Consider the following 55588-nt stretch of genomic DNA (forward strand, 5'->3'; position numbering starts at 1 on the left):
TTCTTGGGCAGCGGTCGCAGCTTCGGCTTCGGTGGTGGGGTGGTGCGGGTCGGCCGGGGTTTCGGGCTGGACGTCGGCTTCGGCGTGGATGTGGTGGAGGGTGGGGCGGCGACCTTCTCGGGAGTCTTACCCGAACCGCCGCAGCCGGCGACGAAAAGTACCAGGCCGAGGGCGAACGCCAGCACGGTGCGTGGACGCATCTGTCGCTCCCGGAGGGGTCGGGGTCAGACGGACTTTCCGACCGTAGTGGACGCCACCGCCAAGCGGGAGAGGGGGGCGTCAGCCCGCCGCCGACTGGTCGAGCGAGTCCCGGACGGCCACGGCCAGCGAGAGCGCCTCGGCCAGGTCGACCGGGCGGACCACCCCGGCCGGCAGCGAGTCCGCCCGCCAGCCCGGCCCGGCGGCCAGCACCAGCAGCGGCCGGCGGGGTACGGCCAGCAGCGCGGCGAGCTGGTGCGGGTCGGCGGTGGCGCGGGTGTGCGACCAGAGCACCACGGCCGCCGGCCCGGTCCGGTTGACCGCCTCGACCAGGGCGGCCACGGGCATCCGCGCGCCGAGCATGCGATAGCTCACACCGGCCTCGGCGAGCGCGGCGGCCAGCGCCTCCAACGGCAGGGAGTGTTGCTCCTCGTCGGCACAGGAGAGCAGGATCCGGGGCGGCCCGGCGGTCGGGTGTGCCCGGGCCACCGTGGCGAACGCCTCGGAGACGCACCGGGACACCAGGTGCTCCACCTCGATCAGCCCGGCGGTGGCCGCGTGCCGTTCCCCGATGCCGGCGAGCACCGGCCGCAGCAGCCCCTCCCAGGTCGCCACCACCCCGTCGGCGGCGACGGCGTCGGCGATGGTGCGGGTGATCGTCACCGAGTCCAGCCGCATGGCGGCCCGGGCCAGGCCACGCGCGACCGGCCCGGCCCGGCCGACCGGGATGGTGGTGCCGCCGCCGTCACGGACCGTCAGGTGACCGACCTTGGACCTGAGCCGTTCCGGCGGGCGTACGGTCGGCGCCTGCCGGGCCCACCGAGCCGCCTCGGCGGGTGCGACCCCCTCGGCGGTGAGCCGCCGCATGATCTCCAGGCGAGCGAGGTCGGCGGGCGTGTAGCGCCGGTGGTGGCCCGGCACGTGTTCGCTGGGACCGAGGCCGTAGCGCTGGTGCCAGGTACGCAGCGTGGTGACCGCCACGCCGAGCCGGCGCGCGACGGCCCCCGCGCTCAACGCCTCATCGGCCACCCGACCGCTCCGGTGCCTCGGTGGCCGGCGCGCCGGGCCGGAACGGGACGGCCGGGGCGGTCGGCACACCGGGCCGGGTCGGGTCGGCCGGGTGCAGCAGCCGATTCACCACGCCGCCCAGCCAGGGGGCGTACGTGCGGGGGTCGGCGTCGAGATCGGCCGCCACCGCCGCCGGATCGACCCAGCGCAGCTCGGCCACCTCGTCCGGGTCGGGTCGGGTGGGCAGGTCGGCGGGCACGTCGGCGCGCAGCACGTGGTCGTACTCGAACTCGACCCGACCGGTGGCCGGGTCCTCGGCGTAGTAGAGGTAGATCCCCACCTCGGCGAGGGCGAGCGGGCCGAGGCCGAGTTCTTCGGCGAGGCGGCGGTTGGCGGCCTCGACGAGCGACTGGCCGGGCAGCGGGTGCCCGCAGCAGGAGTTGGCCCAGCGCAGCGGGAACCGGGTCTTCACCGCGGCCCGCCGCTGGAGCAGCACCCGCCCGGCGGGGTCGACCAGGAGCACCGAGAAGGCCCGGTGCAGCCGGCCGGGCGGCTGGTGGGCGGTGGCCACGCTTGTCTCGCCGACGACCCGCCCACCATCGTCGACCAGCTCGACCAGGTGGTCCTCCCGCGCGGTCACGAACCCTCCCCGGTGATCCGGGCGGCGGCGAGCTTGCCGCTGATCAGCACCATCGGCACGCCCACGCCGGGTTGGGTGCCGGAGCCGACGAAGACCACGTTGCCCAGTGTGCGGTGCAGGTTCGACGGGCGGAACGGGCCGGTCTGGAAGAGGCTGTGCGCGGCGGCGAACGGGGTGCCGGCGGCCATGCCCTGCGCCGCCCAGTCGGCCGGGGTGACCGCGCGCAGCACCTCGATGCCGTCGCCGAAACCGACGTAGCCGCGTGTCTCCAGCGTGTGCACGAGATGGTCGGCGTAGCGCCGGGTGAGGTCACCGGGCCAGTCGAACGGGGCCCGGTCGAGGTTCGGCACCGGGGCCAGCACGTAGTAGGTGTGCTTCCCGGCCGGGGCCACCGACGGGTCGGTGCGGCTCGGGTTCGTCACCAGCAGCGACGGGTCGGTCATCAGCTCGCCTCGGCGGATCACCTCGTCGAACGTGCCCTTCCAGGCGCGTCCGAAGTGGATGTTGTGGTGAGCGATCTTGCCATAACCCTGCGTCGAACCGACGTGCAGCACCACGCAGGACGGCGAGTAGGTCAGCCGGCGCTGCCGGCTCTCCGGCAGCAACTCCCGGTAGGCGACCGGCAGGTCGGGGTTGAGCACCACCACGTCGGCGGGGACGAACTCACCGTCGGAGGTGATCACGCCGGTGGCCCGGCCGTGGGCGGTCTCCACCCGGGTCACCGTGGTGTCGTACCGGATCTGCACGCCGTGCTTCTCGGCCGCGCCGGCCATGCCGCGGGAGACCGCGTGGATGCCGCCGCGCGGGAAGCTCACGCCGGCCACCGAGTCGAGGTACGCGATGACGGTGTAGATGGCGAGCGCGTCGTGCGGCGACAGGCCGGCGTACATCGCCTGGAAGGAGAAGATCCGCTGGGTACGCGGGTCGCGGAAGAACTGGTTGATCTTTGTCTGGAGTCGCCGGAACGCGCCGTTGGCGAACAGCTTCAGCAGGTTGCCGGTGAGCAGGTCGGTCGGCGCGTCGAGGTTGCGCTCGATGAAGTCGGCCCGCTCCCACCGCCAGAGGTTGCGGGCGTAGTCGACGAAGCGCAGGTAGCCGTCCGCCTCGCGGGGGCCGCACACCCGGGAGATCTCGGCGGCCATCCGGGTGGTGTCGGTGATGACGTCGAGCGTCGACCCGTCCGGGTAGTAGGCGCGGTACGCCGGGTCGAGCGGGGTCAGGTCGAGCCAGTCGGTCAACTCCTCGCCGACCGCGCCGAGCGCCTCGGCGATCAGGTCGGGCATGGTGAGGACGGTCGGCCCGGTGTCGAACTCGTACCCGTCGACGCTGAGCCGTCCGGCGCGCCCACCCGGCACCGGCTCGCGTTCCAGCACGGTCACCTGCCGGCCGCTGCCCGCCAGGTGCAGCGCGCAGGCCAGCCCACCCAGCCCGGCGCCGACCACGACGACGCGGTCGGTCCGTCCGTCGACGGTGCGCATTCCGGCTCCGTTGGTCACGAGGTTGCTCATCAGGACCGCCGTTCGGTGGCTGCGGTGGCGAGACCGGTGAGCGCGGTGCGCGCCGTCTCGTCGATGGGTGCGGTGTCGAGCGCGGACAGCGCCTCGGCCACCCGTTCGGAGATCATCCGTTCCACCCGGGCGGCGGCGCCGGTGTCCCGCACCACGTCGGCCAGCCGGGTCAGCTCGCGCGCGCCGCCTACCGAACCGGCCCGGTCCAGGGCGCGGCGCTGGGCCGGGTCGGCGAGCTGCCGGGCCAGCATGAGCAGCGGGGTCGGCTTGCCGGTGCGCAGGTCGTCCCCGGCCGGCTTGCCGGTGGTGGCCGGGTCGCCGAAGACGCCGAGCAGGTCGTCCCGGAGTTGGAACGCCTCGCCGACGGCCAGCCCGTAGCGGGTGTACGCGGCGGTCAGCGGGCCGTCCGCGTCGGCGCCGGCCAGGCCGGCGCCGAAGAGCAGGGGGCGCTGGACGGTGTAGCTGGCGGTCTTGTAACGGGCCACCCGCAGCGCCCGGTCGACCGACCAGTTCGCCGCGTCGTGTTCGCCGAGCACGTCCAGGAACTGCCCGGCGACGGTCTCCACCCGCATCTGGTCGTAGCAGCGGCGCACGTCGAGCAGCCGGTCGGGCGGCACGGCGGCACGCCCCATGAGCCGGTCGGCCCAGACCATGCAGAGGTCGCCGACGAGCACGGCGACCGCCTCGCCGTACCGGTCGGGGTCGCCGGTGTGCCCGGCGGCCCGGTGCCGGGCGGCGGCGGCCCGGTGCGCGGTGGGTCGGCCGCGCCGGACGTCGGAGGCGTCCATCACGTCGTCGTGCACGAGCGCGAAGGTGTGCAGCAGTTCCAGCGCGGACAGGGCGGGCAGCACCGAGGACAGCGGCCCGTCGCCGCCGACCACCCCGCGCCAGCCCCAGTAGGCGAACGTCGGACGCACCCGCTTGCCGCCGGCGAGCACGGAGTCACGGGCGGTCGCGGCGAAACCGCCCATCGCCGCGTCGATCTCGGCGAGTGCGTCGACTTCCGCGGCCAGGAACGCCGCCAGGGTGTCGTCGACGCCGGTGACCAGGTCTTGGGTGAACGCGGCCAGGACGCCGTGGACCGGATCGTCAGTCGCTTCCGGCTGTGCCGGCGCGACGCGGAGCGCATTATCCGCAACTGCGTCGTTGGCCATGTGGAGGAGCGTACCCTAGGCTCACGAGTTGCGTCGATTTCTGCGTCGAAACCGAGGAGGGGCCGGTGGACACCGATCTCACCGCTGCCTATGACCGCTGTCGCGAGCTGCACCGGCGTCACGGCCGCACCTACTATCTCGCCACCCGGCTGCTCCCCGCATGGAAACGACGGCATGTGCACGCGCTGTACGGGTTCACCCGCTACGCGGACGAGATCGTCGACCGCACCGAGGACCTGCCGCCCGCCGAGCGCGCCGCCCGCCTGCGCGAGTGGTCCGACCGTTTCGTCGCCGGGCTGCACGGCGCGTCGGTCGACGACCCGCTGCTCCCCGCGGTGCTGCACACCATCGCCGTGTTCGACCTCGACCGCGACGACTTCGCGTCGTTCCTGCGCAGCATGGCGATGGACCTGACGGTCACGTCGTACCCGACCTACGACGACCTGCTCGACTACATGGAGGGCTCGGCCGCCGTCATCGGCACCATGATGCTGCCGATCCTGGGCAGCTCCGACCCGGCCGCCGCCCGGGAGCCGGCCCGGCAGCTCGGGTTCGCGTTCCAACTCACCAACTTCATCCGGGACGTCGCCGAGGACCTCGACCGGGGCCGGACCTACCTGCCCGACGAGGACCTGGCCAAGTTCGACCTGACCCGCGACGACCTGCTCGCCGCCCAGGCCGCCGGCCGCGCCACGCCGGCGATCCGCGAGCTGATCGAGTACGAGGTGACCCGGGCGCAGGCCCACTACCTCGCCGCCGCGCCGGGCATCCCGCTGCTCCACCCGGCCTCGCAGGCGTGCATGCGCACCGCGTACGCGCTCTACGGCGGAATCCTCGACGAGGTGGCCGGGCAGGGTTTCGACGTCTTCGTCCGCCGGGCCCTGGTGCCGCAGCGGCGGCGGCTGGCGGTGGCCGCGCGGGCGCTGCTCACACCCGCCGGCACGCCGGTGCGGGTGCCCGGCCCGGCGCCGGCGTCGGCCGTGGCCGGATGACCGAGCGTACGGCGGTCGTGCTCTTCACCCGCGACCTGCGGGTGCACGACCACCCGGCGCTGGCCGCGGCGGCCTCGGCGTTCGACCGGGTGGTGCCGCTGTACGTGCTCGACCCGACGCTCGCGAAGCTCTCGCCGAACCGCACCCGGTTCCTGCACCAGAGCCTGGCCGAGCTGCGCGAGACGCTCCGCCGACGCGGCGGCGACCTGGTGGTGCGGCGCGGCGACCCGGTGGCCGAGACCGTCAAGCTGGCCCGGAAGGTGGGCGCCGAGGGCATCGGGCTCTCCGCCGACGTGAGCCGCCACGCCCACCGCCGGGAACGCCGCCTGCGCGAAGAGTGCGACAGGCACCGGATGTTCCTGCGGCTCTTCCCCGGGCTGACGATCGTCGACCCGGGCGCGCTCCGGCCCACCGGCGGCGACCACTACCGGGTGTTCAGCCCCTACTTCCGCGCCTGGCAGGGGGTCACGCGCCGGGAGGAACTCGCCGCGCCGAAGCGGATCCGGCTCCCCGGGGACGTCGACCCGGGCCGGCTGCCGGAGCCGCCGAAGGGCGACAGCCCGGACGCCGCCGAGGGCGGGGAGAGCGTCGCCCGGCGTCGCCTCACCGCGTGGCTGCCCACCCTCGACCGCTACGACGACATCCACGACGACATGGCCGGCGACGACACCTCCCGGCTCAGCCCGTACCTCCGATGGGGTTGCGTCTCCCCGCTGGCGGTGGCCAACCGGGCCGGCGACCGCGACGGGCCGTTCGTCCGGCAGCTCTGCTGGCGCGACTTCTACCACCAGGTCGTCGCCGGTTTCCCGGGCCTGAGCACGACGGCGTACCGGCGGGGCGCCCGGGAGGACTGGCGGGACGACCCGGCCGCGCTGGCGGCCTGGACCGAGGGACGCACCGGGATGCCGATCGTGGACGCCGGCATGCGGCAACTGCGCACCGAGGGGTGGATGCACAACCGCGCCCGGCTGATCACCGCCGGCTACCTGACCAAGCACCTCGGGCTGGACTGGCGGCCCGGGCTGGAGGTCTTCTTCCGCTGGCTGCTCGACGGCGACCGGGTCAACAACTCGGGCAACTGGCAGTGGGTGGCCGGCACCGGCAACGACACCCGGCCGTACCGGGGCTTCAACCCGGTGCGGCAGGCCGAACGGTACGACCCCGACGGCGCGTACGTGCGGCGGTGGGTGCCGGAGCTGGAGTCGGTGGCCGGCAAGGCGGTGCACCAGCCGTGGCGGCTGCCCGACGAGGTACGCCGCACGCTCGACTACCCGCCCCCGCTGGACGTGCCCGGCGCCGACCCGGTCTGGATGCGCTGACCGCACCCGGTCACAGGCAGGAGTGCAACACCTCGGCCAGCTCGTCCACCCGGTCGTGCTCGGCCAGCCGGGCCGTCACGTACGCGAGGGTGTAGCCGCGCTCCGGGTCGGCCCAGGCGCTGCTGCCACCGATCCCGCCCATGCCCCAGCTTCCGTCCGGCTCCCACTGCATGCCGAGCGTCCAGTGCGCCGTCCGGTCCAGCACCAGGTCCGGGCCGGCGTACTGGACCCGGGTGGCCTCGGCGACCAGCTCCGGGCTCACCAGGCGTACCCCGTCGAGGGTGCCGCCGGCGAGCAGGCCCGCGTAGAACCGGGCCAGCGCCGACGCGGTGGCGTGCAGGTTCACCGCCGGAATCTCGGCGGCCCGCCAGCGGTCACCGTTCACCACCGCCACGTCCCGCCCACCCGGCGGATTGTCCAGCGCCCGCGCCCGCAGCGAGCCCGGCTCGCCGCGGGTACGGTCCGGCCAGGCCGGATCGCCGTACGACAGGTCGGCGCACCGCCGCCGGTCGACCGGACCCAGCCCGAACGCCAGGTCGAGGCGCCACGGGCCGGCGATCTCCTCGGCCAGGAAGCGCCCCACCGACCGCCCGTCCACCCGCCGGACCAGCTCGCCCACCAGGTGCCCGTACGTCCAGGCGTGCTCGCCCGCGACGGTGCCCGGCGTCCACTCCGGTTCGGCCGCGGCCAGGTCGGCGCAGAGCAGCCCCCAGTCGGTGATCGCCGCGGCCGGCCGGGGCACCGGGAAGGCGGGCAGGCCGGCGGTGTGGTCGAGCACCTGCCGCACGGTGGCCGGGGTGCGGAACTCCGGCCAGTAGGTGGTCACCGGCGCGTCCAGGTCGACCCGTCCCCGGTCGACCAGCAGCAGCAGGCAGAACGCCACCACCGGCTTGCCCACCGAGTAGACGTCGACCAGTGTGTCGGGCCGCCACGGCCGATCCGCCCCGACGACGGGCACGACCGTGCCGGGCGGGACCACGGCGCGGGTGCCACCCACCAGGTCCACCACCGGACCGCCGTCGCACCGGACGGAGAGCGCCGCGCCGGTCTCCCGGCCGGCGGCGAAGAGATCGTGGAAGGCGTCCCGGACCGGGGCGAAGCGCGCGTGCATCCGGTCACGGTAGGCGGTCGCGCGGTTGACCGGGACGGAATTCCGGCCCGGTCCGGTGGCCGCCGAGCGGTGCGGTGCGGAATGCTGGCGGAATGGCAGAGCCGGAACTGGTGGACGTGGTCGTGGTCGGGCTCGGGGTCGGCGGCGAGGAGGTGGCCGGGCGACTCGCCGAGGCCGGGCTCGACGTGGTCGGCATCGAGCGGGACCTGGTCGGTGGCGAATGCCCCTACTGGGGCTGCGTGCCGAGCAAGATGATGATCCGGGCGGCCAACGCGCTGGCCGAGGCGCACCGGGTCAACGAGCTGGCCGGGTCCGCGCAGGTGCGCCCCGACTGGGCGCCGGTGGCGAAGCGGATCCGCGAGGAGGCCACCGACACCTGGGACGACAGGGCGGCGGTGGACCGTTTCACCGGCAAGGGCGGCCGGTTCGTGCGCGGCAGCGGCCGGCTCGACGGCCCGAACCGGGTCCGCGTCGGAGACCAGGTCTTCGAAGCCCGCTTCGGGGTGGTCCTCGGCACCGGCACCCGGCCCTCGGTCCCGCCGATCGACGGGCTGGCCGACACGCCCTACTGGACCAACCACCAGGCCATCGAGGTCGAGGAGCTGCCCGGCACGCTGCTGGTGCTCGGCGGCGGCGCGATCGGCCTGGAGCTGGCCCAGGTGTTCGCCCGGTTCGGCGTCCGGGTCACCGTCGTCGAGGCGTCCGACCGGGTGCTCGCCGTCGAGGAGCCGGAGGCGTCCGCGCTCGCCGCCGAGGCGCTACGCGCCGACGGGGTGGAGATCCACACCGGGGTCAAGGCCGGCCGGGTCAGCCACGACGGTGACACCTTCACCATCCACGCCGACGGCGTCACGTTCACCGGCGAGAAGCTGCTCGTGGTGACCGGCCGCCGGGCGCACCTGGAGGAGTTGGGCCTGGACGCGGTCGGCGTGGACGCCGGGCAGCGCTACCTGCCGGTCAACGACCGGATGCACGTCACCGACGGCATCTGGGCGGTCGGCGACCTCACCGGCGAGGGCGCGTTCACCCACATCGCCATGTACCAGGCCGGCATCGTGGTGGCCGACGTGCTAGACCACATGCGGCGCGGCAAGGGCGGCCCGGACGCCAGCGGCACCGCGAGCGTGGTCGGCGGCGCGGCCGGCGTGGTCAGCGCGGTCGGCGGCGCGATGAGCGCGGGCGGACCGACGGCCGCCCCGGGCAGCGTCCCGGTCGCCGACTACCGGGCGTTGCCCCGGGTCACGTTCACCGACCCCGAGGTGGGTGCGGTCGGCCTGACCGAGCAGCAGGCCCGCGACCGGGGCGTCAACGTCCAGGTCGGCCACACCGACCTGACCTCGTCGACCCGGGGCTGGATCCACAAGACCGGCAACGCCGGCTTCATCAAGCTGGTCGCCGACGCCGACCAGGGCGTGCTCGTCGGCGCCACCTCGGCCGGCCCGGCCGGCGGCGAGGTGCTCTCCGCGCTTGTGGTGGCCGTGCACGCGGCGGTGCCGATCAGCCAGCTCCGGCACATGATCTACGCCTACCCGACGTTCCACCGGGCGATCGAGGACGCGCTGCGCAACCTGAAGTGAGCGGTCAGCCGGCCGGCGCGCCGTGCCGGCCGGCCCCGGCGGCGAACCGGCCGGCGCCGCGCACCCCGTCCACCGCCAGCGACTCCATGCCGTAGGCAAGCTCCACCGCGAACGCCTCCGGCTCGGGTCGGCCGGCGCCGCCGAGCACCGCCGCCCGGTCGTTGCGCAGGCAGGTCTGCGGATGCCGGGCGATCTCGGCGGCCAGCCGCTCGGCCTCCGCCCGGGCCGCGCCCGGCGCGACCAGCCGGTTGACCAGACCCATCGCGTACGCCTCGTCGGCCGGCACCGGACGCCCGGTGAGGATCAGGTCCATCGCCCGGCTCTCCCCGATCAGCCGGGGCAGCCGGACCGTCCCACCGTCGACAAGTGGCACGCCCCACCGCCGGCAGAACACCCCGAGCGTGGCGTCCGACTCGGCGACCCGCAGGTCGCACCAGAGCGCCAGCTCCAGACCGCCGGCCACGGCGTACCCGGAGATCGCGGCGACGACCGGCTTGGACAGCGACATCCGGGTGGGACCCATCGGGCCGTCGCCCTCGGCCTCGACCCGGTTGCCGCGCGGCGTGCCGATCGCCTTGAGGTCGGCGCCGGAGCAGAACGTGCCGCCCGCGCCCCAGAGCACGGCGACCGCCGCGTCCGGGTCGGCGTCGAACGCGCGGAACGCGTCGGCGAGCGCCCGGGCGGTCGGCCCGTCCACCGCGTTACGGGCCTCCGGCCGGTCCAGGATCACCGTGGTCACGCCACCCGCACGTTCGACGCGAACCCCCACCCCCCAAGCATGCCCGCCCCACCACCCACCGCGCCACCGGCGCGGCCCCGGCCCGGCCCGGCCCGGCGGAGCAGATTCACGGAAACAGTGCTCATCCCGTGTCGGATGAGCACTGTTTCCGTGAATCAGGCGGCCCGCTTCTATCCGGCGGCTTGTCGGCGTACTCCCGTTTCGTGGTCAGCGTTCCGCGAGGTCGAGGCGGACCAGGGGGAGGCGGGCGTCCACGTCGGCCGGCAGCGGGCCGTCGCCGGTCAGTTCGGGGATGCCGAGGGTACGGCCCAGCGCCGCGGCGGCCCGCCGGTGCCGCTGCCGGTAACGCGCCAGCCGTTGCCGGACCTCCTCGCCGGCCAACACCGTCGCCCGCGCCGGGACACCCCGGTCCGGGCCGGTCCACACCCGTACCGCCGGATCCGCGCGCACGTTGCGGAACCACTGCGAGCCCGGGCCGTAGCCGGAGGCGAGGAAAAGCGCGCCCGGCTCCCGGTCGACCACCTCCAGCACCACGTACCGGGGCAGGCCGGACCGGCGGCCACGGTGCTCCAGCATCATCAGCCGGCGGCCGAGGAACCGGCCGAGACCGTGCCGGTAGAGCGGGATCGGCGCGCGGGCGAGCCAGCGGGGGATGCGACGGCGGGCCATGCCGTCGACCGTACGCCGCTCGGTGGGCAGCTTTTTCCCCGGCGTCCGGTTTGGGTGCTCGCCGTCCGGGAAGTCGGACCAGGTGCGCGAACTACTGACGAAGCTCGAACAGGCATCCGGTCTCGACCGGGTGGGTGACCGGTGGCAGCGCGTCGTCCAGGGCACGCTGCGCTCGCACCGGGTCCGGGACGCGCTGCACGGCGTCTGGTTGGGACATCCGCTGCACCCCGCGATGGTGCAGGTGCCGGTCGGCGCGTGGATCTCCGCCGCCGTGGTGGACCTGCTGCCCGGCCAGCGTCGGGCCGCCACCGCCCTGGTCGGGCTCGGCACGGTCAGCGCGTTGCCGGCCGCGGTCGCCGGCTGGAACGACTGGGCCGCGCTCTCCCGCGACCAGCGCCGGGTCGGGCTGGTGCACGCCGGGGCCAACATCGTCGGCCTGACCCTCTACGCCGGCTCGCTCGCGGCCCGGCTCAACGGGCGGCACGGGCTCGGCCGGGCCCTCGCGTACCTGGGGCTGTCCGCGGCGAGCGGCGGCGCGTACCTGGGTGGACACCTCGCCTACAAGCAGGGGGCCCAGGTCAGTCAGAGCATCTCCGAGCTGCACCTGATCGGCGACGGCTGGCATTCGGTGGGCGACCTGAGCGACCTGCCGCAACGCGAACCGGTGACCCGGACGATCGACGACGTCTCGGTGCTCCTCTACCGGCACGGCGACGACGTCACCGTGATGCTCGAACGCTGCCCGCACCAGAGCGGCCCGCTCGGCGCGGGTGAGGTGCAGCAGATCGACGGCCACGCCTGCGTGGTCTGCCCGTGGCACGGCAGCGCGTTCCGGCTGGACAGCGGCGAGGTGGCGCGCGGTCCGGCCGCCAACGACCAGGTCGTGCTCCCCACCCGCGTGGTCTCCGGCCGGGTCGAGGCCCGCCTGCCCTGACCGGGGCCGGCTCAGTCCCGGCGGTGCCGCCCGTTGCCGAGCGCGCGCGCCGTCGCCGGCCGGCGACGCAGCCCGAGGACCGCGCCGATCTGTGCCCCCACGATGCTTGCCACCGCCAGCACCGCCGAGATGGCGAGCGGACGGTTGATGCCCTCCTCGGCCGTGGCCCGGGACGCCCCCGCCGCCATGGCCGGCGGCTGCCCCTCCGGCGCTTCCACGGTGGGCGTGGTGTCCTGCGCGGACGTGTCCGGCGCGGGACTCGGCGCCGTCGAGGACGTGCCGCCCTCGGCGGGCTTCGGCGCGGTCGCGGACGCGCCGCCCTCGGCCGGCTTCGCCGGTGCGGGCCGGGCCGGGCGCACCACGAGCCGACCGGCGGCGTGCCGCCGCGCGCCGTCGTCCACCGCGCCGCCGGGCAGCTCGATGAGCTGGCCGGGGCGGATCCGGTCCGGGTCGGCGAGCCGGTTCATCCGGGCCAGCTCCCGGTAGCGGTCGAAGTCGTCCAGGTAGCGGTCGGCGACCGCACCCAGGTAGTCACCCTTCGCCACCCGGTACACGGCCGGGCCGGTGGCGTCCGGCGCGGCCCGTGTCGGTGTGGCGAGGTGCGGCGCCGCGTACGCCGTGCTGACGGCCGGGGCGGCGACCGCCGGCTGCGGGGCGGTCAGCGCGGCGGCGCTCGCCGCGGCCGGGCTGGCCGCCAGGATCAGCGCCACCGAACCGACGAGCGCGGCGGCGGCCCGCTGCTGGCGACGCATCCCGGGCAGCTTCGGCGCGGGCCGGCGCACCGCCGATGCCAGCAGCTCCACCACCACGGAGAACGCGAACGTGGCCCACCCGAACCAGCCCACCACGGCGAGCGCCCGCAGGAAGAGCTGCCCGTCGTCGCGGCTTGTCAACGCCGTGCCCGCCTCGGCCAGCGTGGGCAGGTGGTCGGGCAGCGGGTTGCCGGCGAAGGCCAGCAGCGCGATCGGCCCGCCGGCCAGCACCCCGACGAGCACGACGAGCGCGCCGAGCCCGGTGAGGACCTGCCCGGCGCGGCGGACGGCGGAGCGTCCCGGTGCACCCATGGCGACCTTCCTTCCTACGGTCCGGTGAGCCCCCGAGCGGTGGCCTCACCGGTGACGGTGGCGGTCTTCTGCACGCCGAAGAGACCGAGCAGGTCCCGGCGGTAGGTGATCCGGACGCGTACCCGGATCTGGGTCTCGACGCCGACCACGGGGAAGTCGACCTCGTGGCCGGTCACGCCGCCGGCGGCCTTCAGGTAGTCGGCGACGGCCTTGCGGGCGGCGACCTGGTCGATCCGCTTCGGGCCGCCGTCGATGGCGCTCGCGCGGTCGATCATCTGGCCGCCGCTGCGGGCCGCCTCGGCGGCCAGGTTGTCGGCGCGTTGCAGCGTGCGCAGTTGCCCGGCGCCGTCGTAGGCGAGGCTGACGATCGCCAGCACGCCGGTCATCGCCACCGCCAGGAAGAGGCTCACCCGGCCGCTCTCCGCGCCGCGCCGCGTCATCCCCGGCTCCGGTAGGTGTCGAGCGGGGAGGTGAAGCGCGCCGAGACGGTCTTGCCGCCCGGCACCCCGGGCAGCCCGGGCGCGCGCATGTCCTCGAAGGAGACCGTGCAGGTCACCGTCACCGTGACGGTCGCCGGCACGCCGGCGGCGCTGCGGTACGCCCGGTTGAAGCTGGTCGACATGCCGGCCACCGAGCCGGTCAGGTCCAGCCTCGGCGGGGCGGTGCAGCGCAGCCCGGACCAGTTGAGCTGGTCATGGGCCGCCTGCTCGGCCGCTTTCCGGCCGTCGGCGGCGGTCCGGGCGAGCGAGGCGGCCCGGGCGGCGTCGTGCGCGGCGGACTCCACCGCCTCGTCGGCGACGGCGGTCCGGCCGACCACCCCGGCCAGCACCATCAGCCCGATGAAGGCGGGGGCGAGCACCGCCACCTCGATCGAGACGGAACCTCGGTCCCGGGGCACCGGCCTCACCCCGTCCAGCGTTCGGTGGGGCCGTGCGCGGTCTGCGCGACCTCGAAGTCGACGCCGGGGACGACCGACAGGGACCGCCCGCGCACCGTGCAGGTGACGTCGGTGGCGGTCGCCTCGCAGGTCGGGCCGGTCTTGTCCCAGCCGACGAGCCAGTCACCGGAGCGGCGCAGGAAGTCGGTGGCCCGGTCCCGCCCGGCGTCCGGCGCGGCGTCGTACGAGCGTTGGGCGTTCACCCCGGTCTGGGCCGCGTTGAGCGCGGTGGACCGGGCGACGAACCAGACGGCGACCTGGATCGAGCCGAAGAGCAGCACCAGGATCGCCGGCATCACCACGGCCAGTTCGACCGGGTTGGCACCCCGCTCGCGCCCGCCCGCGGCGAGGCGGGCGCGCAGCGTGGCGGCGATCCGCCCCGGGCCGCGCGGACCCGCCCGGCCGGCGGGTGCCGGCCGGTTCCGGACCGTACGGGCGGGGCGGGACGTCACTTGGGCTCCACCGGCGCCTCGTTGTCCGGGATGGCGTCCATCCAGTTGTTCGCTTTGGCCAGGGCGTATCCAGTGACCGCGATGGCCACCGCGACCAGGCCGAAGATGATGACGGCGGTCGGCACCGGGCTGTCGCCACGCTCGGCGCGGTGCCGCAGTTCGGCGAGGCGGCTCCGGACCGTCGCGTAGACGTAGGTGCTGAGGAGTTGCATGGCCTTCTCCTTCTCGGGGGTTGTCACAGGCGGGCGATGAACGGATAGACGGCGAAGCCGAGCAGGACGAAGACCAGCAGCGAACCGGGGATGTCCAACTTGCTGGTCACCCCCTCGGCGCGGGTCAGGTTGTCGGTGCGGATCTGGTCCCGCAGCGAGTCGGCGCGGGCGCGCAACGTCTCGTGCACCTGGGCGCCCTCGCTGCCGGAGGACCGCATGATGGCGCCCACGTCGCCCAGCTCCGGGATGCCGATCCGGTCGGCCAGCTCCTGCAACTCGTCCCACGGCGAGTGCATCTGGAGCTGGGCGAGCCGCAGCGCCTCCCGGATCCGGTCGAAGACCCAGCCGTCGCAGACCGTCGCCGCGCGTTCCAGCGACTGCACCGGGCCGTGCGCGGCGGAGAGCTGCAACGCCACCAGGTCGAGGTAGGTGCAGACGGCCTGCCGGAACTCGTCCCGGGCGGCGTCCGCCTTGCTCAGCACCGAGTGGTGCGCGAACAGGCCGGCGAGCAGCGCCATCCCGAGGCTGGCCAGCACCGGTACGACCACCGGCACGGACACGCCGCCCAGGAAGAGCACGGCCGAGACGACCGCCGGGGTGGCGAAACCGATGAGCGCGGAGAGCAGCACCGACAGGGCGTACTGCTCGGGGGTCCGGTCGAGCAGGGCGAGCTGCCGGGTCGGCGGGCGCAGCCAGCGGGCGAAGCCGCCGAGCCAGTCCGGCCCGGCGCCGGCCACCGGGGCCTGACCGGGCGGCTGGTGCAGCCGGCGCAGCGCCGGACCGAGCGCCGGGGTGGCCGGCAACGCCTCGCGGACCACGAGGAACAGACCGAGCCCGACCGCCGCCCCGCCGAGCACGGCCAGCACGAGCTGCCAATTCATGATCACCGGGCCGGCCTCTCGTTCGCGACTGCGGGGCTCGCAAGCTCACTCCTCGCGCTCACGCGATCGCCTCCTCCAGGTCGGGGGCCGGCAGGAAACGCGCCGGGCGCGGCGGCTGGCTCATCGACCGCACCCAGACCAGCAGCCCGATGAAGGCCGCGCCGAGCACCGCCATCACGAGCTGCCCGGTCAAGGTCCCGTAGGGGCGGATGTAATCGCCGTTCACCAGCCCGTACGCGAGCGTCGCCAGCGTCATCCCGGTGAGGAAACGCACCGCGAACCGGGGCTGGGTCCGCTTCGCCTCGACCTCGCGCCGGGTGGCCACCTCGGCGGAGGCCGCGCCGGCGATCGAGCCGAGCACGTCACCGAGGCGCTCGCCCCGGTCGGTCAGGTGCAGGATCAGCGCGGCCACCACCTGGTCGGCGACCGGGTCGGCGATCTCGTCGGCGAACGCCAGCAGCGCCGACTTGGCCAGCCAGCCGGCCTGGAGGCGGGCGGCGAGCGTGCGTACCTCCTCCTGGATCTCCTCCGGCGCGGTGGTGATGGTGCCGACGATGGCCTGCTGGAGCCCCTGCCCGGTGGCGGAGATGTCCTTGAGCCGCCGGGTCCACTCGCCGACCGCCTCGACCCGGGCGATGGCCCGCTGCTCGGCCCGGCCGACGGCGAACAGCCACGGCACCCCGGGCACCGCGAGCGCCACCAGCAGGCCCACCACCGGCAACCCGGTGATCAGGAACGCCAGTGCCCCGGCGGCCACGGCACCGCCCAGCAGGAGTTGGTGGCGTCGCCGGTCGGCGCTGCTGGCCCCGGATCCGGTCCAGAGTCGGCTCAGGCCCGGCCCGGCGTCGCCCGGTGTCGACCTGGGCGGCCGGCGGGTGCCGACCAGCGCGACCACGGCGAGCACCAGCCCGGCCACACAGGCGGCGCCCGACACCAGCGCGATCAGCTCGATCTGCGTCATGCCGGCCCTCCGCCCGGCCGCCGCCCGAGGCGGGTGTGGCGGGGCCGCCGCCAGGCGCCGACGCCGGCCTCGACGAACCGGGTGAGCAGCCGGGCGTCGTAGCCGACGCGCAGCAGTTGGTCGCGGATCCGTTCGGGCAGGTGGCGGGGGACCGCCCGGCCGTCCGGCCCCGGGCCGAAGACGGTGGTGGTGGTGATCCGGTTGCCCTCGCCGACGCCGATGACCTCCTCGACGTGCGAGACGAAGCGGTGCTTGCGACCGCCGATCGCGGTCTCGTCCTCGACCGTGACGTAGACGATCAGGTCGAGCGCGTTGCCCGCCATCCGGCGGGCCTGGTCGACGGTCATCTCCCGGCCGTGGGACAGCGCCAGCTCGATGATGCGTTCGCTTACCCCGGCCGGGGTACGGGCGTGGATGGTGCACATCGACCCGCGGCTGGTGGTCATCGCCTGGAGCATCGGCACGATCTCCCGGGACCGCACCTCGCCGACGATGATCCGCAGCACGCCCATCCGCAGCGACACCGGGATCAGGTCGGCGATGCTCACCTCACCCGCGGGTCGCCCGTCCGCGCCGCGCTCGCCGTGCCCCTCCCGGGACTCGAAGCTCATCACCGCCCGGTGCTTGTGCCCGCGCCGCGCCGGCAGCAGCTCCCGGCTCTCCTCCAGCAGCACGTACGGCTCGTCGGCCGGGATGTCGTCCATCAGCGCCCGGATGACAGTGGTCTTGCCGGCTCCGGCCAGCCCGGCGACCATGATGTTCAGCCCGGCCCGCATGGACGCGCGGAGGAAGTCGCGCAGCAGCGGGTCGATCATCTCGTCCAGGTCGGGCCGCCCGCCGGCGATGTCCTCCAGGCTCACGTCGAGCGTGTTGTGCTTGCGGATCACCGCGTAGGGACGGTGGCTGACCAGGAAGACCGCGGCGAGCCGGCTGCCGTCGGGCAGTTGCAGGTCGAGCGTGGGCTTGGAGGTGGAGAGCGACCGTTCGGTGGCGCCGGCCCGGCGGGCCGCCGCCTGAAGGATCTCCACCAACTCGTCGTCGCTGTCGGCGATCGGTTCGGCCCAGTCGACGCCGCCGCCGTGCCGGGTGATGCGCACCTGGTCGCAGCCGAGGATGTGCACCTCCTCGATGGTCTCGTCGACGAGCAGCGTCTGGAGTCGGCCCAGCCCGACCAGTTCGGCGGTCACCTGGTCGAGCAGCAGCCGCTCCGCGTCGGCGGGCATCGGCGTGCCCGCCCGGCGTACCGAGTCGGCGTACGCGGAGACCACCGCGACGGCCAGCCGGGCCCGCTCGGTCTCCTCGGCGTCGGCGTCGAACTCCCGCCCGCGCTGCCAGTGGGTGAGCCGCTCGCTCAGCTCCCGGCGCAGCTCGCGGACCACCGCGAAGTCGACCCGGGGGCGGGGCGGTGGCGCGGGCGGCGCGGCGGGGAGGGCCGGGCCGGCGACGTGGTGCCGCCCGTTCGGCGGGGCCAGCGGCGGGACCGTGGAGACGACCCCGGGCTGTTGCCCGCGTGGGTCGTGCGAGACCGGCTCAAACCGCACCGGGCACCTCCGGCGCGAGCGGTGCGCTCACCGCGCGGGCGGGGGTCGCGCCGGGCCAGGCCAGCCGGGCCTGCCGCCGGTCCAGCAGCGCCCGGACCGGCACCTCGAGCGCGCCGGCCGCGCGCATGAGCGGCCGACCGGCGCGTACGGTGCCGCCGTGCGCGAGCACCTCGGCGGTACGCGGGTCGTGCGGCAGCCGGGCGATCACCGGCAGCCGCAGCGCCTTGCTGATCTCGCTGGTGCCGTGCCCGTCCCCGACCACCAGCAGCCGCAGGTTGCCGGGCGGGACGCGGTGTTCGGTGAGGTCCCGTTCGATCGCCCGGACGGTGGCCCGGGTGGCGGAGAGGTCGGGCAGGTGCGCGCGGGTGACGAGCAGCACCACCGCGGCGGCCCGCAGCAGTGGCCATGGCGGACCGTCGACCGCCAGCCGGCCACAGTCGACGAGCACGTCGTAGGGGGGTACGCCACGGTCCAGCCCGGTGAAGTAGTCGGCGAAGCGCTGCCAGAGCGGCACCACGCTGCCGGCCTGCGCCGGGTCGACCACGCCGGGCAGGAGCAGCCGTTCGCGGCGCGGCGCGTCCAGGTCGACGAGTTGCGACCAGAACGCGGTCTCCAGGCTGCCGTCGCGCAGCTCACCGACGGCCAACTCGCCGATGCCGCGCGGGCCGTCGAGCGTGCCGCCCAGGTAGCCGGCGAGGATCGAGCCGCCCGCCGGGTCGCACTCGGCCAGCACGAGCCGGCGGTGCCAGCTCAGCGCCGCGGCCAGCGCGGTGGTGGTGACGCCGGGCGAACCCTTCGCCGACACCAGGGCGATGATCGCCATCAGGCGGCCTCGACCAGCACGAGCGCGACCCGGTCGTCCGAGGCCAGTGCCACCACCGCCGGCACGTCCCGGACGGCCAGCGCCAGGTAGACCACCACGTCATTGCTCGCCGGCACGGCGGTGTCGATCACGGTGGCCTCGAACCGGGTGCCGCCGCGGGTCGCCCCGGCGCCGCTGGTGCTGGTGTCCGGCGTGCTGACCAGCAGCACCTTGTCGCCGGGGTGCAGTTTGCGGGCCGGCACCTGGTCGGCGGCCAACCCCAGCGCGATCTGCTGCTGGCCGGGGCCGAGCAGGGGGGCTTCGGTGAGCTGGGTGGTGGTGAGCAGCGTCCCGGGGGTGAGCCGGACGGCGGCCCGCAGGCCGAGCAGGTCCTTCATCCGGGCGGCGGGCACCGGCCGCAGCTCGCGCCCGCCGGAGAGTTGGACCGGCACCAGGTCGTCGGCGGTGATCTGCTGCCCCACCTCGACCGGGCGGGCCACCGCCAGGTAGGTGCCGGTGGACCGCACCGAGGTGACCGCGAACGCGGCGCCCAGCCCACCGAGCGCGATCAGCAGGATCGCCAGGCCGAGCAGGCCGGGTCGGATCCGTCGCTGCCGGACCACCTTGGGCGGCGCCACCGGCGCCTCCATCGGGGTCCCGTTCCGGGACGCCACCATGCTCATCGGGTCACCACCTGGAGTTCGTTGATCTGCACCGGGACCACACCGCTGACCCGGGTCTGGTAGATCCGGCCGCTCTCGCCACCGCTCGACGACCACTCGACGGTCCAGTAGGCGGTGGCGTAGACCTGGTAGGTGTCCGCCTTCGGGTAGCCGTCGGGCAGGCCGCAGTCGGGTGAGGCGGACCCGGCCCGTGGCCCGTCCGCCTTGTAGGGCGTGCCCGGCCCGTCGCACTCGACGTCGAGGCCGTCGGCCATGTGCCAGACGATCCGGGTCACCGTCGCGGTGATCTCCACGGTCAGACCCCGCTCCGAGGCCGAGGCGGACAGCGGCCCGAAGTAGGACTTGCCGGGGCTGGCCCACATCCACACCGGCAGGCCGACCAGCCCGGGCCCCTTGCTGCGGCGGGGCGCGACCGCCGTCCGCGGGGGCAGCAGCGAGATCGACGCGAGGGCACGGCGGGCCAGCTCCTCCGGGTCGGGTGGCGTGCCGTAGCCGGGCGGCGGGGCGGCGAGCAGGACGTTCACCTGGTTGCCGAGGCCGCCGTAGCAACTGGCCGTATACCACTGCTGACCCTCGGGAGCGGGATCCTGCGGCGAGGCGAGCTTGTAGTAGCAGCCGCCGTCGTTGTCGAACCAGCCGAGGATGTCGTCGTAGCAGGGGACGACCCGGCTCTCCCACTGGCACTTGGCGGTGCCGCCGTCGTTCCCGCCCCCGCCGCCGGGGTCCCCGCCACCACCCGGCCCGCCGCCTCCGCCCGGGATCGGCGGGTCGTCGTCCCAGACGTCGCAGTCGACCTGGTCGGGGGTGCAGGAGCCGCCCGGGTCGGCGGCCCGCGCGGGCGCGCCGGCGAGCGTCAGGAGCGCGACCAGGCCGACGGCGAACCACCGGCGGGGCGTCCCGGCCCGGCGGGCCGGGACGCCCTCGCCTCCCCAGGTCAGCACGGCTGGTCCCGGTGCGCGGCGCCGGTCTTGACCAGCCAGCGGCCGTCCGGATAGCGGGCCGCGGTGGCGGTGGCCAGGTAGCGCCCGCCGCGGGTGCCGGGCACCGTCTTGCGGTCCTTGGCGTAGACGAGCCGGTAGCCGGTCGAGTCCAGGCAGTCCTGGATCTCGACGGTGGGCAGCGGGGCGGTCAGGTCGACCGAGACGACGGTGGGGTCGGAAACCAGTTTTCCGGTACGCATCGCGCCGTGCTCCTTCGCGTCACGAATTGCCAGCCGAACCTGGGTCAGCAGCGGGTCGGCCAGAAAACGTGCCAGTGCGGGGTGGCCGGGATCGCTGCGTGCGCTCGCTGCCCGGGACGCGGCGAGATAGCCGGAATAGGCGGCCAGTGCCGATTTTTCGGCCGCCTTCTCCTCGGCGGCGGAATGGGTGGCCGGTGCGGTGGTGCCGTCGGCGAGCGGGCGGACGGCCACCTCGGGCTCGGTGCCGCACCCGGCTACGCCGACCAGCAGCGCGATGCTGAGCAGGCAGCTTTCCCATCGGCGGGATTGCCATGTGCGCAACGCCGAGCCCTCCTCGGTGCCGGCCCGGCTCGGTCGTGTCGACACGCTCCGGGCATGCGGAAGCGCGCCCGGATCTGCCCGGCCGGGCCTCGGCCGCCACCGCTTGCATTTACCTGTGCTGATCTGTCGGGAATGTGGAACTGATGTCTCCGGTCGGGCTCCGACGCCAATTGATCGGGGGTTGCGTCGTACCCAAGGGGCGAGCATAGGCTGACGTGCGCCGATGCAACAGAGGCAATTCACGTGAACACGGTGAGTGAAGACGGGTGGTGGCGGCCGGTGGATGTCCGGACGGTGACGAGCGGGCCGCCAACGGCCCGGCCGGGCGCAGGCGTGTGCCCGTCCGCACCCCTCCGCCCGTGCCCGGCGGCCCGGTTCCCGCCCACCGGTATGGGTGGGGACCGCCCGGGTCGTCCGATCCGTTCCGCCGACCGGACGCACCCGGCCCGCCCCGCCCGAACCGGCCGGCGGAACGCCCCTTTCCGCGCCATCCGCAACACGGCGATCACTGCCCCATCACGCTGCGTGTTGCAGGATGCAAGCGACGGCGTCCGAACGGGGGAGTCGGTGTGACCGCCGAACGGATCCACCACCCCACCCCGCCGGCCACCGGCCGCCACCCGGTCGTGCGGCTGCTGGCCACTCTCGCGGTCGGGCCGCCCATCCGGCTGGCGGTGGCCCGCTACGCCGTACCGCCGGATCGTCCCGACCGCACGGGGTGCGACGCCTGCGGCGCGCCGATCGGGCTGGACCGACCCCTGCCGGCGCTCGGGCCGGCGGCCCGCTGCCCGGCCTGCCGCGCCCGGATCGGCGCGCCGCCCGCCGTGGCGGAGGTGGCGCTGCTCGTCGCGGTGGCCGTGCTGGCGCTGGCCGGCGGACCGCTCGGCGCGCGGCTGGCGCTTGCCTGGTGGCTCGCCTGGGCGGTGCCGATGGCGCTCGTGGACGCCGCGGCGCACCGGCTGCCCGACCGGCTGACCTGGCCCGCCGCGGCCGGCACCTGGGCGCTGCTCGGGGTGGCCGCGCTGACCGGGCCCGGCCCGTCGCCCTGGCTGCGGGCCACCGCGGCCGGGCTGGCGCTCGGCGCCGGCTTCGCGGCGACCACCCTGCTGTTCGGCAGCCGGGGGTTCGGCCTCGGCGACGCCAAACTGGCCCTGGGCGTCGGCGCGCTGCTCGGGTGGCACGGCTGGCCGGTGCTGGTGACCGGGCTGGTGCTCGCGTTCGCCCTCGCCGCGCTGGCCGCGCTGGCGCTGCTCGCCACCCGGCGGCTCCGCTGGTCCAGCCACCTCCCGTTCGGACCGTTCCTCATCCTCGCCACCGCCGCCACCCTCGTGCTGGTGTAAGGAAGGGGCCCTTATTAACGCCTCCGGTATAGGCGGGGGCCCCGCTTAACGCCCCGCGCCCCGGTCACCCGGCGACTGGGCCGGCACGCCCGACATCTGCTCGACGATCTTCTCCAGCGCCTCGAACGCGTACGCCCAGTTGTGGCACTTGAAGCTGCGCAGGCCGGCGATCGGGGTCCGGCAGTCGGCACAGTGGACGCCCGGCACCGCGTCCGGCACCTCGGTGTTCACGTACTTGCGCTCGCCGAGCACCACCCGGGCGATCATCGTCTTGTCGTGCACCCCGTGCAGCGCCGACGAGACGATGTCGTACCAGGTCACCCGGCGCCCGCACTTGGGGCAGTCCGGCTCGTCGCCGCTGACCCACAGCGGCGCGCCGATGCTGTGCGCCGGAATCTCCAGCAGCCGTTCCAGCCGGCGTACGTCCGCCTCCGGGGTGGTCCACCGGTGCCGCCCCGGCAGCGAGGCGGGCGAGTCGTAGACGGCGCGGAACAGGGCCGGGTCGACCTCCACGGTCTGCCGTCCATCGGTCATCGGTACCTCCTCGCCACGGCGGGTCAGCGGTGTGTCGCCCAGAGTGCTACACATCAGGGCGTGACGGAGGCTGAAACGCGACCCAACGTGGCCCGGATGTATGACTACTACCTGGGCGGCTGCCACAACTTCGCCGCCGACCGGGCCGCCGCCGAGGAGATTCTGAAGATCTTTCCGGATACCGGGGTGGCGGCCCAGACCAACCGCGCCTTCCTCCGCCGGGCCGTGCGGTGGGCGGCCGAGCAGGGCGTACGCCAGTTCCTCGACGTCGGGGCCGGGCTGCCCACCCAGGGCAACGTGCACGAGGTGGTCCGTGCGGTGCGCCCCGACGCCCGGGTGGTCTACGTCGACCACGACGAGGTGGCCGTCGCGTACGCCCGGCGGCTGCTGCCCACCGACGGCGGTCGCACCGTCGTGGTCCGGGGTGACCTGCGGCGGCCCGACGAGCTGCTGGCCGACCGGGCCGTGCGGGCCACGCTCGACCTGGCCGAGCCGGTGGCGCTGCTGCTGGTCGCGGTGCTGCACTTCGTGCCCGACTCGGACGACCCGTGGGCGGCCGTGGCCCGGCTGCGCGACGCCACCGCCCCGGGCAGCCTGCTCGCGCTCTCGCACCTGACGTTGGACGGCGCGCCGCCGATGCCCGCGCGGGCGGGCACCGAGATCTACCGGCGCAGCAGCGCGCCGCTGGTGCCCCGCACCCACGCCGACGTGGCCCGCTTCCTCGACGGGTACGACCTGGTGGAGCCCGGTCTGGTCCGGCTTGCCGACTGGCGGCCGGACGGCGAGCCGCGGGCGGCGGTGTCGCACGGCTACGGCGGGGTGGGCGTGCGCCGCTGAGCCCTGGTCCGGCCGCCGCTCAACCCAGGCCGCGGTGGGCGGCCCAGAGCGCGCCGGCCCGGTCGGCGGCGGTCGCCACCAGCGCCGCCAGCTCCGGCCGGTCCGGCACCCGGAACGACACGTACGCGCCGCGGCCACCCGCCGTGGGCCGGCCGTACGCCTTGGCGGCGAGGTGCCCGTCCGGCAGCAGCCGGACGTTGAGCGTGGTCAGGGTGAACTCCTCGCCGCGCCGGGTGTCGGTCCAGCGCAGCGCCTCCGGGATGGCCACGTTGATGGCGAGGGCGTTGACGTCGGGCGCCGCGTCGCTGCTCATCGGGGCATCGTCGCACGGCGGCTCAGCGTCGTCTCGCGGGTCATGTGGGACAGCTTCGCCGGGTTGCGCACCGCGTAGAGGCCGGTGATCCGGCCGTCGCCGAGGCGTACCGCCACCACCGTGTCCAGCTCGCCGTCGAGCCGGACGACGAGCGCCGGGCAGCCGTTGACCTCCGTCGGCTCCATCGACGCCACGGCGGCGACCCGGCCCCACCCGCCGGTGACCAGGCGGGCCACCTTGTCGGCGCCGGTGACCGGGCGCGGGATCGCCTGCTTGACCCCGCCGCCGTCGCCCACCAGCACCACGTCCGCGGCGAGCACGGCCAGCAGCGACCGCAGGTCACCCGTCTCGACCGCCCGCCGGAAGGCGTCGAGCGCGTCCCGGGTCTCGGCCGGGGAGACGGTACGGCGGGGGCGGCGCGCCGCCACGTGGGCGCGGGCCCGGTGCGCGATCTGGCGTACCGTGGCCGGGCTCTTCTCGACCGTGTCGGCGATCTCGTCGTATCCGACGTCGAACACCTCACGCAGCACGAACACGGCCCGCTCGGTCGGCGCGAGCGTCTCCAGCACCAGCAGCATGGCCATCGAGACGCTGTCGGCGAGCGCCACGTCGTCGGCCACGTCGGGCGCGGTGAGCAGCGGCTCGGGCAGCCACGACCCGACGTACGACTCCTTGCGCCGGCCCAGCGTCCGCAGCCGCGTCAATGCCTGGCGGGTGGTGATCCGCACCAGGTAGGCGCGGTGGTCGCGAACCTGGTCGAGGTCGACGCCGGCCCACCGCAGCCAGGTCTCCTGGAGCACGTCCTCCGCGTCGGCCGCCGAGCCGAGCAGCTCGTACGCGACGGTGAAGAGCAGGTTCCGGTGGGTGAGGAAGTCCTCGGTGGCCCGGTCCGCCATGGCGTGCTCCCGTCCGCTCGGCTGCGTTCCCCACCAGACGCCCGCCGCCGGTCCGGTGTGACACCTCGCCGTTGTGGTGGTCGTCACCGGGTAGGGAAATCCCTACCCCAACAGGGCGGTTCAACCACATTGTCGACTCCCTCTCGCGTCGACACGCTGTATGAGATCGAAAGCGCGAGGGGATCATGCATGAACAAGTCTTATGTCAGTCGACGCACTGTTCTCGCCGGCTCCGCCGGGGTGTTCGCGGGAGCGGCTCTGTCCTCGTCGCCCGCGATGGGTGAGGAACCATCGATCCGGTCCCGCGCCGTGGTGATCGACGACGTCACCGTGATCGACGGGACGGGTGCCCGCCCGAAGCACAATCAGCGGGTCCTGCTGCGTGGCCGCCGGATTGCCGCGATCGGTCCCCGCGCATCCGTCGAGGTGCCGAGGGCCGCCACAGTGGTCAGTGGCACCGGGAGGTTTCTCATCCCCGGGCTCGCCGATCTTCATGTGCACTCCAGCCCGCTGCCGGACATCTTCCCGCCGCTGTACATCGTCAACGGCGTCACCACCGTCCGGGAGATGGGCGCCAACCCGCTGGTGAGCCAGTGGCGGCAGGAGGTCGCGGCCGGCACGCGGATCGGCCCGCTCTGGACGATCGGAAGTGACATCGTGGACGGTTCGCCCTCGCTCTGGGAGGGCATCGGCGTTCCCTATCTCAAGGTCGCGAATGCGGCAGAGGCCCGAGCCGTGGTGCGTCAGGAAAAGGCGAAGGGCGCCGATTTCATCAAGACCTACACGCGGTTGTCCCGGGAGTCGTTCCTTGCCCTCGCCGACGAGGCCCGTCGTCAGCGGATTCCGTTCCTCGGGCACGTGCCGGACTTCGTCTCCCTGACCGAGGCGAGCAACGCCGGGATCAGGACTGTGGAACACCTGTTCCAGATCTGGTACGACACGTCGAACCGTGAGGCGGCCATCAGGCGTCAGGTCGAGGAGGTGCCGATCGGGCCGGGTGAGTACGGCGGTTGGTACGCGAAGATGCATCCGCTGGAGTACGCGGCGGCGCGCAGTCACGACCGGCGGAAGGCGAGGCGCGTCTTCCAGCACCTCGCCCGCAACGGAACCCGGGTCACCCCGACGCTCTCCGTCCACCAGCTCGGTGACATGCCACAGGACGTCGACCTCGACGACCCACGCTTGCGCTATGTCCCCGCGGACCTCCTGGCGAGCTGGGAGTGGAGCCGGCGGGAGATCTACATGAAGGACCGGACCCCGGCCGTCGACGCCGAGAAGCGCGAACTCTTCCAGCGCCGGCTGGAACTGGTCGCCGAGATGGCGGAGGCCGGCGTGCGCCTGCTGGCCGGGACCGATGTCGGCGCTTCGTACATCCTGCCCGGCTTCAGCCTGCACGACGAGCTTCAGCTCCTGGTCCGCGCGGGCCTGAGCCCGATGCGGGCCCTGATCGCCGCCACCGCGGAGCCGGCGAGCCTTCTCGGCCACCACGACCGCGGCACGGTCGAGGTCGGCAAGGTCGCCGACCTCGTCCTCCTCGACGGCGACCCGCTGCGGGACATCCGCAACACCGCGCGCATCAATTCGGTGGTGGTGAACGGCACGCTCATCACGTCCGGCCAGCGTGAGCGCATGCTGCGCGACATCCGGGCCGCCGCGCGGCAGCCCCTTCCGGCCGGCGTCAACGCCAGGCCCGCCTGCGCGTGCCACGGCGGGTGACGATCGCCCGTGGGCGTACCCCGGTCGGCGTCGCGTTGCGACGGCGGCCGGCGCCCGCCGCTGTGGTGGTCGTCACCGGGCGACGGTGTCACGTCGTGCTCGCCGCCGGCATCTCATGGTCGTCCGAACGACACGCCACCGGAGGGGACGCCACCATGGAGACCCGGATCAACCTGTTCGAGAACCCGATCGCCGCGAGGTTCATGAAGCGGTTCGCCAACGCCGGCACGGTCCTGCACCAGTCGCCGCTGCCGTACTCGACCCAGGAGTTGGTGTCGCTGCGGGCCAGCCAGATCAACGGCTGCGGCTGGTGCATCGACATGCACACCAAGGAGGCAGCCGCCGCCGGAGAGAGCGTGGTCCGGCTGCACCTGGTCGCCGCCTGGCACGAGTCGAGCGTGTTCACCGAGGCGGAGCGGGCCGCGCTGGCGTTCGCCGAGGAGGGCACCCGGCTCGCCGACGCCCACCTGGGGGTGTCCGACGAGACGTGGGCGCAGGTGCGCGAGCACTACGACGACGACCAGATCGCGACGTTGATCTGCCTGGTCGGGCTGATCAACGCGGCGAACCGGTTCGCGGTGATCGCGCACCAGCAGGGCGGCTCGTACGAGGCGGGGATGTTCGCCGCCGCGCTGCGCTGACCGACGGGGAGCGGCCCGGCCCGGGACCGTCCGGGTCGGGCCGCTACCGGTCGCCGTCGTGGGCCTGCTCAATCTCGGTGATGGACCGGCGTAGGGCGGCGGCGTTGCTCGGACCGCGCAGCAGGTGTCCGGTCTCCTTCAGCGCATCGTATTCGGCGAGTGGCACGATGACCTCGGCGAACCTCTCGGCGAGGGACCTGAACACTGAGCTTGCGATCAGAAATCGAAAGCGGCGCTGATCTTGCCCGGCCATACTGGGTTCATGAAGCTTGCTGAGGCTCTCGCGCTGCGGGCGGATGCGACTCGGCGCGCCGAGCAGCTCCGATCCCGCATCGCCGCCAGCGCCCGCTACCAGGAGGGCGAGTCACCCGCCGAGGACGCTCCGGCACTCCTCGCGGAGGTGGGTGCCGCCCTCGGCGAGCTGGAGTCGCTGATCCGGCGGATCAACCGGACCAACGCCGCGACCGAGGTGGACGGCGGCACGCTCACCGACGCGCTCGCTCGTCGTGACGTGCTTCGCCTGCGGCACAGCGTGGTCACCTCGGCGGCCGACGCCGCCGCCGGAGAGGGGCAGCGGGGCTACCGGCAGTTGCGGTCGGAGCTGAAGATGATCCCGGCGCTTCCGGTGGCGGAGTTGCGCCGACAGGCGGACGACCTAGCCCGGCAGGTACGCGAGGTGGACACGCTGATCCAGCGGACGAACTGGGAGATCGATTTGCTCGACTGACGGGCTGCGGAGCAGGTAGCCGACGTGGAGGCGTGCACGCCCCCGAGAGCCGGCGGGTAATCCGGCTCACTCCTGGCGCGCCGTGGGCAGGCGTGGGGGTTCGATTCCCCGATACACATCGCACGCCCAGCACCGCTCACAGGTGACGGCGCACGGAGCACGGCACACTACCGAGTGCAGATCCACGGCGGCGAGGGTGGGACAGGGGACTTCCGCAGCCCGAAAAGGACTCCCTTGGGTGATTGGGTAGGGGTGCCGACTGGAGGAGAACCACCAGTGCCACCGCAGTACCGCTACCAGCAGGTAGCCGACGACATGGCACCGGATCAAGTCTGGTGAGTTTCCGCCCGGCTCGCGCCTGCCGAGCAGTGCGAGGTGTCCAGCTTCGTTGCCGACCGCGTGTATCTCATGCCCAAGATGCAGGGGCTCACGGAGTCGCTGCCGGGCGCCGGCGTGTTCGTAAAGGAAAGCGCCCCAGGCCAGGGACTGTCTAGCGTCCCGAACATGGGCCGCCGTCTGATGGGTGCGTACGAGATTCGTACCCGGCTGGGCGTCAGTCGCCAGCGCGTGGAGCAGTTGATGAAGCGCCTTGACTGGCCGGAGCCGTACGAGACGCTGGCGACGGGCCGCGTGTGGCGCACCGAGGACATCGAAGCCTGGATCCGCGAGCACCGGCCGCACCTCGACGAGCAGGAGTAACGAACCTCCGACCTTTGGGTGTGTTTGTTGTCGCTCCGGCAACCACAAACGCACCCAGAGTCAACTCCCGCCGCCCGCACGCGGTCTGGTGCTGCCGGAAACTGATTCGTAGTCTGGTGCGGCACGTTTCGGGTCGACGGTGGGAGGGGTTCGCGCTGCTGTCGAACCGGAGCCTCGCCGACGTACCGTCCGATCGCGTCGGCGCCCTGCCCGCCGCGGACACCGACGCCCTCGCGATGCTTGTCGCCCGCGACCATCCGGACCTGGCCGCCGTGGTCCACCGCCCGGCCACCCGGCACGCGATGCCGGCGGATGTCGTGCACGCCGCGCTGGAGCGGCTCGAACAGGTCGCCGTCGAGCTGCTGCCGGCGTGGCTGCCCGAGGTCGCGGACGGGGTGCGTCCGGACACGGCCGGGCTCGCGGCGATCCGGGGCGCGGCCACCGCACGGGCACGCCGTGACCGGTTTCCCGGGTCCTTCCTGCCGGACCTCGCCGTCTTCGCGGTGACCGGCCGGCGTCCCGCCACCGCGCCGCTTCCGGCGCGTACCCGGGCCGCCGCGCTGGCGCGCCTCGTCGCCGCCGCGTTCGGGCGGCGGCGGGTGGTGCTGCTCGTCGAACCGGCGGGCGGCGACGGCGCGGTGGTCGCGGCCGGGGCCGGCTGGCTCGTGCAGCACGGCGGCCCGGCGGTCTGGTTGCTCGGCGCCGGCGCGGCCGGGCTGGACGGGCTACCGGAGTTCCGGGTCGCGCCGCCCGCCGTCGCGCCGCCGGCCACCGCGCCGCCCGCCGTCGTGCCGCCCGCCGTCGTGCCGCCCGACTCGCCGGACGACCACGAGGCGGTGGTGGGCAAGCCGCACCCGGCGAGCGACGCGGAGAAGCGGCTGGAGGCGGCGCTCGCCGCCGAGAGCTGGGCGGCCGGGCGGCGGTGGAACCAGAGCTGGCGGTCGCACCGCCTGGCCGCGCCGATCCGGCTCGATCTCCTGTGGCCCGACGAGCGGTGCGTGGTCGAGATCGACGGACCGGAGCACTGCCGGCCGGTCCACTTCGAGGCCGACCGGCAGCGCGACGTGCACCTGCAACTGGCCGGCTACGCCGTCCTGCGCTTCACCAACGCCCGGGTAAATCACGACGTCGGCGCCGTGGTCCAGCAGATCGGTACGTATCTGCGGGCCCGTCGCCGGGACATTGCGGAAGGACGGCACCATGGCCGGCGATGACCTGACGGCATCCGAGAGCGCGATCCTCGTCGTGCTCATGGCCGAGGCGCGGGAGGTGTTGAACACCGAGCTGCGCGACCGCTACCACCTGGACGTACGCAAGCCGCAGCGGGACAAGCTCACCCGCCTGCACTACGTCGCCAGCCGCAAGAGCGGATCGACGTACGCCCTCCAACTCGACGACAAGGGCTGGGTGCGGATGCAGGGCGACCTCGACTTCGCGCTGCGCGGCGCGTCCGCGCTCGGCGCGGCGCTGACCGCCCTCCAGACCAACCTGCGGGATCGGGTGCTGGCACGCAGCGGCTGCGCGACGCTCGCCGAGCTGTTCGCGCTCACCGACGTGCGGGCGTCGGCCCCGGCGCCGGCCGACCCGGCCGGGGCGCTCACCGCGCGCGTCGTCAGCGCCTGTCGGGCGCTCGCCGACGAGCCGGGGGCCTGGGTGAGCCTGCGCCGGCTCCGCCCGTTCTTCGCCGACGTGCCGCGTGACGACCTGGACGAGGCGTTGCGCCGGCTCAGCCGGGAGCCCGACGTGACGATCGCCCCGGAGTCGAATCAGAAGACGCTCACCGAGGCGGACATCAGGGCGGCGCTGCGCCTCGGCGGGCAGGAGAACCACCTGCTGGCGATCGGCGGGGAATGAACGAGGCGGAACGGACCGCGCTGGCGGCCCTGCGGTTCGACTGGGCGCCGGTCCCCGACGACGTGTGGCGACCGTTGCCCTTCCACGTCGACGGGTTGCACGTCCCGGCCGTCCGGGACGTGCTCGCCGGCGTGGCGGAGGCCGAGGCGAATCCCCACGGCAGCCCGCTCGGCCTGGTCGTGCAGGGCCAGCGGGGGTCCGGCAAGACGCACCTGCTGGGCGTGATCCGCCAGCAGGTGCAGGAACGGGGCGGCTACTTCTTCCTGGTCGGCCTGCTCGACGCGGAGAACTTCTGGGACGGTGTGCTGGCCGCGATGCTCGACGGCCTGGCCCGGCCGGTGCCCGGCAGCCCGGAGACCCAGCTCAAGTTGCTGCTGCGGCGGTTGTCGGCGCTTGTGGGCGCGCCCCGGACGGCACGCCGGGCGGTGATGGGCGACACCGAGCTGACCCGCGCGGCGCTCGACGCGTTCCTGGACGGGCTGGGCGACTTCGACCGGCACGCGGCCCGGACGTGCCAGGAGACCGCGCGGGCGCTCGCCTTGAGCGCTTCCGAGGACATCTCCCACCGCGACCTGGCGGAGAACTACTTCCTCTCCGGCGAGGAGGTCGTCGCGGGCGAACGCGCGGTGTGGGGGATGCGCCGGATGCCCCGCCCGGCCCAGCAGATCGTGCAGGACCTGTCCTGGTTGCTGGCGCTCACCGGGCCGTCGGTCGTGGCGATCGACCAGATCGACACGTTGATCGCCCAGTTGGCGATCCAGAGCGACCCGTCGCTCGTGGGTGCCGCCGCGATGAGCCCGGAGCAGGCGCTGATGCTGGCGCGGATGGCGGACGGCCTGATGTCGCTGCGGCAGACGACCCGACGCACGCTCACGGTCCTCGCCTGCATCCCGAACTCGTGGACCATCATCCGGTCCACCGCCGCCGACACGGTGGCCGACCGGTTCCGGGAGACGCCGACGTTGCGCCGGATCGACGACGCCGACCTCGCGCGGGCGATCATCGAGAAGCGGTTCGACCTCCGTTACCGGGACGTCGGGTTCGTCCCGCCGTACCCCTCGTGGCCGGTGTCCCCGCGCGCCTTCGCCGCGGCGGGGGCGTTCACCCCGCGCCAGCTCCTGATCGAGATCGACGGGCACATCCGGGCGTGCCTCGCCACCGACGAGGTGCGGGAGATGACAGGCCTCGGCGAGCCGCCCACGGCGGAGCCCCGGGAACCCCGGCCCGCTCCCGTCACGGTCGGCGGTGCGGAGATGGCCCGCTACGACGCCCGCTTCGCCGAGCTGAAGGCCGCCGCCGACGTCCGCGCGCCCCGGGAGCGGGCGTCCGAGGACGCGGTGATGCCGGCGCTGCTCGCCGCCGGGCTCACCGCCTGGATCCTGGAACGCGGCGACGCCGGTGAGGCGTTCAGCGTCGACCCGCCGCCGAGCACCGATCCGCCGCTGCACGCCCGGCTGCGCCTGACGCTCGACGAACGCACCGAGGACCAGGTGCACTGGTGTTTCCGGGCGATCAGCGACGACCACCACGGCAACGCGGCGCTGGCCCGGCTGCGTAAGGCGTGCGTGGCGTCGGCCCTCGACACCGGGATGGCCAAACGCAGGCTGTTCCTGTTGCGCAACCGCGAGTGGTCGGCGAGCGCGGCCACCCGGAAGGCGGTCGACGCGTTCACCGAGGCGGGCGGGCAGACCATCGGCCTGGACGAGGCGGACCTGCGCGTCCTCTCGGCGCTGCGGGTCATGCTCGCCGAGGCCACCATGGACCTTCAGGGCTGGTTGGCCGACCGCCGGCCGACCCGGGAGCTGACGTTCCTCACGCACGCGCTGGCGGACGTGGACCGCTGGACGGCGGCCGGCGGACCGCCCGCGCCGCCGCCCGCCGGGACGGCCGCGGCGGTCGAGTCCGAAACCAGGCCGGCGTCCGGGCCCGCGTCTGCGACCAGGTCCGCGTCGGCCGCCGAGCCGTCGTTCGTCGTCGGGCACGGGTACGACGACGGCACGCCCGTCCCGGTGGCGCTGGAGGCGCTGCGGAAGCACACCACGATCTTCGCCGGCTCCGGCTCGGGCAAGACCGTGCTGATCCGTCGCATCGTCGAGGAGTGCGCGCTCGCGGGGGTCTCCGCCATCGTGCTCGACCCCAACAACGACCTGGCCCGCCTCGGCGAGGCGTGGCCCGAGCCGCCCCCCGGGTGGCGACCGGGCGACGCGGACCGGGCCGCGGACTACCTGGCGCACACCGACGTGGTGGTCTGGACGCCGCGTCGCAGCTCGGGTCGTCCGCTGAGCTTCCAGCCGCTGCCCGACTTCACGAGCGTGCGGGACGACCCGGACGAGTTCGGCGAGGCGGTCGAGGCGGCTGTCGCGGCACTGGCGCCACGCGCCATGGTCACCGGCCGGGCCACCCGGGCGCATCTGGGCCTGGCGGTGCTGCGCAAGGCCGTCGAGCACTACGGCCGGCGCGGCGGTTCCCGGCTGAAGGGCCTCGTCGACACGCTGGCCGACCTGCCGGACGGGATCATCGACCTGGAGGACGCCGAGAAGATCGGCCTCAGCCTGGCCCAGACACTCACCGCCGCCATGGTGAACGACCCGCTCTTCGGTGGCGAGGGCACGCCGATGGACCCCGGCGTGCTGCTCACCCCCGCCGCGGGCAAGCGGGCCCGGGTGTCGGTCGTCAGCCTGGTGGGGTTGCCGTCGGACGACGTACGCCAGAGTTTCGTCAACCAGCTCCAGATGGCGCTCTTCGCCTGGATCAAGAAGAACCCGGCCGGCGACCGTCCACTGCTGGGGTTGCTGATCATGGATGAGGCGCAGACGTTCGCGCCGTCCGGGGCGATGACCGCGTGCACCCAGAGCACGCTGGCGCTCGCGGCCCAGGCCCGGAAGTACGGGCTCGGGCTGGTCTTCGCGACACAGGCGCCGAAGGGGCTGCACAACCGCATCCCGGGCAACGCGGCCACCCAGTTGTACGGCCTGATGAACAGCCCGATCCAGATCGAGGCGGCGCGCGAGATGGCTCGGGCCAAGGGTGGCGACGTGCCGGACATCTCCCGGCTGACCGTGGGCGAGTTCTATCTCGCCGCCGAGGGCGCGGCGCCGCGGAAGATCCGGACGCCGCTGTCGCTGACCCACCATCCGCGCAGCCCGCTCACCGTCGAGGAGGTGTTGCACCGGGCGCGCGGTCCACAGTGAAGCTCGTGTCACTGAGGGTTACCGGCGGCGAGGCGCTCGCGCTGGGTTCCGCAAGCATGACTTTCTGCTTTGTGTCGAGGTCAAGACACTGATCACCGATCTCCCCGAACATTGTGGACGATGAGCTGTCTACATTGCCGCCCTGCCACGGATAGTAATTGGCGAACCGAAGGGGCCAAGGGGGAACGATGAACGAAGCACTGGCGGAACCGCTTACCGGCTATCAGGTGACGGCCGTGGCCGTAGCCGTCGCCGGAGTGGTGGGGGGCCTGGTGCGGGCCTGCGTGGCGTACCGGGCGCGGATACACGCCGAACGCGAGGCCACGACACGTACGACAGCCCGGGTGACCTGGCTGATCCGGCTCACCGAGGCCGACCACGACGTGGTGCGGATCGTGGAGCGTGACCGTGACGGTCATCGCGAGGTGGAACTGGGCGTCCGTGACCTGCCGAAGTCCGGGATCACCAGGGAGGCGGCGTGAGCGACATCCAGGGCACCGCCGCCCGGACACCGGCCGACGACGAGGATGCGCGCCGGGCGGAGGCCCTCCGCGTGAAGGCCGACCACGACCGGGAGTTCGCCACCTTCGTCGAGGGCTCCTACCACACCGTGGAGCGGATCCTCCGGTCCGTGTGGTGGGACCGCGAGGTGGTGGCGGACGCGCTGCACGAGGCGTACCTGCACGCGCGGGTCAAGTGGCCCGAACTCCGGGACCATGTCCGGCCGATCGGCTGGATCGTGCGTACGGCCCGGTTCAACCTGCTCAAGGACCGGGACCGGCGTCAGCGGGAAGCCGCGGTGGCGCCGGAGGACCTGCCGCCGGCGCCGCACTCCGACATCGCGGACGTGTGGGAGGCGCAGGAGACGTTGCGGGCCTGGCTGCGTCAGCTTCCGGCGCGGCACGCCGAGGTGTTCCAGATGTCCCGGGAGGGCTTCTCCAACCAGGAGATCTCCCGCATCCTCGGGCTGACCGAGAACAGCGTCCGGTGCTACAAGGCCGCCGCCAAGCGAGGTCTCGGTGAGTTGGCCGAGAAGGCCGGCTTCACCCGTTCGTCCGGCCGGCGGGGTCAGGGGGGAAGCCGTGGATCTCGATGACCTTCTGGCGATGGCCGAGATCAGGCCCAGCCCGCTGGAGCTGGCCCGTGCCCGCCGCGTCGCGCGTACCGTGCAGAGCCGGTACGACCTCTCGCTCGCCGAAGGCTACGAGATCATGGTCGATGCCGACCTCGTCGACCCGGTGACCTGGAAGGCCGATGAGGTGACCCGGGTGGCGCGCGCCGCGCAGTTGTCGAAGCTGGGCACGATCACGTGGATGGCCGGCGGGCCCGGCTGCCTCGGCCGGCTCTTCTGGTCGGACGAGATGGCGCTGATCTTCGGGCACGCGCCGGGAACGCGGCGCCTCACCCCCGAGACCGTCCTCGACCTCATCCATCCGGGGGACGCCGAACGGGTCCGCGCGGTCGTGCGGGCCGCGTGGGAGCGGCACCGTCCCGACGAGGTCCGCTTCCGGGTGGTCCAACCGGGGGGCCGGATCCGCCACGTGCACTGCCACCTCGAAATACTCACCGCCGCGGACGGCCCGTCGGGGATCATCGCGACCGGGGAGGACGTCACCGCGTTCGAGCTGGCCCGGCAGGAGCGTCGCCGGCTCGCCGTCCGCAGCCGGATGCTCAGCACCGACCTGGACGTACCGGACGTCCTGACCGGGCTGCCGACCCGTGCGTACGTGATCGACGAGGTGGACCGGGCGCGTCGCAGCACCGGCGGGGCGCTCGTCGTGGTGGCGACCGAGCCCGCCACCCGGCTGCCCGACGCGCTCACCGACGAGGACCGCGACCGGGTGACGGCAGAGGTCGCCCGGGTTCTCCGCGCGGTCGTCGGGGAGAAGGTGACAGGTGGGCTGGTGGGCTCCGGCTCGTGGGGGGTGCTCCTCACCCCGGCCGACGACTATCCGGAAACCGCGGAGAGCCTGGCGGTCAGGATCGTCGAAACGTTCCGCAACCACCTGTTCAGCGTGCGGCAGAAGCCGTTGCGGTTCACCATCTCGGCCGGCGTGGTCCACTTCGGCAGCGGCGTGCCCGCCACCGGGTTCGACCTGCTCATCGATGGCGAGAACGCCGCCCGCGACGCGCGCCGGAACGGCACCGCCGTCACCGTCCTCGACCGGCCGGTCGAGGAGAGGGAGCGGACGGACCGATGCCGCGACCGGATCCGGCGCGTGGTCAAGGCCAACCGGTTCGCCCTCTACGCGCAGCCCATCGTCGATCTCCAACTCAACCAGGTCACCCGGCACGAGATCCTGTTGCGGGTGCGCAGCGACACCGGTCAGCCGGTCGCACCCTGGGCCTTCCTCGACATGGCCGAGCGGGTCGGGGAGATCCTCACGGTGGACAAGTGGGTCGTCGACCACGCCCTGGAACTGATCGGCCGGGGCGCACAGACCTCCCACTACCAGGTGAACATCTCCGGCCGGTCGCTCGCCGACCCGGGGCTGCTCGCCTTCGTGACCGACGCGATCGACAGGCACCGGGTCAAGCCGGAGTGCCTGACGTTCGAGATCACCGAGACCGCGCTGATCGAGAACCGGAACGAGGCCACGGCCTTCGCCACCGGGATCCGAGAACTGGGCTGTCACCTGGCGCTCGACGACTTCGGCACCGGATACGGCACCCTCACTCACCTGAAACAGCTCCCGGTCGACCTGGTCAAGATCGACGGGACGTTCATCGTCGACCTTTGCCGGTCCCCGGCGAGTCAGGCGGTCGTGTCGACGCTTGTCGAGCTGTGCCACACGCTCGGCATCCGGGTCGCCGCCGAGTACGTCCAGGACGAGGAGACCATCGAGCTGCTGCGGACCTGCGGCGTCGACTTCGCCCAGGGCTACCGGACCGGACGACCCGAGCCGATCACGGTCGGCCGGAAGGAGGTGCAGACGGTGGAGCTGGAACTGCGGTTTCCGCCGCAGCACACCGCGCTCGGCTGAGACCTCGTCCGGCCCATCGGGTACGACGGCCGGGTCGGCGGCCGGCACGACGAGTTGCTCGGCGTCCATGCCGTGGGCGCGGTACCGCCCGGAAGTTTCCGGCCGACCGAGGGCTGTCCCCGGGTGGACGGCGTCAACGAAACGTTACGCCCGACAACTCTTGGTGGCTCCCGCCGAAGTGTCGCGTCCCGCGGTTGACCAGGCCCGGAAGTCATCGACATTGACCGATCGCGGGCTGCCGAGTATGTTCCGTGAAGTTACCGGTAGTTTTCCGAAAAATTTCGGACCTGACGGTAGGGGCGTGGTCTCCACGCCTGCCACCACCTTGCACATCACCGTCCGATATGCAGAGGAGTGTCATGGAACGTCTACTGAGGCGTGGTCGCTATCGCATGGCGGTGGCCGCAGCCGCCGGCTCGCTGGCGTTGGCCGGCGCCGGACTGCTGGTGCCCGGTCCGGCCCAGGCGGCCTCCACCCTGGGCGCGGCAGCCGCGCAGTCGGGGCGGTACTTCGGCACAGCCATCGCCGCGAGCAGGTTGAACGACTCGACGTACAGCACGATCGCGGCGCGTGAGTTCAACATGATCACGGCTGAGAACGAGATGAAGCCGGACGCCACGGAGCCGAACCAGAATCAGTTCAACTTCAACTCCGGCGACCAGATCTACAACTGGGCGACCCAGCGTGGCCTGAAGGTCCGGGGGCACACCCTGGCCTGGCACGCGCAGCAGCCCGGCTGGATGCAGAACATGCAGGGCAGCGCGCTGCGTAACGCGATGATCAATCACATCAACGGTGTGATGGCCCACTACCGGGGCAAGCTCGCCGCGTGGGACGTGGTCAACGAGGCGTTCAACGAGGACGGCAGTCGCCGTAACTCGAACCTGCAGGGCACCGGCAACGACTGGATCGAGGTGGCGTTCCGCACCGCGCGGGCGGCCGACCCGAACGTGAAGCTGTGCTACAACGACTACAACATCGAGAACTGGTCGTACGGCAAGACGCAGGGTGTCTACCGGATGATCCAGGACTTCAAGTCCCGGGGTGTGCCGATCGACTGCGTCGGCCTGCAGACCCACTTCACCGGTGGTAGCTCGCTGCCGGGCAACTTCCAGACCACGCTGTCCAGCTTCGCTGCCCTGGGCGTGGACGTGGCGCTGACCGAGGTCGACGTCACCAACTCCTCCACCTCCCAGTACGCCGGGCTGACCCAGGCGTGCATCAACGTGCCCCGGTGCATCGGCATCACCGTGTGGGGTGTCCGCGACAGCGACTCGTGGCGCTCCAACGAGAACCCGCTGCTGTTCGACGGCGGCGGCAACAAGAAGGCCGCGTACAACTCGGTCCTCAACGTCCTCAACGCCGCCGGCCCCGGGCCCACCACCTCGCCGACCACCTCGCCGACGGCGACGCCGACCACCTCACCGACCACCCCGCCGCCGTCCGGCGGCGCCGGCCGGATCGTCGGCAGCCAGTCGGGCCGGTGCATCGACGTGCCGAACTCGTCGCAGAACAACGGCACCCGGGTGCAGCTCTACGACTGCCACGGCCAGAGCAACCAGCAGTGGACCTCCACCGGCAGCAGGCAACTGACGGTGTACGGCAACCGCTGCCTGGACGCCGCCGGCTCCGGCAACGGCGCGGCGGTCCAGATCTACAGCTGCAACGGTCAGGCCAACCAGCAGTGGAACATCAACTCCAACGGCACCATCACGGGCGTCCAGTCCGGCCGCTGCCTCGACGTCTGGGGCACCGGAAACGGGCAGCAGGTCCAGATCTACGACTGCAACGGTCAAGCCAACCAGCAGTTCCGGCTCGTCACGAGCTAGTCGACAGGTAGACCGGCGGTGGCCCATCGTTTCGACGGTGGGCCACCGCAGTCGTCCGTACGCCCGGACTCCCCGCGGCGGAGGCGGACCTCAACCCCAGGGTCGGTGATCGGGTAGCCTGATGGCCCGACGGGCCGTTAGCTCAATTGGCAGAGCTGAGGACTTTTAATCCTTAGGTTCTGGGTTCGAGTCCCAGGCGGCCCACTTTGTTGATCTTTCATGCGGACCGGTGAAGCTTCGAGTCTTTCCTGGCGAGCGGGTAATGCTGCATGCATAATGAATGCATGGTTGCTCTCCAGATTCGGGACGTGCCGGAAGAGGTACGAGACGCCCTGGCAGCGCAGGCCAAGGCGCGTGGGCAGTCACTCCAGGCGTACCTGCTGGATCTGGTGGAGACGCAGGCTCGGCGGCTGCGCAACACCGCGGCCCTTGATCGCTTCGCCGGCCGATCGGACGGTGCTCGCTCCCTGCCGGGGGAGAGCGCGGCCGAGTTGAATGACCAGCGGGAGCAGCGCGGACCGCGGGGAAGCGCGGCATGATCGTCGTGGATGCGTCTGTTCTGGCTGATGCCCTGGTTGACGACGGGCCGGTCGGCGACGCGGCGCGGGCGGAGCTGACCGGAGATCCGCACTGGGCCGCACCGAGCCATCTTCTGGTCGAGGTCATGTCGGTGATCAGAGGCAAGGTCCTCGGTGGGAAGTTGGGCCTTGCCCGGGCTCAGGAGGCGATCGACATCCTGCCCTCGTTGGTCATCGATGAGGTTGGCGTCGCCATGCTGCTCGACCGAATGTGGCAGTTGCGGGGCAATGTCACCGCGTACGACGCGGCCTACGTTGCGGCGGCGGAGCTGTTGGCCTGCCCACTCGTGACTGGTGATGGTCGGCTCGCCAAGGCCAGCGGCGTACGCTGCGAGTTCCGACTGCTCGCGGTGTCCTGACGGTGGCCGCCCGAGGATCATCGGCCTGACGCCCTTGGGCCGGCCAACCTGAGTGGAGGCGGGTCACCGGCGATCGTCGCGGGGTGGTTCGCATGGGGTGCCTCCGGCACACTTTGTTGATCTTTCATGCGGACCCGGTGACCGCGACGCATCGTGACGCTTGGCTCGGCTTCTTGACGTGGACTGTGCTGACCACGGCGGCACGGTGCTGGGCGGGCCGGGATGTTGCCGTACGGCGAGTCGCATGGCGCCGGCACGCAGCCGCCGCAGGGCCGTGTCCCTCGGCGGAGGGAGTAGTCCTCTACCTCACTCGTAGTGGTAACGGCACTGCGCGATCTGCACGGTGTCGTCCATGATCCGGTATACAAGGCGGTGTTCCTGGTCGATGCGTCTCGACCAGAATCCCGCCCAGTTTCCGCGGAGCTGCTCCGGTTTGCCCATGCCTTGGTGGCCGTTGCGTCGGATGTCCTCGATCAAGGCGTTCACTCTTTTGAGCATCTGGCGATCTCGTTGCCAGGTCAGATAGTCTTCCCAGCCTCGGCCGGCGAACTGGACCTTCACGCTGCCGACGCCTCGCCTGAACTGGCGTCGGGGTCGATCAGGTCGTGCATCTCTCCACCCCCGTTACGCAGTTCTTCGACGGCTTCATTCAGGCGGCGCGCGTTGGCGGGGCTGGCCATCAGGTAGGCCGTCTCCTTCAACGACTCGTACTCGCGCAACGAGATGATGACCGCGGCCTCCCGACCGGAGCGGGTGACCACCACCTCCTCGGCGTCGTCCACGACATGGTCGAGCATCTTGGCCAGGTTCTGCCGGACTTCCGAGTAGGGAACGGTGCGCATGCTGCTGCCTCCCAAACGTTACGTACAATAAATTGTACAAGCTCACCGGGGCTGCTCGTCGGATGGTCCGATGTCCGGCCTTGAACTGTCCATGACGCCGCTGCCGTTGAGGGAAGTGAAGACTCGCCTCTCTGAGCGGGTGGGGCGGGTGCGCGACCACCGTGAACGGTCGGACGCGCGTTCAGCCGGTTCGGGTGAGCAGCAGCACCACGGTTCCCAGGTAGATGACCGGGATGGCGATCCCTTCGAAGCCGATTCCCCGACGTTCCCGGATGATCAGCCCAGCGGCCAGCGCGGCGGTCATCAGAGTGGTCATTCCGGTGAACAGCAGACCCGACAGGTTCGCTTCCGAATAGATCGATCCGGGCCGGTAGGTGGCGTCGGCCAGGAAGATCATCAAGGCGTCGAAGGCGTTGCCGCCGAGGATGTTGCCGATGCCGAGGGTCAACGCCCCGATGCGGATCGCCGCAATGAGGGTGATCAACTCCGGCAGCGAGGTGATCGCCGTCGTGAGCGTGAAGCCCACGAAACCACTCGGTAGGCCCGACGCGGCGACCACGCCGAGCCCGCCCTGGCCGATCAGGTAGCCGGTGGCGGCCACCACGGCGGCCAGCGCGGCCAGCCGAAACCACAGTCGGCGGAGGCTCACATCCGACGGGGTCGCGGCCGGCACGTCCTGACGGGTGTCGGCGGTGCGGCGCGCGAACCACATGGGTTCCCTACGGAGTCTGCGGAGCAGTGACAGGCCGTAGAGATAGATCACGGGGATCAGCAGGCTCGCCGGGTGCACCCAGAAGATGGTGAGTTCGGGCGTCGCGTACGCCACCACGGGCAAGCAGAGCAACGCCACCAGGACGATCGCCTGGAGGACGTTTTCCAGGGAAGCCGCCGCGTGCTCGATGTTGGACCGGCGGTAGAGCAGGTCGGCGATCGCCAGCCACACCGTCTGCACCGCGATGCCACCGATCGGGTTGGCGAGGGCGAACTCGGCGTCCTGCCGCACGGAACCGATGATCGTGGTGGCGATGCCGGGCAGCGAGGTGACCGCGCCGAGCAGCAGCGCGCCGGCCACCGCCTCACCCATGCCGGTCCGGTCCGCCAGCTCGTCTGCCGTCCGGGCCAGCGCCCCACCGGCGAACAGGATCGCCACCAGCGCGGCGAGCAACGCGATCACGCTGGGCACGAGGGGCCAGGTGCCGGTGGCCGTCACGAGGTGCCGCCGGCAGTCAGTCCACTTGCGGAAGCCATGGTTCCACCCGTACCCGATCGATGGGACTTTGGCACGGCACCCCGATCATGGATTGCTTCTTGACCGGTATAGAAAACCTCGCTACTGTACCGGTATAGAAAACAGCTTCGGTGAGTCAGGAGTTCGTCATGGAGATGCCCGCCGCCTTCGTCACCGCCATCAACGCTGTCGACTACGAATTCGCCAGCGCCCGCCCCGACGCCCCGGTCGTCCCGCACGTGGAGAAGCCGCGGCGCGCCAAGGTCGTCCGTGCCGCCGTCGCCAAGCGTCTCGTTCGCGCCGCCAGAGTGGTCAAGCTGGCCTGATCGCGGTCTTTGATAGCCTGATACCAGCCGGTAGGCATCGGCGTCCGTCGACCCAGGTGGCTGACGGACCGAAGACCGATCCGCCGTCAGGGCGCCCTCGACCCTGACGGCGGACACAGCGGGAACGACTGGTGGTGGCGTGGCGTCCCGGGTGACACTGCAGACGATCGCCGACCGGGTCGGCGTGAGTCGGATGACCGTGTCGAACGCCTTCTCCAAGCCCGACCAACTGTCCGCGGCGCTACGCGAGCGGATCCTCACCGCCGCCCGGGAAGCGGGCTACGTCGGCCCCGATCCGGCGGCGCGCGCCCTGGCGAGGGGCACCACCGGTGCCGTGGGCATCGTGCTGACCTCCTCGCTCCGTTTCGCCTTCACCGATCTGGTCGCCACCAGTTTCCTCGGCGCGGTCGCGGAGGAACTCGGCCCGACCGGGCTGTCACTCACCTTGCTGACGTCGTCCGACGACGGCGCGATCATTCCGGCGCGGGACGTGGCGATCGACGGCGCGCTTGTCTACTCGTGCGATCCCACGTCGACGGCCGTCCAGTTCCTCACCCGCCGCAAGCTGCCCCTGGTCTACGTCGACCAACTGCCGGTCGAGGGAATCCCCGCCGTCAACGTGGACGACCGCTCCGGCGCCCGGGCCGCCGCCCAGCACCTGATCGACCTGGGGCACCGGCGGATCGGGCTGCTGCTGTCCGGCCTGCATGGCACGCACGGCCTGGTCACCGCCGCCGACCTCACCGCCGAGGGGCACGCCTCCACCCAGCGGATGCTCGGGTGGCGCGACGCGCTCGACGCGGCCGGCATCGACCCCCTGATGGCGCGACAGAGCGGCGCCGACCTGGAGCAGGCGAAGGCGGGTGCCCGGCTGCTCCTGGACCGGCCCGACCGGCCCACCGCGCTGCTCTGTTTCTCCGACGCGGTCGCCTACGGCGCGCTCCGGTGTGCCGAGGAACTCGGCATCGACGTTCCCGGCGAGCTGTCGGTGGTCGGCTTCGACGACAACCCGCTCGCCGTGCAGATCCGGCCCACCCTGACCACCGTCCGTCAGGACGTGCAGGCCAAGGGGCGGCTCGCGGCGGCGGCGCTCAGCCGCGCGATCCAGGACAATCTCGCCGGCCGTCCGATCGCCGCCGAACACAGGCTGCTCCCCACCGAACTGGTCGTCCGGGACAGCACCGCCCCACCAGAAGCCGGCTGATCATTCCGCGACGCGCGGCCGGCGCACGACCGGCGGACGGGCCGATGCTGCGGGGGACGACGCCGACACGTCGTCCCCCGCAGCTCCGGCAGGTCGGTCTAACCGGCCACGGCACCTGTGGGTTCACGGAGCAGCACCCGTTCGGCGGGCTCGGCCACCGGCACCCGACTGGTCCGGTGGAGCCAGATCGGCCCGGCCAGGAGGAGCAGCAGGCCGGTGAGCGGGAACAGCGCGGCGATCACCTGCTCCCAGCCCGCCAGCGCCATCGGCGCCGGCGGCGACTCCTGGATGCCCAACAGCGAGAAGACCCGGACGGAGAAGACCGCTGCCAGCGCGACCGTCAGCGCGGCCAGCCCGGCGGAACGGTCCCGGTAGGCCCGGACCGCGAGCCAGACCAACAGCGGGATCACGTACACCCAGTGGTGTTCCCAGCTCACGGGCGAGACCAGCAGCCCGGTGACGGCGGCGGCGGAGAAGCCCAGAAAGTCCGAGCCGTGCTGGTGGGCGTAGCGGGCCACGGCCAGCCCGAGGACCGCCACGATCGCCAGGACCACCAGCCACCAGTGCGCGAACTGGGTGCTCGACACCCCCCGGGCCAGGGCCCCGGACAGCGACTGGTTCGGGGTGTCCCACACCCCGCCGGCCCGCGACGAATGCAGCACCAGACCACCCCAGTACCGCGCCGCGTCCGCCGGCAGCAGGACGAACCCGAGGGCAACCGTGCCGAGGAAGGCACCCGTCGCGGTGGCCGCCGCCCGCCACTGCCGGGTCACCACGAGGTACGCGATGAAGATCAACGGCGTGACCTTCAGCCCGGCCGCGATCCCGATGCCCAGCCCGCGCCAACGACCGGTGTAGCCGCGGAAGTCGAGCAGCACCAGCAACAGGAGGAACATGTTGATCTGCCCGGCGATGAGCTGGATCCGCACCGGCAGCAGCCAGGTGGCCAGGACGAGCACGACCAGGGTCAGCGCGGCCCGGGTCCGCGGGGTGCGGATTCCGGCGATGCCCAGCGAGAGCCAGGCGACCCCACCCAGGGCGATCAGCGACAACGTGTTCCACACCAGGCTCGCCGCGCCGATCGGCAACAGGGACAGCGGCACGAAGAAGAGGATCGCGGTCAGTGGCGGGTAGAGGTAGGGCATCGGCCCGTACAGCGGGCTCTGGATCGCCACGTCGTAGAGCGAGGTGCCGTGCCGCACCGCCTCACCGCTGGCCAGGTAGACCTTCAGGTCCACCGTCCACCGCAGGGCCCAGTACGGGTCGCGGGTGAAGATCGCCTCGGCGATCACGGCCAGCGCGAACGCGGCGATCACCACGGCCGCGATCGTGCCGATGCTCAGCCGTCGGCTCTGTGGCCGCGACTCGATCTCTGTCGTCTGCATGGTTCAGCTCCTGTCCGTCACAAGGGGAAGGTGGGGTGCGCGTCCGGCCAGGATCGGCGGGAGTGGACGCGGTCCGATCAGCAGTTCGTCGTGGCCGGCGAGGCGCAGCTCGGCGCCGGTCGCGCCGAGACGATCCAGCACCCCGAGGGCGTCGAGTTCGTCGCATCCGTTGAGCAGGAGGTTGACCTGCTCGTCCGCCACGTCAACCTCATCGGTCGAGCGCAGGGCGCCGACCGGCACCGGCCCGCGCCCGGGAAATCTGACGAGCGTGGCGATGTCCGGGCGGGCCGACCGGCGGCGGGTCGGTCCGGATCGGGCCGTCCGAACCTGGTGCTCGACCACGCCGGCGAGCAGAGTGGCGGTCCGGTCCCAGGTGAACCGGGCGGCCCAGGCCCGGCACGCTTCGGCGAACCCGCGAGCGACCTCGTCGTCGGCCAACGCCACGAGTCGGCCGACGAGCGCATCCGACAGCCGGTCGGGCGAGCTGACGATCTCGCCGGTGCGGCCCTGACGCACGAAGTCCCGGGCGCCGGCAGCGGCCAGCGCCACCCCGGGCACCCCGTACGCGGCGGCGTCGAGCAGTCGGGAACCGCGCCCCTCGCGTGTCCCGGTGCAGGCGGTCAACCAGGCGCGACGCCACCACCGGTCCCGGAGTTCCGGTGCGAGCGGGCCGTGCAGGGTCACCGAGGAGGCCAACCGTAGGGTCTCCACCTGCCGACGCAGCCGCGCGAGGTCCGGGCCGTCGCCGAGGATCTCGACCCGCAGGTCCGGCAGCGCGGCCACGACGGCCGGCAGCGCGTCGAGCAGGACGTCGAGCCCTTCCTGCGGGACCAGGTCGGCCTCGACGACGACGGTCGGGACCGTTGCGCGTCGTGTGACGCCATCCGGAGCGGGCGTCGTGGCGCCGGGCGGCACCACGAAGATCGGCCCCTGGAGGCCGAGCCGCCGGCGCAGGTCGTGCCGGGCCGACGGCGACAGCGCCACGGTCACCCGATCCGTCCGGCTCCACCGGCCCACCGCGCCGGCCAGGAGCTGGCCCGGGCGGGTGCCGGTGTGGCGGTCGGTCCGGTGCACCACCTCGACCACGGGCACGGAAGGACCGACGACCAGCGGCAGGGCGCCGATCGACCCGCCGGCGGCCAGGACCACGTCGAAGCGGTCCCCCTCCCGCACCGCACGCGCCACCGCGCTCAACGGTCGGGCGGCACGCAGCACCCGTACCCCCGCGATCGTCTCCTGCTCGGGACGGCCCGGAAGCCGGCGCGCGGCCCAGGTGACCTGGGTGCCGTCCGCCGCCCAGCGCCGGGTGACCTCGTGCAGGTAGCACCCGGCGGCAGCGGTGCCGGGCTGGTGCGCGTCGCGTTCGCCGAGCACCAGCACCCGGCGGTCCGCCGGGTGTGACCGGTGCGGGTTCACCGTGCACCCGCCCCGGCCGTGCCGAGCAGGTCCGCCCGGTAGAGGCGGAACAGGTCGGCGAAGGCTGCCCGTCCGTCCCGCAGCGGGCGGAACGTGGAGCGCTCGTCGTCGGTCCAGACGACCGGAACCTCGGTGATCCGGCCGCCGGCCCGACGGATCTGTCGCAGCAGCTCCACGTCGAAGGCGAAGCCGCTGAGGTGGCAGCGGCGCAGGGCCCGCTGCACGGCCGGCCGGTCGAAGAGCTTGAACCCGCACTGGGTGTCGTGTACGCCCGGAACGAGCTGCCTCGCCAGCGCCCGGAACACCGAGCCGCCCAACCTGCGGGCGACCGGCTGCGGACAGGCCAGTTCGGCCCCCGGAGCGTGCCGGGACGCGATGGCCGCCGCGGCGCCGGCCTCCAGCGCGTCGACCGCCCGGATCAGGGTCGGCACCGGGGTCGAAAGGTCGGCGTCGATGAAGCCGACGAAGCGCGCCCTGCTGCCGGCGATTCCGCGCCCGACCGCCGCGCCCTTGCCCGGCCGGGAGCACCCGACCACCACCACTTCGGCGTCCCACTTGCCGGCCTTCACGACGGTCGCGGTGTCATCGGTGCTTCCGTTGTCCACCACCACCACCCGGGACCGCCACTGTTGACCGGCCAGGAAGGCGGTCACCTCGGCGAGCGTGGCCGGCAGTCGGGCGGCCTCGTTGAACGCCGGGACGACCAGCTCCAGGTCGACCGTGTCCCGCCGGGCGGCAGCGTGTACGGGGGCCGTCGCCACGTCCGTTCCGCCCATCACGCACCTCCCCGAACCGTCGCATCGGCCACCAGCGAGCCGCGTGCGGTGGCGTACCGGCTGGCGAAGAGCTTGGGGTGGGCGGAGCGGATGCCGCCGACGACCATGTCGTACGGGACGTCGTCGAACTCGCCGTGCTCGCGGAGGAACTCCATGTGCCGGCGCCCCTCGTCGTCGTAGGGGTGGTACATCGAGTCGGTGCGCCCGTCGAACTCCAGCGGTTTGATCCGGTAGAGCCGGCAGAGCATCCGGTTGAACACCGGGGTGGCCCGGACCCACCGGCCCTCCAGGTAGACCGTCGTCAGACTGTGGAAGGTGAAGATGTTGCCGCCCATCAGCTCCTCGAGCTGCGGGGAGGCGAGGTGGTTGCGGACGTCGCCGTAGTAGATCCGGCTCGGGATGCCGACCGCCCGCAGCGCGGCGGCGTACACGATGGACTTGTGGACGCAGAAGCCGGTGCCCCTGGTGATCGTGGAGCTGGCACGGAGGCCGTGGCGGGACAGGTCGGCCCCGTACACCTCGTAGTGGATGCCGTCGCGGACGGCGTAGTAGAGGGCGACCGCCCGCTCGGTCGGAGTCGCCTCCGGCGCGTCGGGCAGGTGCCGGGCGACGAAGTCGCGGACGACCTCGGACTCGTGGTCGATGAACTCGGTGGCGGTGAGCAGGGGTGCGTGGGTGAGGGTGGTCGACACGGACATGGGGTGGTCCTCCAGGGATGTGGACGGAAAGGGGGGTGCCGGGGGTCAGAGGCCGAGCATCCGGGCGATTCGCTGGCGCTGGACGTCGGAGGTGCCGGAATAGATGGTTCCGGCGACGGCGTTGCGCAGGTCCTTCTCAAGGCCGTACTCACTGGTGTAGCCGTAGCCGCCGAAGACCTGGACGGCGGCGAGTGCGACGGCGACGTTGCTCTCGCTGGTGATCAACTTGCTGGCCGCGATGTCGACTGTGACGTTCTCGCCGTCGACGTGGCGTTGCCCGGTGTCGTAGAGCCACTTGCGGGCGTTCTCCACCGCGATGTGCATGTCGACGATCCGGTTCGACACCGACTGGAACGAGCCGATCGGCTGACCGAACTGCATCCGGGACCGGGCGTACTCGATCGAGCGCTCCAGCCGGTGCTGCATCTCGCCCACATTGATCACGAAGGAGCAGAGGATCTCCCACTTCATGACGTGATCCATGACCAGGAAGCCGGCGCCGGGCGAACCGATCACGTTCGTCACCGGGACCCGGCAGTCGTCGAAGAACAGCTCCGAGAAGGGAGAGGTGGTCAGGCCCATCTTCGCCACCGGCGGTCCGACCACCAGGCCCGGCGTGTCCCGGTCCACCAGGAACGCGGTGAGCGCGGCCGGGCTACCTCGCTTGCCGGTCAGGGCGTACACGACGATCACGTCGGCGATCGGGCCGTTGGTGACGAACGCCTTGCTGCCGTTGAGCACGTAGTGATCGCCGTCGCGAACCGCTGTCGTGCGCATGCCCATGACGTCGGAGCCACCCGACGGCTCGGTGATGGCGTGCGCCCCGATGACGGATCCGTCGCTGACCCGCGGCAGGTAGCGCTGCCTGAGCTCGGCGGACCCGAACCGTTGCAGCGGCACGCCGGTGCTGACGATGTGGGTGGAGACGGAGAAGCTGAACCCGCCGTCGCGGCAGGCGTACCCCAGCCCCTCCAGGACGTACATGGTGGTCAGCAGATCCTGGCCCAGCCCGCCCCACCGTTCGTCGAACGGCAGCCCGAGCAGGCCGGTCTCCCGGATCAGCTTCCAGGCCGCGAAGCCGAACTCCCGGTCGGTGTCCCGGCCCAGGTGCCCGTCGCCCGCGGCGGCGCCCAGCTCCTCGGCCAGGCCGCGCAGCTCGCGCTGCTCATCGGTCCAGTTGATCATTTCGTCACCGCCCTTCGGTGGCGCCGGAGGGCGTCCGCTCGCGCCGCGCCCGCAGCACGTTGCGGTCGACCTTTCCGGTCGATGTCCGGGGTAGCGCGTCGTCGACGAGCACGAACACGCCAGGAATGGCCGTACGGGGCAGCGCCGCCGCGCAGTGCAACCGCAGGTGCAGCCCGTTGACGTCCGAGGCCGCACGGGGGCGGACCACCGCGTGCAGGACGTTGCCGGCCTCCGCGTCCGGCACGGCGAGCACCGCCGCCTCCAGCACCTCCGGGTGCGTCAGCATCACCTGCTCCACCTCCTTCAGGTTGGTCCGGACGCCGCGCACCTTGACCTGGTCGTCGTTGCGGCCGGCGAGGAAGAACAACCCGGCGGCGTCGCGCCGGACGAGGTCGCCGGTGCGGAACCAGCCGTCCCGCCAGCGCGCGGCGTTCGGCCCCGCGTCCAGGTAGCCCCGGGCCCGGAACGGGGTGCGGACCACCAGCTCACCCACGCCGGCACCGGTCACCTCCGCGCCGTCGGCGTCCACCACGGACACCTCGACCCCGTCGATGGGGCGACCGATCGGCGTCCCGCCCAGCGCCCGCACCTCGGCCGGCTCCACCCGGTGCAGGAAGCTGTCGTTGGTCTCGGTGCAGCCGTAGACGTTCCACAACCGCGCGTGGGGGAAGGCCTGCCCGATCCGGTCGAGCAGGGGCGGCGGCACGGCGTCCCCGGTGAGCAGTACGTCCCGTACCCCGGGGAACCGGCCACCGGCGTCGGTGACCAGCCGGAAGAACAGCGGGACGGCCTGCACCACCGTGGGAGCCTGCTCCCGGCAGAGCTCCGCCAGCCACGGACCGTCGACGGCCCGTTCCGGGTCCACCATCACCACGCAGGCGCCGGTCGCCAACGCGGTCCACACGTCCAGCAGGCACAGGTCGAAGTTGAGCGGCGCGTAGTTGAGCACCCGGGCGTCGGGCCCGATGTCGAAGGCCCCGGCCGCCCAGGTCAGAAACGGGTCCACCCCGTCCGGGGCGAGCTCGACCACCTTCGGCGTACCGGTCGAGCCGGAGGTGGTGAGCAACATCCCGGCCCCGGGCATGGCCCGACCGGCCGCCCCACTGGGCCGGACCGTCAGACCGTCGGCGCTGGCGCCGAGGATGTCGGCGCAGCCGACCGCGGCGCAGACGCCGGCCAGCGACTCCGGGCCCAGGGAGGCGGGGGGCAGCAGCACCCGACGGTCCAGCTCGAACGCGGCGATCAGCAGCGCGACGGTCTCCGGCGACTTGACCGCCGGGACGCACAGCGGCACCTCGGCGTCCAGATGCAGCTCGTCGAGCGCGGCGCGGGTGTCGCGGACCAGCTCCGCCAGCCGGCGATAGCTGATCTGGTCTCCGGCCCAGGACAGCGCCGGTGCCTCGGGCCGGTCGTGGACCTGTCGGTAAAAGGCGGTACAGAACGATGTGGTGGGCACGATCTCTCCTGTCGTTCGTCGTCGTGTCGGCGTCGCGGGGCGGCAGCCGAACGGGGGTGGGATCAGGTGCTGGCGTCGACCAGTCGGCCGCCGCCGGGCACGGGCCGGTCCAGACCGGCGACGGTGAGCAGTCGATGCAGACACGCCTGGTTGGAGGTGACCACCGGGACGCCCAAGCCGGCCTCCAGGCGGGCCACCGCGTCCCACGAGCGGAATCCGCTACCGGGAATCAGCACGCTGTCCGCGTCGGCCGGGAAACGGGCGGCCACCTGCCGGCAGACCTCGTCCGGGTCGACCGCCCAGCGGCCACCCCGGTCGAAGATGCGGTGTCGTTCCACCGCGTTCCACCCGGTGTCGAGGCGGTAGTGCAGCAGCCCGGCCACCTCGAAGCCCGCCGCGCTGAGATACCGCCGCGCCGCGGCGAAGGTCGGGTCGGTGAACCACGGCGGCACCAACACCAGCGGCCGACGTACGCCCAACTCGACAAGTCCGGCCCGGATCGCCTCCCCGGCGGTGTAGACCGGGGTCCCGGCCGCCAGGTCCGTGGCGGCGGCGGAGAAGCCGGCGTCGAACTCCAAGCCGCCGAAGAAGCTCGCCGACGCGAAGCAGAGGCAGATCGCGGTCAGGTCCATCTGGCCGAGCTGGACCAGCCCCCGCCGGATGTCCGGCTGGGCGATGAGACGCTGCCAGCTTTCCTCGGTGTACTCCGCGCCGGTGCTCGTCGGGCTCTCGAAACGCGCGGCGTGCACGGTGACCCCGGCCGGTGCCCGGCCCCACAGCTCCGCCTCCACCACCGGGTCGTTGTGCACCACCAGCACGCCGAGCTGGGCGACCCATGCCGAGGCCCTCATCGCCGACTCTCCCCGAACTCCGGGACCAGCCGGTGGATCGGCTGGTCACCCGCACCGGTGTCGGGCCCGACCTCCGTGGCCCCGCGGTCGTCCGAGGCCCGGGCGGCGCCGCCGGCGCTCCGGGCGGGCAGCCCGAAGAAGGCCAGGACCGCGCCCGCGCCCGCCGCCAGGGCGGTGGTGAGGAACGCGGCACCGAAACTCTGCGCGTCCGGGTCGGGGCCGAGCACCAGGACCAGCACCGCGATCCCGAGAGCGCCGGCCATGTACTGGGAGGTGGTCATCAGGGCGCTGCCGACACCCTGGTTGCGGTCGGCCACCTCGGCGGTCCCGGCGATGAACATCGACACGTACGTGACGCCGTGCGCGAAGCCGGTGATCAGCAGACCGGGGAGCAGGTGCAGCAGGTAGTTCTCCCCGTGCACCTGGGTCGCCAGCAGCAGCAGGCCGGCGGCGTTGCCGACGAACGCCAGGGTCAGGGCCATCCGGACGCCGAGCACGGAGACGATCCGGGCGGCGACGGAGTTGGCCACGGCGATCGCCACCGCCATCGGCAGGAACGCCATGCCGGCCGCGATCGGACCGTATCCGCGCAACTGCTGGAGGAGCAGGGTGAGCACGAAGAACTGGTTTCCGACGCTGGCCATGTAGAGGGCGGTCGACCCGCAACCCACCAGGAGCGAACGGGTCCGCCGCAGCAGCGGGTCCACAAGCGGCTGGGTGCTGGTCCGTTCCCAGATGACGAACCCGCCCAGGAGCACGGCGGCGAGCACGAACATGGCGACCGTGCCGCCGGACGTCCAACCGTCGCTGGAGGCCCGGGTCAGGGCCAGGGCGGTGGCGAGCACCGTGCCGGTGCAGAGGATCGCGCTCGGCACGTTCAACTGGTTGTGCCCGACCGGTGGGCGCAGTCGAGGCAGCAGGCGGGGCGCGGCCAGCGCACAGATGAGGGCCAGTGGCAGGTTGATCAGGAAGACCCAGCGCCAGGAGACGGTGCTCAGCAGCCCCCCGATCACCACACCGGCGGCGAGACCGGACGCGCCGACCGTGCCCCAGACACCGAGCGCCCGGTTACGGGCCGGACCGGCGGCGAACGAGGTGTTGATCAGCGCGATGACCGCCGGTTGGAGCGCCGCCGCGGCCACGCCCTGGACCGCTCGGGCCACCAGCAGCAGCGCCGGCGCGGTGGCGAGACCGCCGGCGAGCGCGGCCAGCCCGAAGACTGCCATCGCGGCGATGAAGAGGTTCCGGGAACCGAACCGGTCGCTGGCTCGGCCACCGACGATCAGGAAACCGGCGAAGAAGACGGCGTAGCCGCTGACCACCCACTGGATGGCGCTCTCGCTCAGGTCGAAGTCGGCGCCGATACGGGGCAGGGCGATGTAGACGATGGAGTAGTCGAGGGCGATCAGGAACTGGGCGATCGCCAGGATGGCGAGGGTGCCGGCAGCGGATGTCGGCCTGCCGGTGGCGGCGCGGTAGCGGGCGGCGGAGGGCATGGTCAGATCACCTCTGGTAGCGGTCGGACGGAACGGGTGTCGGAGGTGAGCAGCAGCGCCGGGCCGAGCGTGGCCGGGCTGGTGAACACCGCGCGGGCGCCGGCGAGCAGGAGTTCGACCCGGCTGGCCACACCGGTGGTGACCCCGAACGGGACCATGCCGGCCGCGTTGGCCATCCGGACGTCGTCCACCGCGTCACCGACGACGACGCACCGGGCGGGCGGCACACCGAGCGTGTCCGCCGCCAGCAGCGCGAGGTCGGCGTGCGGCTTGCCGCGTGCGGCCATCCCGTGACAGGACAGGCAGTCGAAGGCGTCCAGCAGACCGGTGGCGGTCAGCAGCTCGATCGCGCTGGGCCGCACCTTGCTGGTGACCACCGCCAACGGATGACCACGGTCGCGCAGGGCGGTCAGCAACTCCGGCACGCCGGGAAACACCAGCTTGGCCGCGTTCGGGACGACCGTCTCGGTGAACAGTTCCCGCGCCCGGTCCACGGCCCGTTCCACCTCGGGGTGGTCGGCCGGTCGGGCGAGCAGCCCCGCCAGGGAGGCGGCCAGCGGGCGGCCGATGGTACGGCGTACCTGCTCGTCGGTGGCGGTCCGGCCGTGCTCGGCGACGACCGCGTGCAGCACGTCGGCCATGCCGGCCGGAGTGTCGACAAGGGTTCCGTCGACGTCGAAGAGGATCGCGGTGGTCACCGGTCCTCCCGCAGCGCGACGGCGACCTCGGCGGCGAGAGCGCTTGTGGAGAGCAGCACCGACCGGTTCGCCGCGGCGGTACGGCCGTTGGTCGCCGCCGAGACCCGGGAGAGGATGTACGGCGTCATCGCCGGGCCCTGCACCCCGGCCGCCTCCGCCTCCGCCTGCGCCTGCCGGACCAGCACGTAGATCTCGTCCGACGGAAGGGCATCCAGGTCGTCGATCGGGTGGGTCACCAGGAAGGAGCTGTCGTTGCCGACCGCCCAGTGCAGCCGGACCGCCCTGGCCAGTTCGGCGAGGTCGTCGATCCGGCGGGGGTTACGGACTCCGCTGGAGATGCTGTAGTAGGCCGGGAAGTCGTCGCAGCGATAGCCGACGACCGGCACTCCGAGCGTCTCCAGGTATTCCATCGTCAGCGCCGGATTCAGCAGAGACTTCGCTCCGGCGCAGACGACGGTGACCCGGCGCCGGGTGAACTCGACCAGGTCGGCGGAGATGTCGAAGCTCCGTTCGGCGCCGAAGTGCACGCCGCCGATACCGGCCACCGCGAAGACCTCGATGCCGACGTGCGCGGCGGCGACCAGGGTGGCCGAGACGGTGGTCCCGCCATGGCCGCCGCCGGCGAGGACCGGTCCGATGTCGCGGGTGCCGACCTTGGGTATCTGGGGAGTGCTGGCGAAGATCTCGACCTGCTCCTCGGACATCCCGATCACGAAGCGGCCGTCGACGATGCCGGTCCGGGCCGGGACGGCGCCGGCCGCCCGGATCGCCTTTTCCATGTCGAGCGCGGTTTCCAGGTTGAGCGGCCAGCTCAAGCCGTGGACGACGCCGGACGACTCGAGGGCGACCACGGGACGGCCGGAGGCCAGCGCGTCGGCGGTCTCCGCCGAGAGCGAGAAGTTCTCGTCCATCTGTTGCTCCTCTGTGACTCGTGTTGTTGAGGGGGCGGACGGATGGCGGCGCCTCCGGGACCGACCGGTCCCGGAGGCGCGCCGGCTAGTACTCGGAGAAGCCGTCCGCATCGAGGTTGTGCCGTTCGTCGCCGCGCAGCGGCGGGTTGAACACGCTGATCAATTCCATGTCCTGCTCGGGATCGGCGATGAGGAAGTGCTCGTCGTGCTGGTCGAGGGCGTAGATGACGCCGGGCTCGATGTCGTAGGTGACACCGTCGGAGATCACCTGGCCGCGGCCGGAGATGCAGTAGCAGGCCTCAAGGTGGTTGCGGTACTGCAACGGCGACTTCGAGCCGGCCGTGACCACCGTGTGGGCGACGGCGAAGCCCATGTTGTCCCTTGCCACGAGCAGCCGGAAGCTCGTGCCGTTGCCCCAGTCGACGGCCGGAACGGCGGACCTGGTCTTGACGATCATTTCGGTTCCCTTCCTGGATTCGTTGCTCTCTGCGTCGCAACGGCACCCGCGGAGGCAGGTGCCGACGGGCTTTCAGACCGGGCTGTGCGCGTTCTGGACGAAGGCGGCGATGGAGGCGACCGAACTGAACTGGGTGGGCGAGATGTCCAACTCCTCGACGGGGATGCCGTATCGGTCCCCGACCCAGGCGATGAGGCGTAGCAGCCCCAGGCTGTTGACGATCCCGGTGTCCAGCAGATCCACGTCGTCCCCGAGCAGCCCCGCGGGGATGTCGGGGGCGAAGCCGGTGACGATGAAGTCCCGGATCTCGGCCTCGTAGGACATGGCGTTCCTTTCGTCGGTGCCGCCGGCGGGAGCCGGGACGGCGGGGTGGGTTGTGGGTGGTCACCGCGGGGTGACCGGTCCTGGCCGCCCGGGGTTGAGGAGCGGCAGGGGGTACGGGGGTCAGCAGAGTCCCGGCACGGCGTTGCTCAACAGCTCGACGAGCAGGACCTGCTCCGGGTCGGTGCGCCCGACGTGTTCGGCGAGGACCACCTCACGCAGGTCTCCCACCAGCCGGTAGCTGGGCCGATGGCCGCCGCGTGGTCGCGCCGGCCGGGTGAGACCGTGCTCGGCGGCCCGCGCCAGCAGGGACATGTCGTCGACGAAGACCGGCCCGACCTGCCCGGCCAGTTGCGGTGGCAGGTCCCGGCCCGAAGCGTTGACGAGCAACGCGCCTCGGGCCAGGCGCACCTCTCCGTCGCCGAGGGGAAGCGCGCCGCCATCGGCCGGGCCGGTGACGACCACGAGGTTCGCCCCGAACGCGGACCGCCCGGGCGTGGTGGCCCGGACCACCACGATGCCGGCCAACTCCAGTTCGTCGATCACCCACGGGTCGATGAGCGACCGGAACGGGACCGCGCCGTGGGTGGGATCGGCGTCGGTGACCTCCGGCGGCGGCGCGTCGGTCAGGCACACCGCGACGTGACTGATGGGCGGGACGTGCCGGGCGAGGACCAGGGTGTGCGTCTGGACGGTGAGCCTCGGTCCGATGACCGCCGCCGTGATCACCTCGGAGTCCAGCAGGTACCGGGCGGCCAGGGCGGCCAGCAGCGCCGACCAGTATCCGGGCGAGGGCTCGCACCCGACCGCGTCCCGGTGGTCGGCCGGGAGGAGGGACCCGCTGGTCATCAGCCGCTCGGTCAGCACGTCGACCGGGTCCCGCACGTCGGCGCCTCGTATGCGGCCGGCGCACGGGCCGGGAATCAGGCTCTCCATCGGATGTCCCTCCGGTGGTCG

Annotated in this window: 61 protein-coding genes and 1 tRNA gene (1 of these 62 cut by a window edge); 22 read left to right on the plus strand and 40 right to left on the minus strand. The window is 72.7% G+C overall.

What is annotated here, in order from left to right:
- From O7619_RS04865 to O7619_RS04885, 5 genes are all read right to left on the minus strand, one after another.
- A protein-coding gene (locus O7619_RS04865) for a polysaccharide deacetylase family protein (protein ID WP_282285961.1) crosses the window boundary here: on the minus strand, positions 1 to 200 show its 5' portion. 592 nt of this gene lie to the left of the window's left edge; the window shows 200 of its 792 coding nt (coding positions 1-200); its start codon is at positions 198 to 200; its stop codon lies off the left edge, out of view.
- 79 nt (positions 201 to 279) lie between these two features.
- Positions 280 to 1227 carry a MerR family transcriptional regulator gene (locus O7619_RS04870; RefSeq protein ID WP_282285962.1) on the minus strand — a complete coding sequence of 316 codons (948 nt, stop codon included), beginning with the start codon at positions 1225 to 1227 and terminating at the stop codon, positions 280 to 282.
- Positions 1217 to 1846 (minus strand): isopentenyl-diphosphate Delta-isomerase, encoded by a 630-nt coding sequence (idi, locus tag O7619_RS04875; RefSeq protein ID WP_282285963.1) that lies wholly within the window; start codon positions 1844 to 1846, stop codon positions 1217 to 1219. The genes O7619_RS04870 and idi overlap by 11 nt, the downstream gene beginning before the upstream one ends.
- Entirely contained in the window at positions 1843 to 3324 is a 1482-nt protein-coding gene (gene crtI, locus O7619_RS04880) for a phytoene desaturase family protein (protein ID WP_282288673.1), read from the minus strand. The genes idi and crtI overlap by 4 nt, the downstream gene beginning before the upstream one ends.
- Before the next feature lie 29 nt (positions 3325 to 3353).
- A complete protein-coding gene (locus O7619_RS04885; protein ID WP_282285964.1) occupies positions 3354 to 4508 on the minus strand; it encodes a polyprenyl synthetase family protein in 1155 nt (384 codons plus the stop codon).
- Between the two features lie 65 nt (positions 4509 to 4573).
- Here O7619_RS04885 and O7619_RS04890 point away from each other — a divergent pair, with 65 nt between their 5' ends.
- Both O7619_RS04890 and O7619_RS04895 read left to right on the plus strand, forming a co-directional pair.
- Complete coding sequence (locus O7619_RS04890; RefSeq protein WP_282285965.1) at positions 4574 to 5500, plus strand: phytoene/squalene synthase family protein; 927 nt, start codon at positions 4574 to 4576, stop codon at positions 5498 to 5500.
- Positions 5497 to 6819, plus strand: a complete 1323-nt coding sequence (locus tag O7619_RS04895) for a deoxyribodipyrimidine photo-lyase (RefSeq protein WP_282285966.1) — start codon at positions 5497 to 5499, stop codon at positions 6817 to 6819. Before O7619_RS04890 ends, O7619_RS04895 begins: the two co-directional genes overlap by 4 nt.
- A gap of 10 nt (positions 6820 to 6829) precedes the next feature.
- On the opposite strand, the gene O7619_RS04900 is transcribed toward O7619_RS04895, so the two are convergent.
- Positions 6830 to 7930 carry a serine hydrolase domain-containing protein gene (locus O7619_RS04900; RefSeq protein WP_282285967.1) on the minus strand — a complete coding sequence of 367 codons (1101 nt, stop codon included), beginning with the start codon at positions 7928 to 7930 and terminating at the stop codon, positions 6830 to 6832.
- 92 nt (positions 7931 to 8022) lie between these two features.
- Here O7619_RS04900 and O7619_RS04905 point away from each other — a divergent pair, with 92 nt between their 5' ends.
- Entirely contained in the window at positions 8023 to 9507 is a 1485-nt protein-coding gene (locus tag O7619_RS04905; protein WP_282285968.1) for an FAD-dependent oxidoreductase, read from the plus strand.
- A 4-nt stretch (positions 9508 to 9511) separates the two neighbouring features.
- Here O7619_RS04905 and O7619_RS04910 read toward each other — a convergent pair whose 3' ends face one another.
- Both O7619_RS04910 and O7619_RS04915 read right to left on the minus strand, forming a co-directional pair.
- On the minus strand, positions 9512 to 10276 hold the full coding sequence (locus O7619_RS04910; RefSeq protein ID WP_282285969.1) for a crotonase/enoyl-CoA hydratase family protein: 765 nt from the start codon (positions 10274 to 10276) through the stop codon (positions 9512 to 9514).
- 177 nt (positions 10277 to 10453) lie between these two features.
- Positions 10454 to 10915: a nitroreductase family deazaflavin-dependent oxidoreductase gene (locus tag O7619_RS04915; RefSeq protein WP_282285970.1), complete on the minus strand. Its 462-nt coding sequence runs from the start codon at positions 10913 to 10915 to the stop codon at positions 10454 to 10456.
- Positions 10916 to 10997: 82 nt separating this feature from the next.
- Between O7619_RS04915 and O7619_RS04920 the strand changes: the two genes are divergently transcribed.
- A complete protein-coding gene (locus O7619_RS04920) occupies positions 10998 to 11849 on the plus strand; it encodes a Rieske 2Fe-2S domain-containing protein (RefSeq protein WP_282285971.1) in 852 nt (283 codons plus the stop codon).
- A gap of 11 nt (positions 11850 to 11860) precedes the next feature.
- On the opposite strand, the gene O7619_RS04925 is transcribed toward O7619_RS04920, so the two are convergent.
- From O7619_RS04925 to O7619_RS04980, 12 genes are all read right to left on the minus strand, one after another.
- A complete protein-coding gene (locus tag O7619_RS04925; protein WP_282285973.1) occupies positions 11861 to 12913 on the minus strand; it encodes a LysM domain-containing protein in 1053 nt (350 codons plus the stop codon).
- Positions 12914 to 12927: 14 nt separating this feature from the next.
- Positions 12928 to 13353 (minus strand): hypothetical protein, encoded by a 426-nt coding sequence (locus O7619_RS04930; protein WP_282285975.1) that lies wholly within the window; start codon positions 13351 to 13353, stop codon positions 12928 to 12930.
- A complete protein-coding gene (locus tag O7619_RS04935) occupies positions 13350 to 13829 on the minus strand; it encodes a TadE/TadG family type IV pilus assembly protein (RefSeq protein WP_282288677.1) in 480 nt (159 codons plus the stop codon). Before O7619_RS04935 ends, O7619_RS04930 begins: the two co-directional genes overlap by 4 nt.
- A complete protein-coding gene (locus O7619_RS04940; RefSeq protein ID WP_282288678.1) occupies positions 13817 to 14224 on the minus strand; it encodes a TadE/TadG family type IV pilus assembly protein in 408 nt (135 codons plus the stop codon). The genes O7619_RS04935 and O7619_RS04940 overlap by 13 nt, the downstream gene beginning before the upstream one ends.
- A gap of 74 nt (positions 14225 to 14298) precedes the next feature.
- On the minus strand, positions 14299 to 14514 hold the full coding sequence (locus tag O7619_RS04945) for a hypothetical protein (protein WP_282285976.1): 216 nt from the start codon (positions 14512 to 14514) through the stop codon (positions 14299 to 14301).
- A gap of 23 nt (positions 14515 to 14537) precedes the next feature.
- A complete protein-coding gene (locus tag O7619_RS04950; protein WP_282288679.1) occupies positions 14538 to 15395 on the minus strand; it encodes a type II secretion system F family protein in 858 nt (285 codons plus the stop codon).
- Between the two features lie 58 nt (positions 15396 to 15453).
- Positions 15454 to 16356, minus strand: coding sequence for a type II secretion system F family protein (locus O7619_RS04955; RefSeq protein ID WP_282285977.1), 903 nt, complete (start codon positions 16354 to 16356; stop codon positions 15454 to 15456).
- Positions 16353 to 17897: a CpaF/VirB11 family protein gene (locus O7619_RS04960; protein ID WP_282285978.1), complete on the minus strand. Its 1545-nt coding sequence runs from the start codon at positions 17895 to 17897 to the stop codon at positions 16353 to 16355. The genes O7619_RS04955 and O7619_RS04960 overlap by 4 nt, the downstream gene beginning before the upstream one ends.
- A complete protein-coding gene (locus O7619_RS04965; protein WP_282285979.1) occupies positions 17887 to 18720 on the minus strand; it encodes a ParA family protein in 834 nt (277 codons plus the stop codon). The genes O7619_RS04960 and O7619_RS04965 overlap by 11 nt, the downstream gene beginning before the upstream one ends.
- On the minus strand, positions 18720 to 19382 hold the full coding sequence (locus tag O7619_RS04970; protein ID WP_282285981.1) for an SAF domain-containing protein: 663 nt from the start codon (positions 19380 to 19382) through the stop codon (positions 18720 to 18722). The genes O7619_RS04965 and O7619_RS04970 overlap by 1 nt, the downstream gene beginning before the upstream one ends.
- A complete protein-coding gene (locus tag O7619_RS04975) occupies positions 19379 to 20323 on the minus strand; it encodes a hypothetical protein (protein WP_282285983.1) in 945 nt (314 codons plus the stop codon). The genes O7619_RS04970 and O7619_RS04975 overlap by 4 nt, the downstream gene beginning before the upstream one ends.
- The gene (locus O7619_RS04980; RefSeq protein WP_282288681.1) at positions 20317 to 20883 is read right to left on the minus strand and encodes a hypothetical protein; all 567 of its coding nucleotides are present in this window, start codon (positions 20881 to 20883) and stop codon (positions 20317 to 20319) included. The genes O7619_RS04975 and O7619_RS04980 overlap by 7 nt, the downstream gene beginning before the upstream one ends.
- Positions 20884 to 21452: 569 nt before the next feature.
- Here O7619_RS04980 and O7619_RS04985 point away from each other — a divergent pair.
- Positions 21453 to 22223 (plus strand): A24 family peptidase, encoded by a 771-nt coding sequence (locus O7619_RS04985; protein ID WP_282285985.1) that lies wholly within the window; start codon positions 21453 to 21455, stop codon positions 22221 to 22223.
- A gap of 45 nt (positions 22224 to 22268) precedes the next feature.
- Here O7619_RS04985 and O7619_RS04990 read toward each other — a convergent pair whose 3' ends face one another.
- Positions 22269 to 22757: a hypothetical protein gene (locus O7619_RS04990; protein WP_282285987.1), complete on the minus strand. Its 489-nt coding sequence runs from the start codon at positions 22755 to 22757 to the stop codon at positions 22269 to 22271.
- A 60-nt stretch (positions 22758 to 22817) separates the two neighbouring features.
- On the opposite strand from O7619_RS04990, the gene O7619_RS04995 reads away from it, so the two are divergent.
- Positions 22818 to 23594, plus strand: coding sequence for an SAM-dependent methyltransferase (locus O7619_RS04995; protein WP_282285988.1), 777 nt, complete (start codon positions 22818 to 22820; stop codon positions 23592 to 23594).
- A 19-nt stretch (positions 23595 to 23613) separates the two neighbouring features.
- On the opposite strand, the gene O7619_RS05000 is transcribed toward O7619_RS04995, so the two are convergent.
- Both O7619_RS05000 and O7619_RS05005 read right to left on the minus strand, forming a co-directional pair.
- Entirely contained in the window at positions 23614 to 23907 is a 294-nt protein-coding gene (locus tag O7619_RS05000; RefSeq protein WP_282285989.1) for a hypothetical protein, read from the minus strand.
- A complete protein-coding gene (locus O7619_RS05005; protein ID WP_282285990.1) occupies positions 23904 to 24803 on the minus strand; it encodes an RNA polymerase sigma-70 factor in 900 nt (299 codons plus the stop codon). Before O7619_RS05005 ends, O7619_RS05000 begins: the two co-directional genes overlap by 4 nt.
- On the opposite strand from O7619_RS05005, the gene O7619_RS05010 reads away from it, so the two are divergent.
- Together O7619_RS05010 and O7619_RS05015 are read left to right on the plus strand one after the other, a co-directional pair.
- The gene (locus O7619_RS05010; protein WP_282285991.1) at positions 24768 to 26519 is read left to right on the plus strand and encodes an amidohydrolase family protein; all 1752 of its coding nucleotides are present in this window, start codon (positions 24768 to 24770) and stop codon (positions 26517 to 26519) included. The genes O7619_RS05005 and O7619_RS05010 overlap by 36 nt on opposite strands.
- 155 nt (positions 26520 to 26674) lie before the next feature.
- Complete coding sequence (locus tag O7619_RS05015) at positions 26675 to 27160, plus strand: carboxymuconolactone decarboxylase family protein (RefSeq protein ID WP_282288683.1); 486 nt, start codon at positions 26675 to 26677, stop codon at positions 27158 to 27160.
- 43 nt (positions 27161 to 27203) lie between these two features.
- Here O7619_RS05015 and O7619_RS05020 read toward each other — a convergent pair whose 3' ends face one another.
- A complete protein-coding gene (locus O7619_RS05020) occupies positions 27204 to 27365 on the minus strand; it encodes a hypothetical protein (protein ID WP_282285992.1) in 162 nt (53 codons plus the stop codon).
- A 57-nt stretch (positions 27366 to 27422) separates the two neighbouring features.
- Here O7619_RS05020 and O7619_RS05025 point away from each other — a divergent pair, with 57 nt between their 5' ends.
- The 12 genes from O7619_RS05025 (at position 27423) to O7619_RS05080 (ending at position 39381) form a co-directional block, all read left to right on the plus strand.
- Positions 27423 to 27887: a DIP1984 family protein gene (locus tag O7619_RS05025; protein WP_282285993.1), complete on the plus strand. Its 465-nt coding sequence runs from the start codon at positions 27423 to 27425 to the stop codon at positions 27885 to 27887.
- 375 nt (positions 27888 to 28262) lie between these two features.
- Complete coding sequence (locus tag O7619_RS30130) at positions 28263 to 28586, plus strand: hypothetical protein (protein WP_348774351.1); 324 nt, start codon at positions 28263 to 28265, stop codon at positions 28584 to 28586.
- A gap of 116 nt (positions 28587 to 28702) precedes the next feature.
- Positions 28703 to 29800, plus strand: coding sequence for a DUF559 domain-containing protein (locus O7619_RS05035; RefSeq protein WP_282285994.1), 1098 nt, complete (start codon positions 28703 to 28705; stop codon positions 29798 to 29800).
- Complete coding sequence (locus O7619_RS05040; protein WP_282285995.1) at positions 29787 to 30440, plus strand: hypothetical protein; 654 nt, start codon at positions 29787 to 29789, stop codon at positions 30438 to 30440. The genes O7619_RS05035 and O7619_RS05040 overlap by 14 nt, the downstream gene beginning before the upstream one ends.
- On the plus strand, positions 30437 to 33631 hold the full coding sequence (locus O7619_RS05045; RefSeq protein ID WP_282285996.1) for a DUF87 domain-containing protein: 3195 nt from the start codon (positions 30437 to 30439) through the stop codon (positions 33629 to 33631). Before O7619_RS05040 ends, O7619_RS05045 begins: the two co-directional genes overlap by 4 nt.
- 188 nt (positions 33632 to 33819) lie before the next feature.
- A complete protein-coding gene (locus O7619_RS05050) occupies positions 33820 to 34113 on the plus strand; it encodes a hypothetical protein (RefSeq protein WP_282285997.1) in 294 nt (97 codons plus the stop codon).
- Positions 34110 to 34727: a sigma-70 family RNA polymerase sigma factor gene (locus O7619_RS05055; RefSeq protein WP_282285999.1), complete on the plus strand. Its 618-nt coding sequence runs from the start codon at positions 34110 to 34112 to the stop codon at positions 34725 to 34727. The genes O7619_RS05050 and O7619_RS05055 overlap by 4 nt, the downstream gene beginning before the upstream one ends.
- Positions 34728 to 34737: 10 nt before the next feature.
- On the plus strand, positions 34738 to 36615 hold the full coding sequence (locus O7619_RS05060) for a GGDEF domain-containing phosphodiesterase (RefSeq protein ID WP_282286000.1): 1878 nt from the start codon (positions 34738 to 34740) through the stop codon (positions 36613 to 36615).
- Positions 36616 to 36974: 359 nt separating this feature from the next.
- The gene (locus O7619_RS05065; RefSeq protein ID WP_282286002.1) at positions 36975 to 38444 is read left to right on the plus strand and encodes an endo-1,4-beta-xylanase; all 1470 of its coding nucleotides are present in this window, start codon (positions 36975 to 36977) and stop codon (positions 38442 to 38444) included.
- A 131-nt stretch (positions 38445 to 38575) separates the two neighbouring features.
- Positions 38576 to 38648, plus strand: a tRNA-Lys gene (locus O7619_RS05070).
- An 80-nt stretch (positions 38649 to 38728) separates the two neighbouring features.
- Entirely contained in the window at positions 38729 to 38983 is a 255-nt protein-coding gene (locus tag O7619_RS05075; protein ID WP_282286003.1) for a hypothetical protein, read from the plus strand.
- On the plus strand, positions 38980 to 39381 hold the full coding sequence (locus O7619_RS05080; protein WP_282286004.1) for a type II toxin-antitoxin system VapC family toxin: 402 nt from the start codon (positions 38980 to 38982) through the stop codon (positions 39379 to 39381). Before O7619_RS05075 ends, O7619_RS05080 begins: the two co-directional genes overlap by 4 nt.
- Before the next feature lie 306 nt (positions 39382 to 39687).
- Here O7619_RS05080 and O7619_RS05085 read toward each other — a convergent pair whose 3' ends face one another.
- From O7619_RS05085 to O7619_RS05095, 3 genes are all read right to left on the minus strand, one after another.
- Entirely contained in the window at positions 39688 to 39942 is a 255-nt protein-coding gene (locus O7619_RS05085) for a Txe/YoeB family addiction module toxin (protein WP_282286005.1), read from the minus strand.
- Complete coding sequence (locus O7619_RS05090; RefSeq protein ID WP_018787151.1) at positions 39939 to 40223, minus strand: type II toxin-antitoxin system prevent-host-death family antitoxin; 285 nt, start codon at positions 40221 to 40223, stop codon at positions 39939 to 39941. The genes O7619_RS05085 and O7619_RS05090 overlap by 4 nt, the downstream gene beginning before the upstream one ends.
- Positions 40224 to 40404: 181 nt before the next feature.
- Positions 40405 to 41406, minus strand: a complete 1002-nt coding sequence (locus tag O7619_RS05095; RefSeq protein WP_282286007.1) for a sodium:calcium symporter — start codon at positions 41404 to 41406, stop codon at positions 40405 to 40407.
- Between the two features lie 176 nt (positions 41407 to 41582).
- On the opposite strand from O7619_RS05095, the gene O7619_RS05100 reads away from it, so the two are divergent.
- Complete coding sequence (locus O7619_RS05100) at positions 41583 to 41777, plus strand: hypothetical protein (RefSeq protein WP_282286009.1); 195 nt, start codon at positions 41583 to 41585, stop codon at positions 41775 to 41777.
- Positions 41778 to 41928: 151 nt separating this feature from the next.
- Complete coding sequence (locus O7619_RS05105) at positions 41929 to 42981, plus strand: LacI family DNA-binding transcriptional regulator (protein WP_282286010.1); 1053 nt, start codon at positions 41929 to 41931, stop codon at positions 42979 to 42981.
- A gap of 98 nt (positions 42982 to 43079) precedes the next feature.
- On the opposite strand, the gene O7619_RS05110 is transcribed toward O7619_RS05105, so the two are convergent.
- From O7619_RS05110 to O7619_RS05170, 13 genes are all read right to left on the minus strand, one after another.
- Positions 43080 to 44366, minus strand: a complete 1287-nt coding sequence (locus O7619_RS05110) for a glycosyltransferase 87 family protein (protein ID WP_282286011.1) — start codon at positions 44364 to 44366, stop codon at positions 43080 to 43082.
- 3 nt (positions 44367 to 44369) lie between these two features.
- The gene (locus tag O7619_RS05115; protein WP_282286012.1) at positions 44370 to 45782 is read right to left on the minus strand and encodes a glycosyltransferase family 4 protein; all 1413 of its coding nucleotides are present in this window, start codon (positions 45780 to 45782) and stop codon (positions 44370 to 44372) included.
- Positions 45779 to 46558: a glycosyltransferase gene (locus tag O7619_RS05120; RefSeq protein WP_282286013.1), complete on the minus strand. Its 780-nt coding sequence runs from the start codon at positions 46556 to 46558 to the stop codon at positions 45779 to 45781. The genes O7619_RS05115 and O7619_RS05120 overlap by 4 nt, the downstream gene beginning before the upstream one ends.
- A complete protein-coding gene (locus tag O7619_RS05125) occupies positions 46558 to 47256 on the minus strand; it encodes a transglutaminase-like domain-containing protein (RefSeq protein ID WP_282286014.1) in 699 nt (232 codons plus the stop codon). The genes O7619_RS05120 and O7619_RS05125 overlap by 1 nt, the downstream gene beginning before the upstream one ends.
- Before the next feature lie 45 nt (positions 47257 to 47301).
- Positions 47302 to 48441, minus strand: a complete 1140-nt coding sequence (locus tag O7619_RS05130) for an acyl-CoA dehydrogenase family protein (protein ID WP_282286015.1) — start codon at positions 48439 to 48441, stop codon at positions 47302 to 47304.
- A 4-nt stretch (positions 48442 to 48445) separates the two neighbouring features.
- The gene (locus tag O7619_RS05135) at positions 48446 to 49897 is read right to left on the minus strand and encodes an AMP-binding protein (protein ID WP_282286016.1); all 1452 of its coding nucleotides are present in this window, start codon (positions 49895 to 49897) and stop codon (positions 48446 to 48448) included.
- Positions 49898 to 49959: 62 nt separating this feature from the next.
- Positions 49960 to 50748: a hypothetical protein gene (locus O7619_RS05140; protein WP_282286017.1), complete on the minus strand. Its 789-nt coding sequence runs from the start codon at positions 50746 to 50748 to the stop codon at positions 49960 to 49962.
- Positions 50745 to 52244: an MFS transporter gene (locus O7619_RS05145; RefSeq protein ID WP_282286018.1), complete on the minus strand. Its 1500-nt coding sequence runs from the start codon at positions 52242 to 52244 to the stop codon at positions 50745 to 50747. Before O7619_RS05145 ends, O7619_RS05140 begins: the two co-directional genes overlap by 4 nt.
- Positions 52245 to 52246: 2 nt before the next feature.
- The gene (locus O7619_RS05150; RefSeq protein ID WP_282286020.1) at positions 52247 to 52942 is read right to left on the minus strand and encodes an HAD family hydrolase; all 696 of its coding nucleotides are present in this window, start codon (positions 52940 to 52942) and stop codon (positions 52247 to 52249) included.
- On the minus strand, positions 52939 to 53853 hold the full coding sequence (locus O7619_RS05155) for a pseudouridine-5'-phosphate glycosidase (RefSeq protein ID WP_282286022.1): 915 nt from the start codon (positions 53851 to 53853) through the stop codon (positions 52939 to 52941). The genes O7619_RS05150 and O7619_RS05155 overlap by 4 nt, the downstream gene beginning before the upstream one ends.
- An 85-nt stretch (positions 53854 to 53938) precedes the next feature.
- Positions 53939 to 54310 carry an ectoine synthase gene (locus O7619_RS05160; RefSeq protein WP_282286023.1) on the minus strand — a complete coding sequence of 124 codons (372 nt, stop codon included), beginning with the start codon at positions 54308 to 54310 and terminating at the stop codon, positions 53939 to 53941.
- A gap of 72 nt (positions 54311 to 54382) precedes the next feature.
- Complete coding sequence (locus O7619_RS05165; protein WP_281585554.1) at positions 54383 to 54634, minus strand: phosphopantetheine-binding protein; 252 nt, start codon at positions 54632 to 54634, stop codon at positions 54383 to 54385.
- Between the two features lie 120 nt (positions 54635 to 54754).
- Positions 54755 to 55567: a hypothetical protein gene (locus tag O7619_RS05170; protein ID WP_282286025.1), complete on the minus strand. Its 813-nt coding sequence runs from the start codon at positions 55565 to 55567 to the stop codon at positions 54755 to 54757.
- Positions 55568 to 55588 lie beyond the last annotated feature (21 nt).

It is taken from the genome of Micromonospora sp. WMMD998 (assembly GCF_029581235.1).
GTDB lineage: Bacteria > Actinomycetota > Actinomycetes > Mycobacteriales > Micromonosporaceae > Micromonospora.

Coding starts and splice junctions, on each gene's coding strand:
- O7619_RS05005 (WP_282285990.1), bottom strand. CDS start 24,803: ATGGCGGACCGGGCCACCGAGGACTTCCTCACCCACCGGAACCTGCTC.
- O7619_RS05120 (WP_282286013.1), bottom strand. CDS start 46,558: ATGGGCGGAACGGACGTGGCGACGGCCCCCGTACACGCTGCCGCCCGG.
- O7619_RS04905 (WP_282285968.1), top strand. CDS start 8,023: ATGGCAGAGCCGGAACTGGTGGACGTGGTCGTGGTCGGGCTCGGGGTC.
- O7619_RS05050 (WP_282285997.1), top strand. CDS start 33,820: ATGAACGAAGCACTGGCGGAACCGCTTACCGGCTATCAGGTGACGGCC.
- O7619_RS05025 (WP_282285993.1), top strand. CDS start 27,423: ATGAAGCTTGCTGAGGCTCTCGCGCTGCGGGCGGATGCGACTCGGCGC.
- O7619_RS05065 (WP_282286002.1), top strand. CDS start 36,975: ATGGAACGTCTACTGAGGCGTGGTCGCTATCGCATGGCGGTGGCCGCA.
- O7619_RS05040 (WP_282285995.1), top strand. CDS start 29,787: ATGGCCGGCGATGACCTGACGGCATCCGAGAGCGCGATCCTCGTCGTG.
- O7619_RS04885 (WP_282285964.1), bottom strand. CDS start 4,508: ATGGCCAACGACGCAGTTGCGGATAATGCGCTCCGCGTCGCGCCGGCA.
- O7619_RS05080 (WP_282286004.1), top strand. CDS start 38,980: ATGATCGTCGTGGATGCGTCTGTTCTGGCTGATGCCCTGGTTGACGAC.
- O7619_RS04950 (WP_282288679.1), bottom strand. CDS start 15,395: ATGAATTGGCAGCTCGTGCTGGCCGTGCTCGGCGGGGCGGCGGTCGGG.
- O7619_RS04945 (WP_282285976.1), bottom strand. CDS start 14,514: ATGCAACTCCTCAGCACCTACGTCTACGCGACGGTCCGGAGCCGCCTC.
- O7619_RS05165 (WP_281585554.1), bottom strand. CDS start 54,634: ATGTCCTACGAGGCCGAGATCCGGGACTTCATCGTCACCGGCTTCGCC.
- O7619_RS05015 (WP_282288683.1), top strand. CDS start 26,675: ATGGAGACCCGGATCAACCTGTTCGAGAACCCGATCGCCGCGAGGTTC.
- O7619_RS05045 (WP_282285996.1), top strand. CDS start 30,437: ATGAACGAGGCGGAACGGACCGCGCTGGCGGCCCTGCGGTTCGACTGG.
- O7619_RS04915 (WP_282285970.1), bottom strand. CDS start 10,915: ATGGCCCGCCGTCGCATCCCCCGCTGGCTCGCCCGCGCGCCGATCCCG.
- O7619_RS04970 (WP_282285981.1), bottom strand. CDS start 19,382: ATGAGCATGGTGGCGTCCCGGAACGGGACCCCGATGGAGGCGCCGGTG.
- O7619_RS05110 (WP_282286011.1), bottom strand. CDS start 44,366: ATGCAGACGACAGAGATCGAGTCGCGGCCACAGAGCCGACGGCTGAGC.
- O7619_RS05075 (WP_282286003.1), top strand. CDS start 38,729: ATGGTTGCTCTCCAGATTCGGGACGTGCCGGAAGAGGTACGAGACGCC.
- O7619_RS04990 (WP_282285987.1), bottom strand. CDS start 22,757: ATGACCGATGGACGGCAGACCGTGGAGGTCGACCCGGCCCTGTTCCGC.
- O7619_RS05125 (WP_282286014.1), bottom strand. CDS start 47,256: ATGTCCGTGTCGACCACCCTCACCCACGCACCCCTGCTCACCGCCACC.
- O7619_RS04955 (WP_282285977.1), bottom strand. CDS start 16,356: ATGACGCAGATCGAGCTGATCGCGCTGGTGTCGGGCGCCGCCTGTGTG.
- O7619_RS05140 (WP_282286017.1), bottom strand. CDS start 50,748: ATGAGGGCCTCGGCATGGGTCGCCCAGCTCGGCGTGCTGGTGGTGCAC.
- O7619_RS05060 (WP_282286000.1), top strand. CDS start 34,738: ATGGCCGAGATCAGGCCCAGCCCGCTGGAGCTGGCCCGTGCCCGCCGC.
- O7619_RS04925 (WP_282285973.1), bottom strand. CDS start 12,913: ATGGGTGCACCGGGACGCTCCGCCGTCCGCCGCGCCGGGCAGGTCCTC.
- O7619_RS04895 (WP_282285966.1), top strand. CDS start 5,497: ATGACCGAGCGTACGGCGGTCGTGCTCTTCACCCGCGACCTGCGGGTG.
- O7619_RS05000 (WP_282285989.1), bottom strand. CDS start 23,907: ATGAGCAGCGACGCGGCGCCCGACGTCAACGCCCTCGCCATCAACGTG.
- O7619_RS05130 (WP_282286015.1), bottom strand. CDS start 48,441: ATGATCAACTGGACCGATGAGCAGCGCGAGCTGCGCGGCCTGGCCGAG.
- O7619_RS04930 (WP_282285975.1), bottom strand. CDS start 13,353: ATGACGCGGCGCGGCGCGGAGAGCGGCCGGGTGAGCCTCTTCCTGGCG.
- O7619_RS05160 (WP_282286023.1), bottom strand. CDS start 54,310: ATGATCGTCAAGACCAGGTCCGCCGTTCCGGCCGTCGACTGGGGCAAC.
- crtI (WP_282288673.1), bottom strand. CDS start 3,324: ATGCGCACCGTCGACGGACGGACCGACCGCGTCGTCGTGGTCGGCGCC.
- O7619_RS05155 (WP_282286022.1), bottom strand. CDS start 53,853: ATGGACGAGAACTTCTCGCTCTCGGCGGAGACCGCCGACGCGCTGGCC.
- O7619_RS05145 (WP_282286018.1), bottom strand. CDS start 52,244: ATGCCCTCCGCCGCCCGCTACCGCGCCGCCACCGGCAGGCCGACATCC.
- O7619_RS05090 (WP_018787151.1), bottom strand. CDS start 40,223: ATGCGCACCGTTCCCTACTCGGAAGTCCGGCAGAACCTGGCCAAGATG.
- O7619_RS04900 (WP_282285967.1), bottom strand. CDS start 7,930: ATGCACGCGCGCTTCGCCCCGGTCCGGGACGCCTTCCACGATCTCTTC.
- O7619_RS04965 (WP_282285979.1), bottom strand. CDS start 18,720: ATGGCGATCATCGCCCTGGTGTCGGCGAAGGGTTCGCCCGGCGTCACC.
- O7619_RS05170 (WP_282286025.1), bottom strand. CDS start 55,567: ATGGAGAGCCTGATTCCCGGCCCGTGCGCCGGCCGCATACGAGGCGCC.